The following is a 55,361-nucleotide window of genomic DNA, read 5'->3' on the forward strand; positions in this document are numbered from 1 at the left end:
CCACTCAAGCGTTGGTAATATTGGCTCGCAAGCTTGCTCGAGTGGTGTTCGCTCTACTGAAAGGGCAAAGCGAATATCAGCCAAAGGTTGGTTGAGGGTTGCCCCTCAACCATAGAATCTCCCACAGTTGGATCGTGGGTTGTCTGGTAGATAGGCGTTGGCTTTCAGGCCGCCATCGCAGGCAAGCCAGCTCCCGCAGTTGGATCGCGGCGAGTCAGGTAGATAGGCGTTGGCTGTCAGCCCACACTGGCCTCACTGACCAACCAATCCATCAGCTCGACCAACCCAACCGACGGTTCCTTCCCCGGCGGATACGCCAAGTAATACCCCATCCCCGTCGACACCCGCAGTTCAAACGGCATCGCCAACCGCCCCGCCTTCAGATCCTCGCCAATCAGCGCACTGTCGCCCATCGCCACCCCAGTGCCCTGGGACGCCACAGTCATTGCCAAGTCCAACGTTTCGAAGTGATGCCGTTGGATGGGATCGCTCAAGCAGGCATTGGCAGCCTTGAGCCACAACGTCCAATCGCGCTCGTCTCGGGTCGGGTGCAACAACACCTGATGCTGCAAATCCTGCGGCGTACGCAAATTGCCCAGCAACCCAGGCACGCAGACCGGCGTAAGGCGCTCGTCGAACAGATGCCGCGCCTCGGCCGGCTGCTCGGCGATAGGCCCGTAGATCACCGCCGCGTCAAACGGCTCACGACGAAAGTCGACGTTATAGGCCACCGTCGTGGTGAGCTCCACCGGCACATCCGGGCGCTCTTTTTGCCAGTGCAGCAAGCGTGGCAACAGCCAGCGCATCACGCAGGTTGACGCTTTGAGCTGCAAGGTTCGGCGCCGGTCACCGATGTGTTCCACCGCGTCAGCGAGCAAGCCGAACACCTGTTGCGCGCACGCCAGCCATTCTCGCCCCTCCTGCGTCAGGCTCAAGCCCCGCGCCTGGCGCTGGAACAACGCGTAGCCCAACTGGCTTTCCAGCCCAGCCACCTGCCGGCTCACCGCGCCCTGGGTGATGTGCAGGTGTTCGGCGGCATGGGTGAAGTTGCAGCACTGAGCCGTGACCCAGAAGGTGTGCAACGCAGGTAACGGTGGAAGGCGTTTCATCGGGGCGCAGCCATGACGGGAGGACATGGCGAGTATGACTTTTTATCGATTGTTGCCGCCACCGGCCAACCGCTCCAATAGCGCTTCGAATCCCTCACAAGAGCGACCTGTATGGCGACCTGCGGCGAAGTATTGGTGCACCTTTTGGAAAGCTACGGCGTGGACCACGTATTCGGCATCCCCGGCGTGCACACCGTGGAGCTGTACCGGGGCTTGGCGCGCTCCAGCATCCGGCATGTCACCCCGCGCCACGAACAGGGCGCCGGCTTCATGGCCGACGGCTATGCGCGTACCCGCGGCAAGCCGGGGGTGTGCTTTATCATCACCGGCCCTGGGATGACCAATATCACCACAGCCATGGGCCAGGCCTATGCCGACTCGATCCCGATGCTGGTGATTTCCAGCGTGCAGTCACGCAGCCAACTGGGCGGCGGGCGCGGCAAGTTGCATGAGCTGCCGAACCAGAGCGCGCTGGTGGCCGGGGTGGCGGCATTCTCCCACACCTTGATGTCGGCGGCGGAACTGCCGGGCGTACTGGCGCGGGCATTCGCGTTGTTCCAGGCCGGTCGGCCGCGCCCGGTGCATATCGAGATTCCCCTGGATGTACTGGTGGAAAATGCCGACGCGTTGCTGGGCAGCACGCCTGTCAGCGTCGCACGCGCTGGCGCATCACCGGCGGCCGTGCAGCAGATGAGCCAGAGGCTGGCTGCGGCCAAGCGCCCGCTGATCCTGGCCGGTGGCGGCGCCAGTGACGCCGCCGCCGAACTGACCCGTCTCGCAGAAGCCCTCGGCGCGCCCGTGGCCTTGACCATTAACGCCAAGGGCCTGTTGCCCGCCGCGCATCCACTGCTGATCGGCTCCACGCAAACACTGCCCGCCACCCGTGCCTTGGTGGCTGAAGCTGACGTGGTGCTGGCGATCGGCACGGAGTTGGCGGAGACCGACTACGACGTCACCTTCGCCGGTGGTTTCGACATTCCCGGTACGCTGCTGCGCATCGATATCGACCCGGACCAGACCGTACGCAACTACCCGCCTCAAGTTGCGCTAGTGGCCGACGCACGCATCGCCGCCCAGGCGCTGCTCACCGAAGTGAACCGTCAGCCATTGGCGCCTCGCTCGCCCGATTGGGGCACCGCACGCGTCGCCCGTTTGTGGGCCGAGCTGGAACCTGCGTGGGACGCTGCGACGCGCACGCAAACCCGGTTTCTCAACGCCGTTCTGGAGGAACTGCCCGGCGCGGTGTTCGTGGGCGACTCCACTCAACCGGTGTACAGCGGCAACCTGACCCTGAACCTCGACCACCCACGCCGCTGGTTCAACGCCTCCACCGGGTACGGCACCCTGGGTTATGCCCTGCCCGCCGCCATTGGCGCCTGGCTCGGGCGCGGCGATGGCCAACCGGTGGTGTGCCTGATCGGCGACGGCGGGCTGCAATTTACCCTGCCGGAACTGGCCAGCGCGGTGGAGGCGCGTACACCGGTGATCGTGCTGTTGTGGAATAACCAGGGTTATGAAGAGATCAAGAAGTACATGGTCAACCGTGATATCGAGCCAGTGGGTGTGGACATCTACACGCCGGACTTTATCGGTGTGGCCAAGGCCCTGGGCTGCGCAGCGCAAAGCGTCCATGGCATTGAAGCGTTGCGCACTGCTTTACGTGCCGCCGCTGATCGCCAGGGGCCGACGCTGCTTGAAATCGACCAGGGGCGGTGGGAGTTACCGAGCCTGTAATCCCGGCCTGACAGCCAACCCATATCTCCCCGACGCTCCGCGATCAAATTGTGGGAGCGGGCTTGCTCGCGAAGGCGGCCCGCCAGCCAACGCCCAATGCGCGCTTACCTCCCCACTCGGCATCCGCATTTTTTCAATAGCCCCTGCGACTTTCTGATTTGCCCCGCTACACGCTGCATGGCCTGATTCGCCCTTGTTCATTCAAGGCAAGCCCATGGAAAACGTTCAGGCAAAATCCACCACCGCCGTATGGCTGATGGTCAGCGTGGTGCTCGTCGCCCTCAACTTGCGCCCCTCGATGGCAGCCGTGGGGCCGCTGCTGGCGTCAATTCGCGCGGATGTGCCGCTAAGTTTCAGCAGCGCCGCCTTACTGACCATGTTGCCAGTCATGGCCATGGGCCTGGCGATGTTCTTTGGCATGGGCCTGGCCAAGCGCGTGGGCGAGCATCGCAGCATTGTGTTGTCGCTGCTGGTGATTGGGCTGGCGACTGTGTCGCGGCTGTTCCTGGATTCGGCGCTGGAGCTGATCGTGAGTGCCATTGCCGCGGGTGTCGGCATTGCGCTGATCCAGGCGTTGATGCCGGCGCTGATCAAGTCGCGGTTCAGCGCCAACGTCTCGTTGTTCATGGGCCTGTATGTCACCGCGATCATGGGCGGCGCGGCCCTGGCAGCTTCGTTCTCACCGTTGGTACAAGCCCGGACCGGCAGTTGGCGTATCGGCCTGGCAATCTGGGCAGTGCTGGCGTTGCTGGCCCTGGTGTTCTGGTATGCCCAGCGTTCGGCCCTGCCGCCCTTGCCTCAAGCCGGTTCGGGGCCCCAGGAGGCATTTTTCAGCAACCGCCGCGCCTGGTTGCTGGCGATCTTTTTTGGCCTCGGCACCGCGTCCTACACCTGTGTGCTGGCGTGGCTGGCGCCGTACTACGTCGAGCAGGGCTGGAGTGAACAGAATGCCGGCTTGCTGCTGGGCTTCTTGACCGCCATGGAAGTGATCTCCGGCCTGGTCACCCCCGCCATCGCCAACCGCCGCCAGGATAAACGCGGCGTGGTGGCGGTGCTGCTGGTATTGATCATCCTGGGCTTCTGCGGCCTCATCCTCAGCCCGCAACACTGGAGCCTGTTGTGGCCCTGCCTGCTCGGCCTGGGCATTGGCGGCCTGTTCCCGATGAGCCTGATCCTGTCCCTGGACCACCTCGACAACCCACGCCGCGCCGGTGGCCTTACCGCATTCGTGCAGGGCATCGGTTATCTGATTGCCGGCCTGTCGCCGCTGATCGCCGGCATGATCCGCGACCGGTTGGGCAGCTTCGAATGGGCCTGGTGGTCATTGATGGCTGTGAGCGGGCTGATGCTGCTGATCGTGATGCGGTTCAACCCGGCGCATTACGCACGCCATATCCGCTGACGTCGTATTGCAAACACTTTTTGTCCCACACAAAACATTGAAGCGTCCTACAGAGCTTTCTATTGGTACGAGCGTTCCGTTAACATTTTGCTCAGTCTTGTACTGAGTTCGGTACAAAGGGTTTACGGACGAAACCGATGTTAAACAGTAACTTGCTCAGAAAGCTCGATATGCAGGATTTGATGGTGTTTATCGCCGTCTACGACCAGAGCAGCGTTACCGAGGTGTCCGAAACGCTGTTCGTCAGCCAGTCCACTGTGAGCTACAGCCTGAAGAAGCTGCGCACCAGCTTTGAAGATGAGCTGTTTATCAACACCCGCGCGGGCATGCGCCCTACGTACAAGGCCACCACCATGTACGAGCATGTGCAGAAGATTCTGGAAAGCATCAACCTGTGCCACGCCGGTGGCCAGGCGTTCGACCCGACCCAACAGGCGGTGACCTTCAATGTGTGCGCGCCAGAATATTTCGAACAGTTGATCCTGCCGCGCCTGCTCAAGCGCTTCGACCATGCCGACCTGCCGGTGATCGTCAATGTGCAGAAGCTGGAAACCGACATCCCCGCCGACGACCTGCGTGAAGGTCGCTTGGACCTGGTGATCTGCTTCGGCCCGCACTTTCACCGCGCCCATAAAGACTTCAAGACCCAGATGCTGTTGGAGGACGACTTGGTCTGCGTGTGCGACCAACGCTCTGCGCCCAGGGAATCGGCGTTCAGCCTGCAATCCTTCGTTGAGCGGCGCCACGTATTCCCAACGCCTTGGACCTCCGACACCAACATGATCGACGGCTGGCTCGCCCGCCAGGCCCGCAAGCGCCAAGTGATCGCGCGGGCCAACAGCTACAGCGCGGCATTGAAGATGATTGCCGGCACCGATTTCATCGTCACCCTGCCCCGCCGCGTGCAAAGGTTGCTGGCGCCAGCGCCGGCATTCGGTGTTTGCGAAGCCCCCAATGGGTTGCCGGGCTTCACCCTGGATATGCAGTGGAACGAAACCAGTGGGCAGGACAGCGCCAATACCTGGTTTCGTGAACAAGTGGTGAAGGTGTGCGCGGACCAAGGCCTGTTGTAGGAGCGAGCTTGCTCGCGAAGAACCAGAGTGCGCCGCTGTGAATCAGGCACCCCGCGTTATCGTTAGCGATCTTCGCGAGCAAGCTCGCTCCTACAGGGGGGGGGGTGAGTCAGCCGATGGCGATTTTGCTGTAGGAATCGCGATCAATATCCAGCAGCTCGACACTCAGTTGTACCTGCACACCTTCGGGCCACGGGCCCAGGTCCTGGAGCACCGCCAGCAGGCTTTCTGACAGTTGTTTCTTGACCTGCGGCGAACGCCCGCTCAATAACGCCAAACGCACCGCAACGAAACCGCGCTCCCCCAGGCCTGTGCCGACCCGAAAACGCTCGACCGTCACCGCACGGCTCTTGATGTCGAACTCGGCGCCGAACTGACCGGAGGCCACCAACGCATGATTAAGGCGCAACAGGGCCTTGTCAGTGTCCAGTTGCGTCAGGTTGGCGGTGTGTTCCACGTGCAGGTGCGGCATGCTTTTCTCCGAGTTTTTTGTAGGAAGATGCCTAGCTATATACCACGGAAAAACACCTCAAGCCTTGGCCACCAGCCCTCTATCACTCATGAATGCCTCCAACCGAGAGCGCATCCAGCGTTCCGCCGGGTCGGTGTCAACGTGGCTGAGCCACACCATGGACAAATCCAGGGTCGGGGTTTCGAACGGGAACGGCTCGCAGAACAGGTTTCCGCTGGCAGCCATGGCCTGGGCGGTGTAATCCGGCAGGCTGGCGATCATGTCGGTGCCGGCAAGCAAGGCCGGCAACGAACTGTATTGCGGCACCGAGAGCACCACATGGCGTTTGCGGCCCACCTCTGCCAGCCACTCATCGGCAAACCCGGCCACGTTGGCGGTGTGGGACACCAACACGTGGGGCCGTGCGCAATATTCGTCGAGGGTCAGCGGTGTATCCGAGGCATCGGCACGCAGCAGGCACGGGCGGATGTGCCGCAACAGCTTGCGCTTGGCATTGGCCGGCAGCCCGCGGGTCTGGGTGATGCCGACGGTAATGTCGCCGGAAGCCAGCAGGTCGGGAATGCGCCAGTAGTCCACATGCTGCACCACAAACACCACCTGCGGCGCTTCCTGGCGCAAGGCGCGCAGCAAAGGTGGCAGCAGGCCAAACTCCACGTCATCGGACAGGCCGATGCGGAAAGTCATGGTACTGATGGACGGGTCGAAATCATGGGTCAGACTCAAGGCCGAAGACAGCGAGTCCAAAGCCGGCGACAGGTGCTGGATGATCTCCTCGGCACGCGCCGTAGGCTCCATGCGATGGCCGACACGAATAAACAGGGGGTCGTTGAACAGGGTACGCAGGCGGTTGAGGGCCGAGCTGATGGTCGGTTGGCCGAGAAACAGCTTCTCCGCCACCCGCGTCACATTGCGCTCGAGCATCAGTGCTTCGAAGACCACCATCAGGTTGATGTCGGCCTTGCGTAATTCATTGCGATTCATCGGCGCCTGCCCCTTTCCCCAAGACAAGCGGCAGTTTAGGAAGGCTGGGGAGCTGCGTCTATGTGCACGGTAAAACATGTGGGAGCGGGCTTGCTCGCGAATGCAATGGTTCAGCCGACGACTCCGTTGACTGACACACCGCCTTCGCGAGCAAGCCCGCTCCCACAATTAGACCGCGTTTTACCTGATGCTCAGGGTTTTAGCGGACGTTCCTGGTCACGTTCGGAAAGCTCGGTGCCGTCGTCCGGATGCTTCCAGGTTTGCGGTTTTTCGTCTTCGCGCGGCTGCCGGGGTTCTTCACGCTCCGGCTTGTTGTGCTGCTGTTCGTTCCCCATAGCGACCTCCGCCGATAAGAATTGGACCCAGGCTCAAGCATAGAACACGGCAAGCCGTTTTGAAGCGGGCTCAGATTGATAGCCAACACACATCAATCAATCCAAATTTGTCACTTATCATTTCTAAATGTGTCAGCCACTATCCCAAGTCTTAAGCGAAACAAGCACTTTAAAAAGAACGCTGGAGACACAAAACCATGACGACCCCTTCCCGGCCTGCGGCTGCCCCCTCGAAAGTAGGCGCGGTATTGCGCGTGACTTCGGGCAATTTCCTCGAACAGTTCGACTTCTTCCTGTTCGGTTTCTACGCCACCTATATCGCTGCCGCGTTCTTCCCGGCCGCTAATGAGTTTGCGTCATTAATGATGACCTTCGCCGTGTTCGGCGCGGGCTTCCTGATGCGGCCATTGGGCGCGATTATTCTGGGTGCCTACATCGATGACGTGGGCCGTCGCAAAGGCTTGATCGTGACCTTGTCGATCATGGCCAGCGGTACGCTGCTGATCGTGCTGGTACCGAGTTATCAGACCATCGGCCTATGGGCGCCATTGCTGGTGCTGTTGGGGCGCCTACTGCAAGGCTTCTCGGCCGGCGCGGAACTGGGTGGCGTGTCGGTGTACCTGTCCGAAATGGCCACGCCAGGCCGTAAAGGCTTCTACACCAGCTGGCAGTCGGGTAGCCAACAGATCTCCATCGTCGTCGCCGCAGCCCTGGGTTATGGCTTGAACGTGTGGATGGAACCTGCGGTGGTGGCCGATTGGGGCTGGCGGATTCCGTTTGCCGTCGGTTGCGTGATCATTCCGTTTATCTTTGTGCTGCGTCGCAACCTGCAGGAAACCGAAGAGTTCGCCAACCGCAAGCATCGCCCGACCATGCGTGAAGTGATGGCGACCTTGGTGAAGAACTGGACCGTAGTCATCGGCGGCATGCTGATGGTGGCCATGACCACCACCGCGTTCTACCTGATCACCGTGTACGCACCGACCTTCGGCAAAACCGTGTTGCACCTGAGCACCTCGGACGCCTTGCTGGTGACCTTGCTGGTCGCGATTTCGAACTTTTTCTGGCTGCCGATCGGCGGCACGTTAAGCGACCGCTTCGGCCGTAAACCGGTGTTGATCGCCATGACGGTGCTGACTGTCCTTACGGCTTATCCAGCGCTGTCCTACGTGGTCAACGCCCCCAGCTTTGCACACATGCTGGAAACCCTGCTTTGGTTCTCGTTCCTGTATGGCATGTACAACGGCGCGATGATCCCGGCGCTCACCGAAATCATGCCGGTGGAAGTGCGCGTGGCGGGTTTCTCCCTGGCTTACAGCCTGGCGACGGCAGTGTTCGGTGGCTTTACCCCGGCGATTTCGACCTGGTTCATTCACATCACCGAAGACAAGGCTTCACCTGCGTACTGGATGATCTTCGCCGCGCTGTGTGCCTTGTGTTCGACCCTGGCGTTGTATCGCCGCGCCAACACCCGTGGCCAAGTCATGCAGGAGGCCGCGCAATGAAGCCGCTGTTCAAGACCCTCACCGCTGTCGTCCTCGGCACCCTGGCGCTGACCGCCCAGGCCGAGCAACTCAAGGTCATGACCTCGGGCGGCTTCACCGCCGCGTATAAATTGCTCGGTCCGCAATACGCCGAGCAAAGCGGGGATACCCTCGACACCATCCTTGGCCCGTCCATGGGCAAGGCGCCGGAAGCGATTCCCAACCGTCTGGCCCGTGGCGAACACGCCGACGTGGTGATCATGGTCGGCTATGCCCTGGATGAGTTGATCAAACAAGGCAAGGTCGACCCCGCCTCCCGCGTGGAATTGGCGGACTCGCGGATCGGCCTGGTGGTGAAGGAAGGTGCAGCCAAACCTGCGATCAATACCGATGCCGAGCTCAAGGCTGTGCTGAGCAAAGCCAAGTCGGTGGCCTATTCCGATAGCGCCAGCGGCGTGTACGTCGAGAAGCAATTGTTCAAGAAACTCGGCATGCCGGCCAAAGGCACCATGATCGAACGCGTGCCGGTGGGCGAGCAGGTAGCCAAGGGCGATTACGAAGTCGGCTTGCAGCAAGTGGCGGAGTTGTTGCCGGTCAAGGGTGTAACGTTTGTAGGCAAGATCCCGGAAGACGTGCAGTCCGTTACCCGTTTTGCCGCCGGTATTCCGGTGAACGCCGAACACCCGGAGCGGGCCAAGGCGCTGTTGCAGTTCATGGCATCGCCCGAGGCCCAACCGGAGGTGCAATCCACCGGCCTGGACTCGGTGTCACGCTGACCGGAACGGCATCTCCCGCACCAAACGCTCCAACTCCAGCGCCGCCGGTGGCAACGTCCGCCCGCGGCGCTTGATCAAGCCCACATTGCGCAGCACATGAGGCTCCACCAGCGGCACACTGACCAGAATCGGGTGAGTGTGCGCCGGCATCGCAATCGACGGCACCATCGCTACGCCCAACCCCGCCTCCACCAGCCCGATCATGGTGGTCACGTGGTGCGTCTCGCAGATACTCGGCTTTTTCACCCGCACCCCACGCAGGGCCTGGTCGAGCAGGAAGCGGTTGCCCGACGTCTTGTCCACCTCGATGTAGTCATGCTCATAGGCCTCGGTCCAGCTCACGCTGTCACGCTCAGCCAGAGGGTGATCACGCCGACAGGCCAGCACGTAGCGCTCCTGCAACAGCAACTCGAACTCCACCTCATCGGCCAGGCTGCCGCTGAAACTCACACCAAAGTCCGCCTCGCCGCTGGCCACCGCATTGCTCACCTCGCCGGCACTGGCATCCAACACCCGCAGGCGAATCTTCGGATACAGCTTGTGGAATTCGGAGATCACGTGGGGCATGAAGTAGTACGCGGTAGACGGCACGCAGGCGATGGTGACATTCCCCATGCGCGTCGAGGCAACGTTGCTGATACCCATCAGCGCGATGTCGAGATCATCCAGCATGCGCTCGACCTGGGGCAAAAACGCACGCCCGACCATGGTCAGGCTGACCCGCCGCGTAGTGCGTTCGAACAATTTTACATCCAGCGCCGATTCGAGCTTTTCGATACGCCGGCTGAGGGCCGGTTGCGAGATACGGATGGCCTCGGCAGCGCCACGAAAACTGCCCTTGTCCACCACGGCGCGGAAGGCTTGGAGGTCGTTGAGGTCGAAGTTGATGATCACGGGAGGCAGGCCAAAGTGGTCGAGGTGGCGAGCATTATCGTATGGGAACCGGTGGGGCGCCATGTGTGCCGAGAGGGTCTGCCGAGATAATCCTGTTACACATATGGAGTCATACATATCAGCGGGTTATCGGCCGCCGAACGAGCGCCCATCAATGTATGAAAAGCCTGCTGAAAACTGATCAACAGGCTTTTAACACTTAGTCGCCTGATCGCTTCTCCCAAGCCGCTGGCGTACTGAAAAACGCCTGAGCGTTACTGTCCAGCGTCTCCAGGTGATAACCACCCTCCTGCACGATCAGGCACGGCAGCCCCAGCCCTCGAATGCGCTGCCCCAACCGCGCAAAGCCTTCGCGCGTCACCGCGACTTTGCTTTGGGGGTCCAGCTCGTAGATATCAAAGCCCAATGACAACACCAGCACATCCGCCGAGAAGCGCTTCACCGCTGCCAGGGCCTGCTCCAGCTTTTCGAAGAACACCGCTTCGCTGGCACCATGGGGCATAGGCAGGTTGAGGTTGTACCCTTCGCCGACGCCGTTGCCTTTTTCCTCGGCAAAGCCTGCCACGCCCGGATAGAAGTTGGTTGGGTCGCCGTGGATCGACACATACAGCACGTCATCGCGGTCGTAGAAAATTTCCTGGATGCCCTGCCCGTGATGCATATCGGTATCGAGCACGGCGACACGCTGGAAACCTTGGCGCAGTGCTTGCGCAGCCACGGCCGCATTGTTGATGTAACAGAAGCCACCGGCCGCGTCGAAGCGGGCGTGATGGCCCGGGGGCCGGCACAAGGCGTAGGCGGCAGGTGCGCCATCAAGGATGTCACCCGCTGCGGCGATGGCGCTCTGGGCTGACCAATAAGCCGAGCGCCAGGTCAGCTCACCGATCGGGCAACTGCCATCGGCCAGGTAGCGCGCAGCCTGGGCCAGGATGCCGCGCAGGGCATTGGGTTCACGTACGAAGATGTTGGACATGACTTCGTCGCCCCAGTCTTCGGGGATCTCTTTCCAGCGCTGGTGAGCTTCTTGAAGAAAAGCCAGGTAGGCGCCGCCGTGTACAGCGAGCAATGGATCCATACCGTAATCGGTCGGTTGCTGGATATCGAAGCCCAGGGTTTGCGCAGCCAGCAGCAGGTTGCGCGCACGCTCGGGAACCTCCTGGGGCGTGCGCATCTGGCCGCGAGAGTAGTAGCTGCGTGGATGATGCAGGAGTTGTTCGGGGTGGAAAAACGTCTTCATAGGATGCTCCTGAGTAAACACGGCACCTGTGGGAGCTGGCTTGCCTGCTCCCACAGGGGTACGGCGTCGGCCTTTAGAAATGAACGCGCCCGGCGCGTTTCAACACGGCGTTGAGCAAGACATCGGTGCCTTGGCGTACATCGTCGGGCAAGACATCTTCGGCTTCGTTGTGGCTGAGGCCGCCGACGCAGGGGATGAAGATCATCGCGGTGGGGCAATAGCGCGCCAGGTGAATCGCATCATGGCCGGCGCCGCTGACGATGGTCTGCTGGCTGTAGCCCAAGGCGTCAACCGCAGCCTGCACGCAGGCCACGCACTCGGCGTCAAACGGCGTGGCCGGGCTGATCCAGTGCGGCGTGATGGTGACGCTCAGGCCACGGTTGTCCGCGATTGCCTGCAGGCGTGCACGCACTTGCTGCTCCATGGCGTCGATATCGGCGTCGTGGTGATGGCGCAGGTCGACGGTAAAATTGAGCAAGCCGGGAATGGTGTTGCGCGACGACTTAGCGATGCTCAGTTCACCCACAGTGGTGAGCCCCTGCGGGGCAAAATCGGCAGCGAGGTTTTCCAGGGCCTGGATCATTTTCGCCGCGCCGTACAGCGCATCTTTACGCAACGGCATCGGCGTGGTGCCGGCGTGCGCGGCCATACCTTCGACCCGCACATCGAGCCAACGAATCGCTTGACCACCGGTGACTACGCCGATGCTGTTGGCGTTGTCCTCCAGGATCGGGCCTTGCTCGATATGCGCCTCGAAATACGCATCCACTGCGCCACCCAACGGGCGCTCACCGTTGTAGCCGGTGGTGCGCAACGCCTCGGCCACGCTGATACCGTCGACATCGGCGGTGGCCAGTGCCTTGTCCAGGGCGAGCGTGCCGGTGAATACCGCGGAGCCCAGCATGGCCGGGGTGAAACGGGCGCCCTCCTCGTTGGTCCACACCGCAATTTCCAATGGCTTGCGTGTCTGGATACCGTGGTCGTCAAGGCTGCGGATCACCTCCAGGCCAGCCAACACGCCGTACACGCCATCAAAGCGTCCGCCTTCGGGCTGGGTATCCAGGTGGCTGCCCATCATCACCGGGGCGGCGTCATTGTCGGTACCCGCGCGGCGAGCGAACAGGTTGCCGATAGCGTCCACGCTCAACGTCAGGCCAGCGGCTTTACACCAGTGACTGAACAGCTCCCGACCGGCCTTGTCTTCGGCGCTCAATGCCAGACGGCAGCTGCCACCGCGTGCCGTCGCGCCGATCTCGGCCATGGCCATCAGGCTATGCGACAGGCGCTCGCCATTAATCTTCAACATTGCTGACTCCCTTAACTGTGTGCCATTTCCAGGCGATGAGCCGTCGCGTGGCGGCGGGACAAAGCGAGTACGCACACCAACGACACCCCTGCGATCACGCTGTAGAACACCGCCATCGGCCACCATTGGCCCAGGTATTGATGGGCCAGCCAGGTGCCGATCAGCGGCGTCAAGCCACCGGCCAACGCGCCGCATACCTGGTAAGCCAGGGAGATCGCGGTGTAGCGCACACGGGTTTCAAACAGGCCGCTGACATAACCCGCGATCACGGCGTAGAACGACGCCATGCACACCACCGCCAAGGCGATGCCGAGGATTATCAAGGGCGCCTGGCCGCTGCTGACCAAGACGAACATCGGATACGGCGAAGCCATTGCCAGTACGCACATGGCGCACAGGAACCGCGTAGCGCCGACCTTCTCTGCCACCCAGGCGGCCAATGGCTGAACGCAGAACTGGATAATGGCCACGAAGAACAGGCATTCCAGGATCAGCGATCGCGGTAGGTCCAATTGCTGAGTGCTGTAGGCAATCATGAAGGTGTTGGTGAAATACACGCCGGCAATGCCCAACGTGTTGGCGCCAATGCACAACAACAGTGGGCGCCAAGCCGTCTTCAACACTTCCAGCACAGGGGCTTGGTCTTTCTTGATGGCGCGGGCTTTTTCCGCCAGGGCCTTGTCTTCGAGGAACTCCGGCGACTCGTTCACACCCAGGCGAATCGCCAGGCCGACCACCAACAGCAAGGCGCTGGCCAGGAACGGCAGGCGCCAGCCCCAGCTGAGCAGGTCTTCTTCCGGCAGACGGGTGACAGCGCTGAACGCCAGCAAGGAAAGAATCAAACCGGCCGGGCTACCCAACTGCGCAAAGGATGCAAAGAAGTTACGGCGCCCCTTCGGCGCATGTTCCCCGGCCATCAACACCGCCCCGCCCCACTCGCCGCCGACCGCGATGCCCTGCACCACTCGCAGCAAAATCAGCAACACCGGGGCCGCAGCGCCGATCTGGGCATAGGTCGGCAACAGGCCGATGCACACCGTCACCACGCCCATCATCACGAGGGTGATCACCAGGGACTTCTTGCGCCCGATGCGGTCGCCGATATGGCCGAATACCACGCCACCCAAAGGTCGCGCGAAAAAGCCCACGGCGAAGGTGCCGAAGGCGGCCATGGTGCTGAACAATTTATCGTCTGAGGGGAAGAACAGCTGACCGAACACCAGCGCCGCAGCGGTGGCATAGATGTAAAAGTCGTACCACTCGATCATGGTGCCGATAAAAGCGGCGGCCGCGGCACGGCGAGGCTGCGGCGAAGCGGAAGGCTTCATGGGGCTGGCTCCTTTGGTTATTGTTTTGGCAGGAGAAGGTCAAACCAGTGCGCTCTGGTGGCGCTTGTTAAGCCCGATTTTTCGGCCTGGGGCTATGATTAGTCAATTTTCTATTTATTATCTTGATTATAAGAACTGCTTATTATCGAGCGACCCCATGCCCGAATCTCGCCGCGATATTCACCCCCTGCTCAATGACCGCCTGGACTGGAACCTGCTGCGCACCTTCCGCGTGATCGGCCAGGAACTGAGCATCAGCCGCGCCGCCGCCCGCCTGCACCTCACGCAGCCGGCGATCAGCCAGGCGCTCAAGCGCCTGGAAGAACAGCTCGATTGCCAGCTCATCCTGCGCCGTGGCCCGCGCTTCGTGCTTACCGAGGCCGGTGAGCAGATCTTCGCCATTGCCGGTGAGATGTACGGCCAGGTCTCGCAGATGAGCAACGCCCTGCAAAAGCCGGGTGATGAAGTGATCGGCAAGGTGCGCTTGCTGATGATCAGCCGGATTAATTCCGACACGTTCGATGACTTTCTCGCAGGCTTTCATCGCGAGCATCCACGCGTAGACCTGGAGGTCGAAGTGATGCGCAGCTCCGACATCGTCGCCGCCCTGCTGGAAAAAACCGCGACCCTGGGGCTGAGCCTCAACCGTCGGCCACAGCCGCGCCTGGAACAGCATCTGTTTCTGCGTCAGCGCTATGCGTTTTTTTGTGGGAAACACCACCCCCTGTTCGGACGCACAGGCTTGGTCGAAGGGGACTTGCAGTCGGAAAACTTCGTGAGTTTTACCAGCGACCAGATCGGCGGGATGCTCTCGCCACTGACGATTTTTCGCGATCAGCAAGGGTTCGGCGGGCGGATCGTGGCGTCGTCATCCAGCCTGGAAGAAGTGCGGCGATTGGTGATTGCGGGGTTTGGTTTGGGCTGCTTACCGACTCATGTGGTGGCGGACGATGTGAAGAACGGGCTGCTGTGGCGGTTGCCGCCGGATGAGGGAATTGCGGATGTGGATATTCACCTGTTGTGGAACCGGGAGCAGAAGATGAGCCGGGCGGAGGGGGTGTTTATTGAGTGTCTTTTGGGGCGGTTGGCCGACGTATCTTGACTGCCGACGAGCGCAAGTCACTGAAGGCTGCGATTGAGCACTGGAGATAGCTATGAGCAGATTTTTTGATGAATTGATGGAAAGCGTTCAAGAGATGAACGAGATCCTGCGCGGAGAACGCGAACCTTCTCGTGAATTCCATGTTGATTCAATGCGAGTCAAAGAGATCCGTAAGGCGACAGGGCTGACCCAGGCTAAATTCGCAGCGCTGATTGATGTGCAACTTGGCACATTACGTAACTGGGAGCAGGGTCGTCGTGAACCTACCGGACCAGCAAAGGCATTGTTGAAAGCTATCCATAATGACCCAGTCCATGTACTGAATGCATTGGCTAGCTAAAATAAGACTCCACCGCTGCGGCTTGAACATCGTCATAACCGGAAAAGCTCGGAGCTGACTCAGCGACGGGCTTTTTCGTTTGTGCGGCAGATTTAAGGCTCTTTAAAATCTCACATCGATAGCACTGATGATTACTATCGAAACGAGCGCCTGCTCGATTGCCAGCACTGATTCCTATAATCGCCCCCAGCGTCCCTCTCCTGCGTCTGACTTCAGGCGACTTTCACCTTGGAATCCCACACCATGCCAAGCGCGAGCCAGGCCTCTAACGGCCTTCCCGAACATAATCAACAAAGCGTCAAACAGCAGTGGCTGGCGATTCTTTCGGTCGCCGTGGGTGCCTTTGCCCTGGTGACCAGCGAGTTTCTGCCGGTGGGCGTGCTCAACGACGTCGCCAGCGACTTGGGCATCAGTGCCGGCCACGCCGGCCTGATGGTCACCCTGCCCGGCATCATGGCGGCCCTTGCCGCGCCGCTGCTGTCGGTTGGCATTGGCGCCATGGACCGCCGCTATCTGCTGATCGGCCTGACGCTGGTCATGATCCTCGCCAACGGGGTGGTGGCCTTTGCCACCGATTTCAGCCTGCTGCTGTTCGGGCGTGTATTGCTCGGCATCAGCATCGGCGGCTTCTGGGCCACGGCCATCGCCCTCAGCGGCAGGCTGGCGCCCAAGGGCGTCGGCGTCGCAAAAGCCACGTCGATCATCATGATGGGCGTGACCCTAGCCACCGTACTCGGCGTGCCCGTAGGCACCTGGCTCAGCGGCCTGATGGGCTGGCGCATGACCTTTCTGGTCACCGCACTGGTGGGAGTGCCAGTGCTGCTGGCGCAAGTCTTCCTACTGCCGCGCCTCAAACCGGAAAAGGCCATTGAGGTTCGTGACCTGCCAGCCCTGTTTATCAACCCACAAGCGCGGGTCGGGTTGATTGCCGTACTGCTGATCGGCCTGGCGCACTTTGCTGCGTACACTTATGTCGCGCCGTTCTTCAAACACAGCTCCGGCTTCGACGGGCCGACGATTGGCTCATTGTTGCTGCTGTATGGCGTGGCAGGCGTACTGGGCAATGTGTTCGCCGGCTTCGCCGCCAACCGCAGCGTGCGTAACACCTTGCTGCTGGTCGCGCTGATGATCGGGACCAGCACCGCCCTGTTCCCCTACTTCGCCACCGGTATGACAGGCGCCGTGGTGCTGATCGCACTCTGGGGCTTTGCCTTTGGCGCCTTCCCGGCCTGCGCCAGTATCTGGATGTTCGTGGTGGCGCCCAAGGACGTGGAACGAGGCATGCCGCTGTTCGTGGCGCTGTTTCAGGTGATCATTGCCCTGGGCTCGTTCTTTGGTGGACGGATCGTCGACCAAATGGGCAGCGCGGTGTTGTTGAGCCTGGCCACTGTGTTGGTGGGGTTGGGGTTTGCGACCGTGCTGGTGTTGGGCCGCAAGGTGAGCAACAGCTTGGTGGCGCAGCCTGCCTGACCGAGTTGCAGCCACAAAAAAGCCTGCTGAGCGTTGAGTTCAGCAGGCTTTTTTCGTTTCAGAAGCAGGTATTTATTTGGCCGTGGGGAAAGCACGCTCCAGGACAGCGTCCACCAAGGCTTGCGCGTTCTCAATCAATTGAGCCAGGGCCATGATCACGGGCGACTGCGTGCTGACTGGATCTTCGGCGCATTGGTAAGCGGTTTGCAGGGCAGATGACAGGATTTCGGTGGCGTTTGTGAGGGCTTCTTCGGTGCCGACGTCGGCGCCTACATGGAATATTTTACGCGGGGAAAATTCGGAATCAGAATCGAGATTGCTCATTGTGTAGCTCCTGTATGCAATGGGAACTGCCACATCCCGCTGTCAAACAGGATCAGGTGGCAGCTGTGCGCGGGTTGACAGACCGGTATACAGGACCCGGCGCACCCGAAGATGCCCCACGCACAGCCGCCATAAAACGACGTCACAGCAGAAACGCTGTAATCGCATGGAGGTCGTACACCTGTAAATCAGTCTGTCAAAACCGGTCGCCATGAGGGCGACGGCGGAAGGTTAGCGCCCTACCCCAGCCAGCGCAACCCTGCCCGAAAACTGCCGCCCCCGCATAACGTAAGCGCCTGTTTCGGAAAAGCTTGGTAACCAGAATGCCCACAGGAAACCTTGTGCGCATAAGCCTCTGAGCTAGCCTGAAAAAGGTCGCCGCCGGGGCGGCATACTGTCAAGGGTGCTTACATGCCAACAAGATATCGCGATGCGGTCACAGGTGAATACGTAACAGAGCAAGAGGCGAAGAAAAGACCAAGGGAAACGGTGAAAGAAACCGATAAAAAGCGCCCGACGAAGCCGACTGCCAAAAAGTAGGGTCAACAGATGAGAGCGATTGCCGTATGTCCAGACAGACTTGCCAATGAAACCCGATTGCTCCAATGTAATGACCAACGTCATTACACAAGGAGTTATCCTTTGGCATCTATCAACATCCGTATCGATGACGACCTGAAAACTCGCGCCTACTTGGAGCTGGAGAAACTCGGTGTCACCCCTTCCGAACTGATACGCCAGGCGCTGCAATATGTTGCCGAGCGCGGCCAGTTGCCATTTAAGCCTGTGCTGATGACTGAAGAGGATGAAGCCTTGATGGCGACCGTACGTGAGCGTCTTGCATCGCCTCAACGCGTGAGGGTTTCTTTGGATGACCTATAGCCTTGATTTTGATGCGCGTGCATTGAAGGAATGGCAAAAGCTCGGTGACACCCTCCGTCAGCAACTCAAAAAGAAGCTAGTCGAAATCCTGAACAACCCACGTATTGAGGCTAATCGCCTACATAGCCTGCCTGACTGCTACAAGATCAAACTGCGTAGCAACGGGTACAGGCTGGTGTATCAAGTGATCGATCAGGAAATTACGGTGTTCGTGGTCGCCGTTGATAAACGTGAGCGTGATCAGGCTTATCGCAAAGCGTCTGAGCGCCTTGAACAGCGCTAGGCAGGACTACAACAAATCCCTGAAGCAGCCGTTAATAACGGCCGGAAACGAAAAAGCCCCGCAGCTTATTCAGCTACAGGGCTTTTTCTATGTAATGGCGGAGAGATAGGGATTCGAACCCTAGGTACCGGTGAAGGTACAACGGATTTCGAATCCGTCCCATTCGGCCACTCTGGCATCTCTCCAACGGCGCGCATCATAACAGCATGATTGATGGATGCAAAGCGCCGAAGCGATTTTTTTCCGTGCTATCAGATGCTTGCGTCGATTACAGCGGTACGCCGAGACGATTGGCGACTTCTTCGTAGGCTTCGATCACGTCACCGAGGCCTTGGCGGAAGCGGTCTTTGTCCATCTTCTTCTTGGTGTCCTTGTCCCACAGGCGGCAGCCGTCCGGGCTGAATTCGTCGCCCAGGACGATGGAGCCGTCGTGGAATACGCCGAATTCGAGCTTGAAGTCCACCAGCAACAGGCCTGCATCGTCGAACAGCTTGCTCAGCACGTCGTTGACCTTGAGGGACAACTCCTTCATGCGCGCCAGTTGCTCAGCGGTGCCCCAGCCGAACGCCACGACGTGGGATTCGTTGATGAACGGGTCGCCCTTGGCGTCGTCCTTCAGGAACAGTTCGAAGGTGTAAGGGTTGAGCTTGAGGCCCTCTTCCACGCCCAAACGCTTGACCAGGCTGCCGGCGGCGTAGTTACGCACGACGCATTCCACCGGGATCATGTCGAGCTTCTTGACCAGGCATTCGTTGTCGCCCAGCAGTTTGTCGAATTGGGTCGGGATACCGGCCGCTTCGAGTTTCTGCATGATGAAGGCGTTGAACTTGTTGTTCACCATGCCTTTGCGGTCAAGCTGTTCGATACGCTTGCCGTCGAACGCCGAGGTGTCGTTGCGAAACAGCAGGATCAGGCGGTTGGCGTCGTCGGTCTTGTACACCGACTTGGCTTTGCCGCGGTAGAGTTCTTCACGTTTTTCCATGATGGGCTCCGCTTTGAGTAAGGTGGGCTAGGCGATGTGTCGCCAGTCGAGCCCTGAATCTTGATCGGCCAGTTGCAGCCAGTCCGGGTCGCACCCTAGGGTGTCGACAAAACATTGCCGGGCAAGCGTCGGCAGGTTGTTCTTGCTGCTGAGGTGAGCCAGGACCAGGTGTTGCAGGTCTTGCCAGCCCAACTCATACACCAGGTATGCGGCCTGATGGTTGTTCAAATGTCCCAGCTCGCCGCCCACCCGCTGCTTGAGAAAGTAAGGGTAATGACCGCGTGCCAGCAGGTCTCGGCAGTGGTTGGACTCGATCATCAAGGCATCGAGATCCCGGTAACCCTCCAGCACCTTGGCGCAATAAGAACCCAGATCGGTGAGCACACCGAAGCGCCGCTCACCGTCACTGAATACATATTGCGTCGGCTCCTGGGCATCATGAGCAACCGCAACAACATTGATGCTCAGGGCGCCAATTTGCAGTTGCTCACCACCGGCCAGGAAGCCAGCAGGCTCAATGGGTTTGCGCATCCCGCGCAACGTGCCGCGACTCAAGTACACCGGTAAATTGTAGCGCCGAGACAGCAAACCCACGCCATGCACATGGTCGGCATGTTCGTGGGTTACCAGAATCGCGCTCAGTTGCGTGGGGTGAACCCCCAGGCGCAACAGGCGCCGCTCGGTTTCGCGCAGGGAGAAACCACAATCGACCAGCACGTACGTGTCATCATGGGCGACCAGCGTACCGTTCCCTTGGCTACCGCTGCCGAGAACGGCAAAACGCATCGGATCAGCCCAGGTTGTCTTGAATCACGCCCAACACTTTGCGCGCTGTTTCAGCTGGCGCGACGGTGTTGATGTTCTTCTCGACGGTGACTTGCACGCTTTCGCCCACCTTGCTCAAACGAACCTGGTAACGCTCGGCACGGGTTTCGATCTCTTCCTTGGTCGGCGCGCTGCCGAACAATTTGCCGAAGAAACCTGGCTCGTCGTCTTTCTTCTCGGCCTTTTCAGCCACGTTGATGTAGTACAGGCCCAGGCTGCGGTTGATGTCTTCAACGCGCCAAGGGCCCTGCTCCAACGCGCGGCCAACACTGGCCCAGGCGCGGTCGAGGTCTTCACCCAGGTTCAGCACGACGTTGCCGCTGCCGTCTTCGGTGAGGCTGACGCGGCTAGGGGTGTCGTAATCACGGGCGGCGAGCAGGGAAACGGAACCGCCCTTCTCGGAGATACGGCTCATGCTGGCCAGCATCTCGTCGACCAGCGCGGCGTCAACGCCGGTGTTGACCGAGCGCGGGGTGAAATCGACGTTGGCCGTGCTGCCGGCAGGCCGTTCGGCACTGACTACATAGACTTCGCTGGTGTTGCGCTGCACGCCAGGCTCGATGCGCACACGCACACGGGCTTCGCTGTCAGCGGCTACACCGCCCGCCAGCAGGCGCTGGGCCATGTTGGCAGACAGCTCACGACCTTGCTGCCACGCGGTGGTGAACTCACCGGTTTGCGGGCGCTGCTGGTCAAGGCGGAAACCGTTGTCCTGGAAGAACTGCACCGCCACCGGCCAGACTTCGGCAGGTGGACGCTGAGCCACGATCCAGCGGTTGTCGCCGCTTTTTTGCAGGCTGTAGTCGCTGGCATCGGCCACGGCCATGATCGGCTGTGGGCGCGGCACTACGTACTCACCCTTGACCGTGTCGTCGGCGACGTTGCGTGGGATCGGCAGCAACGGGTCAAGGCGCTTGGCGACATTGACATCAGGCGGCAGTTGCATCGGTTTGGTTGCTTGCGCTTCCAGGTAATCGCTGCCGCGGTCACGGAAGTAGCCTTCCGGGCCCCATACCCAACCGCAGCCACTGGTGCTGGAGATAATCAAGGCAAGTGCGGAAAGTCCGGCCAATCGCTTCATGCGTAGTGCTTCCTCAATTAAACCAGGACGCCGGACTGGCGCAGGGCCTGTCGCAGCGGTTCGTGACAGGCTTCGCTGAGGCGGGTGAGCGGCAGACGGATACCGTCCGGCATCAGGCCCATCTCAAACAGTGCCCACTTCACGGGAATAGGATTGGATTCGATAAACAGTGTCTTGTTGAGCGGCATCAGCTTCTCGTGGATCGCACGAGCGGTGGCTGCATCGCCGGCAATGGCGGCGGCACACATATCGCTCATGGCGCGCGGGGCCACGTTGGCAGTCACGGAGATGTTGCCCTTGCCACCCAGCAGGATCAGCTCGACAGCGGTGGCGTCGTCACCGGAATACACCAGGAAGTCGCTGCTCACGCCGGCCAGGATGTCCTTGGCGCGCTGCAGGTCGCCGGTGGCTTCCTTGATGCCGATGATGTTCGGCACGGTGGACAGGCGGATCACGGTCTCGGCCTTCATGTCGCACGCGGTGCGGCCCGGCACGTTGTAGAGGATCTGCGGGATCTGCACGGCTTCGGCAATGGCTTTGAAGTGCTGGTACAAGCCTTCCTGGGTCGGCTTGTTGTAGTACGGGGTTACCAGCAGGCAAGCGTCGGCGCCGGCCTTCTTGGCGTTCTTGGTCAGTTCGATCGCTTCACGCGTCGAGTTGGCGCCCGTACCGGCGATCACGGCAATGCGACCCGCCACGCGCTTGACCACGAACTCGATCACCTGGATGTGTTCTTCCACATCGAGGGTGGCCGATTCACCTGTGGTGCCGACCGCCACAATGGCGTTGGTGCCCTCTTGCAGGTGGAAGTCCACCAGTTTGCCCAGGCTGTCCCAGTCGAGACGACCTTGTGCATCCATGGGTGTGACCAGTGCCACCATACTGCCCGCAATCATGCAACCGCTCCTGCCGGAAAAAGAGAGCCGTAATGGTACTGGCGCCAAGATGCTTGTACAAGCGAAGTACCGCGTGAGGATGCGTTCTGGCGCAACTAAACGTCGGGCAATGCCATCATTGGGCCAAAGCACCGCCCGAAGCCGGCTGATCACGCAATGAAAACGCCACCTCCTAGCCCTTGGCGACGCTTTTCGCTACCCTTGATCCTTTGATCGATACCGCCCACACGGCATCGACCGCTCATCGCTTTAGGAAGGCTGCATGTCCACCCCCACAGTTCGCGAACAATTCCTTGTTATCAGTGCCCTCGGCGCCAACCCCATGGAGCTGACCAACGTGCTGTGCCGCGCCAGCCATGAGAACCGCTGCGCCGTCGTGACCTCCCGCCTCACCCGCCATGGCGAGTGCAGTGCGCTGGTCCTGCAGATTTCTGGCTCCTGGGATGCCTTAGCGCGCCTGGAAACCGGCCTGCCGGGCCTGGCCAAGAAGCATGACTTCACCGTCAACGTGGTACGCAGCGCCGCCCTGGAAAACCGCCCCCAGGCCCTGCCGTACGTAGCGTATGTCAGCTCGGCCTACCGCTCGGACATCGTCAACGAGCTGTGCCAGTTCTTTATCGACCATAACGTCGAACTGGAAAACCTGACCTGTGACACCTACCAGGCGCCACAAACCGGCGGCACCATGCTCAATGCCACCTTTACCGTGACTTTGCCGGCCGGCGTACAGATCAGTTGGCTGCGCGACCAGTTCCTGGATTTCGCCGATGCCCTGAACCTCGACGCCTTGATTGAGCCATGGCGCCCACAGAACCCAATGTAAGGAAGTACTTCTCTATGCCGGTAGCCATCGACACACCCGTGGCCGATTTCGAGGCCCAGGCCACCAGCGGCCAGACCTTCAGCCTCGCAGCCCTAAAGGGCAAGCAAGTGGTGATCTACTTTTACCCGAAAGACAGCACCCCTGGCTGCACCACCGAAGGCCAGGGTTTTCGTGACCAGTACGCCGCATTCAAGGCCGCCAATACCGAAGTGTTCGGCGTGTCGCGTGACAGCGTGAAGTCCCACGAGAACTTCAAGGGCAAACAAGCATTTCCTTTCGAGCTGATCAGCGATAAAGACGAAGCGGTCTGCCAGCTGTTTGATGTGATCAAGTTGAAGAAGCTGTACGGCAAGGAATACCTGGGCGTGGATCGCAGCACCTTCCTGATCGACGGCCAAGGCGTGCTGCGCCAGGAATGGCGCGGCGTGAAAGTGCCGGGGCATGTTGATGCCGTGCTGGCGGCAGCGCAGGCGCTGAACAAGGCTTGATCTTGCCTCGATAAGCATAGACTTTGTGGGCTGTAGCAGCACACGGTAACCACGATGCGAAGCGAGTAGCTCTTGATCTTGATCTGCTTGTGATCTTGATCTCAAGCGCCCCGTCAAACCACGCTGGCCGGAATTCGACAGGGATTTGGGGGGTAAACCGGCAGGGATGCCGGTTTAGCCGCCCCGCGCCATGGATGGCGCGTGGCGGCGGCCCCCCAAATCACTGGCGGATTACGGGCACACCGAGCCTAGGCGAGGTGCCGAGTGGTGGGGCAAGAGCCCTTTGGTTACTTTGGGGCTTTTCCAAAGTGACCCGCCGTCAGGGCGGAACCCTAAGCGGCCGTTACCGCAGCAATGGATATGTACACTATCCAACTGTGTTGACTGCCAGGCCGCCTTCGCGAGCAAGCCCGCTCCCACAGTTTGATCGTGGGGTGTCAGGTAGATAGGGGGCGGCTGGCAGGCTGTCATCGCAGGCAAGCCAGCTCCCACAGTTTGATCGCAGGGTGCCAGGTAGATAGGTGTCGCCTGTCAGGCCGTCTTCGCAGGCAAGCCTGCTCCCACATTTGGATCGTGGTGGGTCAGGTAGACAAGCATCGGCCATCAGGTCGTCACGGGAGCAAGCTCCCTCGCCACAGGGTCAGCTTGGTACCGAAGTTATGTAAATACCTTGCCTCGTAAGGCCTTCAGGCCTTTCGCAACCAATAGCAGTACACGCCAGCAGCCTCTTCTTCCCGAACCAGCGTATGGCCCGCCAACCTGGCAAAAGTGCGGAAGTCACGCTGGGAGCCTGCATCGGTGGCGGTCACTTTAAGCACGGCGCCGCTGGCCAATCGATTGAGCTCCAGCTTGGCCTTGAGCAAGGGCAACGGGCAGTTCAGACCGCTGGCGTCGAGTTCGGCGTCACAGGCTACAACGTCGGTCATGGTGTTACTCCAGGCAAACATTCGGGCTGCTTAGAATATCTGGTCCCAAGCTCAGTGTCCGGCTACAGTAAGCTCTTTGTCGAAAGGCTTTGTGCATGACTTTTTTGCGCCCTACCCTGCTGACGCTGGCCTGCCTGCTGGCCTCCCCGGCCTTCGCTGACGACCTGCCGTCACTCGGCGACGCCAGTTCTGCCATTGTCTCGCCGCAACAGGAATACCAACTGGGCCGCGCTTGGCTGGCTTACCTGCGCGGCCAGGTCTCGCAACTCAATGACCCGCAACTCAAGGATTACGTCGAAACCAGCGTGTACAAGCTGGTGGAGACCAGCCAGGTCAATGACCGGCGCCTGGAATTTATCCTGATCAACAGCCCACAGCTCAACGCCTTTGCGGCTCCGGGTGGGATCGTCGGGGTCAACGGCGGTTTGTTCCTCAATGCACAGACCGAAGGCGAATACGCGTCGGTACTGGCCCACGAACTGGCGCACTTGTCTCAACGCCACTTCGCCCGAGGCGTGGAAGCGCAATCACGCATGCAACTGCCGATGATGGCTGCCCTGCTTGGCGGCATTATCGCCGCCGCTGCGGGTGCCGGCGATGCCGGTATCGCCGCGATTGCCGGCTCACAAGCCGCCGCGATCCAGGAACAGCGCCGCTTCTCCCGCCAGAACGAGCAGGAGGCCGACCGTATCGGCATCCTCAACCTGGAGAAAGCCGGCTACGACCCGCGCTCCATGCCCACCATGTTCGAACGGTTGATGCGCCAATACCGCTTCGACGCCAAGCCGCCGGAGTTCCTGCTGACTCACCCGGTCACCGAATCGCGTATCGCCGACACCCGCAACCGCGCCGAACAAGCCAAACCCGGCGGCAAGGAAGACAGCCTGCGCTATCAATTGATTCGCGCGCGGGTACAACTCAAGTACGAAGACACACCAGGCCTGGCTGCCAAGCGCTTTCAGGCGCAGCTGGACGAAAATCCTAAAAATGACGTGGCACGCTATGGCCTGGCCATCGCCCAGATCAAGGGCACTCAACTCAAGGAAGCACGGGAAAGCCTGGCGCCGCTGCTGGCCAAGGCGCCCAACGACATCACCTACAACCTGGCCCAAATCGAACTGGACATCACCAGCAACCGCATGCCGGATGCGCAGCAACGTACCGACCGCATGCTCACCCAGTACCCCAGCAACTATCCGCTGAACCAGGTACGGGTAGACCTGCTGCTTAAACAGAACCGTACCGCCGATGCAGAAAAGGCACTGGACGGGCTGCTCAAGTCGCGCCCGGACGATCCGGACGTGTGGTATCAGGTCGCCGAAACTCGCGGCTTGTCCGGCAACATCATTGGCCTGCATCAGGCCCGCGCCGAATATTTCGCACTGGTGGGGGATTTCCAGCAAGCGATCCAGCAGTTGGACTTTGCCAAGCGGCGCGCGGGCAGTAACTTCCCGCTGTCCTCACGCATCGACGCCCGTCAGCGTGAACTGATCGAACAAGAGCGCCTGGTAAAAGGCATGATGAGCTGAACCCGCCGCCCACAAAAAAGCCCCGCTACCGTTAACCGGCAGCGGGGCTTTTTTTATGGGGCTAGCGGATTACTCGGCCAGCTTGAAGGTGATGAAGCTGGCACGGCCTTGACGCAGGACGCGCATCGACACCGAGCGATTCTTCGGCAACGCCTTGGCGATGTCGGCGAATTCCTTGGTGGTGTCAATTGCCTGATTGTTCAAGTGAGTGATCACGTCACCCGGTTGCAGGCCGATCAAGGCGGCTGGGCCGTCCTGAACTTCCTTGATCACCACACCGCTTTGCAGGTCGAAGGTTTTCTTCTGCTCGGCGGTCAGTTCAACCACGGCGATACCCAGGCGGTTACTGCTGCGCTCGGCACCGGGCTTGGCGTTACCCAGGGCATCCAGGGTGGCGCCTTCTTCCGGGATGGCACCTACGGTCAGTTCGACGTTCTGGCGCTTGCCATCACGAATCACTTCCAGCTTGGCTTTGCCGCCAGCCTTGAGCGCGCCGACCAGATGAGGCAGGTCCGCCGACATGATGATCGGCTGGCCGTTCATGCTCAGGATGACGTCACCGACTTTCAGGCCGCCTTTGGCCGCGGGGCCATTGTCCTGAATCTGCGCAACCAGGGCACCGGCCGGCTTGTCGAGACCGAAGGACTCAGCCAGGTCCTTGTTCACTTCCTGGATGACCACGCCCAACCAGCCGCGGCTGACCTTGCCGCCGCTTTTGAGCTGATTGGAGACGTCCATGGCCACATCGATCGGGATCGCGAAGGACACACCCATGAAGCCACCGGAGCGGGTGTAGATCTGCGAGTTGATCCCCACCACTTCGCCGGCCAGGTTGAACAGCGGGCCACCGGAGTTACCCGGGTTGATCGGCACGTCGGTCTGGATGAACGGCACGTAGTTTTCGTTTGGCAGGCTGCGACCGATGGCGCTGACGATGCCTTGGGTAACGGTGTGGTCAAAGCCGAACGGCGAACCGATCGCGACCACCCACTGACCGGCCTTCAGGTCCTGGGACTTGCCCAGTTTAAGCACCGGTAAATCCTTGCCATCGATTTTAAGCAAGGCCACGTCGGAACGTGGATCGGTGCCAATCAGCTTGGCCTTGAGTTCACTGCGATCTGCCAGGCGCACGAGAATTTCATCGGCATCGGCAATCACGTGGTTGTTGGTGAGGATGTAGCCATCAGGCGAAATGATGAAGCCGGAGCCCAGGGATTGGGCTTCGCGCTGGCCACCACCGCCACGGGGGGAGCGCGGTTGCGGCATCCCTCGCTCGAAGAACTCGCGCAGCATGGGCGGCAAGCCTTCCAGGTCGGGCATCTGCTGGTTCGAGACCTTGCGATCCGGCAGCTTCTGCGTGGTACTGATGTTCACCACGGCAGGCGAGGCCTGCTCCACCAGTTGGGTGAAGTCAGGCAACTCGACCGCTTGCGCAGGTAAGGCCTGACCCAGCACCAGCACTGTGGCGACTATGGATAAGTAAGACTTCAAACGTGGTATCGACATACAGCTCCCGTTACGACGAGCAGGGTTAAGCGACAGGGTTCAATAAACGCCGGATACGGCGACCGGCATTTTTGTTCCGCGAACAAACAAGGCCAGAGCCATCAAACCCTGACCTATAAAAAACATGGGAAGTTTTTGCAAGTGAAAATGCTGATCCAGAAATTTCATACGCCCAGCGTCCAACCAAATTCGGACTCAGATTGAAAGAACAGGATGAACATAAGATTAACAATCTCAGGGCTTGGCGGCGGCCTTTTCACCACGCACCGACAACGCGATGCGTTCAGCAGTGCCGATGGGAATTTCGCCCACCACCGTGACCATCATTTCGCCATCGACCGTATTCAAACGCCGCGAGACTGCCACGGTTGGCCCAAGCTGAGCGCGGGTTTCATTCACGTCAGCGCCACTGGCCGACTCGAGAAACACCGAAAAACGCGCGAGCCCATCGTCATACATCAGGCTGTCGACGGTAGATTTCGTTTGGGGATCTTTGCGCGTAGCGCTGCTGATCTGTTGGAAACCAGGCGGTAGCCAGTCCAGATGCCACCTTTGCGTGGCAGACAGGTCAGGTGTTTTAGCGGCAGACATTGTTACCGGTGAACAGTCGCTGCTGGGCTGCAAGTCCTGGTCAGAAGGAGTAGCCGAAGTATCCAGGCGCGTGAACTGAAAACGCTCCAACAACTGCCCTTGATCGTTGAGCAGCAAGGACTTGAGCGGCAGCGCAGTCTCACGATCCAGGTGTAATTCAAACCCATAACGGTAAGGGTCACGCGCACTGATCGACACAATCACCGCATTACGACCAGCCACGCGGGATTTGCCAATGACGGCCAGTTCATAGAATGGATTGAGTTTTTTGGGATCAAGAATACGCGAGGGTGCATCAGAAGAAGGATCGAGGCTGGCAACCAACGCGCCACTGACGCATTGCGCCCGACCGTCTACCCGAACCGCTTCCTGGGCGGAGCCGTCAAGCTGCAACAAGCGTTCACGGACATGACCATCCTGGACGCGGTGCCAGATGTCATGGGTGGAAAAACTGCCGTTACGTTCGTAGACAAACGTACCTTCAAAGCTTTGCTGCTGCTCTGCACGCCCAAGTCGAGTCAGCCAGTCTTGGGCTTCATCGGCATGGGCGGATAGTGCAAACCAACTACTGAGCAAAAGCGCAAGGAGCGGTATGGCGCGCATAGGGCTCCTTAGCGAATCAGCGGTTTTCCTGGCTTGCTGCACGAGCGTATGGCAGAGCGCTTTCAGTGCCTTTGGCGGCCGATTCCTGCGCATGTTGACGCAGGTAGCCTGGAAGGCGCTGATCCTGCCAGCCGGATTGCCCCTGAAGTACACCATTGGCCATAGGGCCGGTGGTATCGGTGCTTTCCTTGTAGCCAGCCAGCACGGCCGGGCCTTTGACTTGCGGACCGGCCATGACCGGCTGCTGAGTCTGTTGGGCCAGCTCGTTGCCTGCGATCTCGTCCTGGTTGTACAGGCGAACACCTGCCAACACAGCAACGGTCACCGAGGCGGCCACTGCCAGACGACCCAGGCTGCGCCATGGACCACGCGAGGCTTTTGCCGGAACGGCTTCATCAGCCAGTGCAGCAGAAACGGCCGCAGCAATATCCAGACGAGGGATTAGGAGATCCTTGTGCATCACCGCCCGAGCGACTTGGTAACGAGACCAGGTATCACGGGTTTCGGCGTCATCAAATGCATTGAGCACTCGACGAAGTTCCAGTTCATCCGCTTCGTTATCCATCACTGCGGACAGCGATTCCTGCAGGGCATCACGACTCATGGCGGTTCCTCTCTTGGCTGTCGCCGCTGTCTTTAGTTTTCCTGCAACAACGGTTGCAAGGCTTTGTCGATGGCTTCCCGGGCCCGGAAAATCCGCGACCTCACAGTCCCCACCGGACATTGCATGACGCTCGCAATGTCTTCGTAACTCAGACCATCGAATTCACGTAAAGTTAACGCCGTACGCAAATCTTCTGGCAGTTGCTGAATAGTGCGATGGACGGTGCCTTCGATCTCGTCGCGCAGCAATGCACGCTCCGGCGACTCGAGATCTTTGAGGCCGTGATCACCATCGTAAAATTCTGCATCTTCTGAACTGACATCACTGTCTGGTGGGCGACGACCGCGTGACACCAGATAGTTTTTCGCCGTGTTAATGGCGATGCGGTACAGCCACGTGTAAAACGCACTGTCACCGCGGAAATTTCCAAGTGCACGGTAAGCCTTGATAAAGGCTTCCTGTGCAACGTCCTGCGCTTCATGGGTGTCGTGCACAAACCGCACGATCAACCCGAGAATTTTGTGCTGGTATTTCAGCACTAGCAGATCAAATGCTCGCTTATCACCGCGCTGTACGCGCTCGACCAGCTGCTGATCCTCTTCCTGGGTTAGCATGAACACTCCTCGTTGTACTTGAAGGAGGCTTGCATAACTAAACGATCAGGCTTGCAAACATAGACTCGGGCTTTTCGCAAAAGTTCTCCCCCTTCAAGCAAGTTTCCGGCATGCACTGATTTGGCACACACGAAAAACGCAGCACGGTCGGTGCCGGCTGCGCGAATAATCTTGTCGCCGGTTTCGTGACGCGTCCAATGCTCCCGACGGGCCAATAAACTCAACGTTTTCCCAGCTTTCGGGCAACCTGCTATTGAGTCGGGGCTCATGCAAAAAGTTCCCGTCCCGCCAACCGGCCGTTTCCCAAAGCTGCGCAGCATAATCTCACAATGCCACGAAGGCGTGGCTATTGTGCCGCTCCACCCCTCTATATACTAGTGGCCCGTGTGACCCTTTGATTCGCCGATCCAGGCGTCCTGTTTGCGCCCCCTCTGGATCGCTTTTTGCGGAATCCGTCAAATGAGCCAACAGTTTCAACACGATGTCCTGGTTATCGGTAGCGGCGCCGCCGGCTTGAGCCTGGCCCTGACGCTGCCCAGCCATTTGCGTATAGCGGTTTTGAGCAAAGGCGACCTGGCCAACGGCTCGACCTTCTGGGCCCAGGGCGGTGTCGCCGCAGTGCTGGACGACACCGACACCGTGCAATCCCACGTCGAAGACACCCTCAACGCCGGCGGCGGCCTGTGCAATGAAGACGCCGTTCGCTTCACCGTCGAGCACAGCCGGGAAGCCATCCAATGGTTGATCGACCAAGGTGTGCCCTTCACCCGTGATGAACATGCCGGCAGCGACGACGGCGGCTTTGAGTTCCACCTGACCCGCGAAGGCGGCCACAGCCATCGCCGAATCATTCACGCCGCCGATGCCACCGGGGCCGCGATTTTCAAGACCCTGCTCGACCAGGCCCGCCAACGACCCAACATCCAATTGCTGGAGCAGCGCGTCGCCGTCGACCTGATCACCGAAAAACGCCTGGGCCTGGCGGGCGAGCGCTGCCTGGGCGCCTACGTACTCAACCGCACCAGCGGTGAAGTTGATACCTATGGCGCACGCTTCACCATTCTCGCCTCGGGCGGCGCCGCCAAGGTCTACCTCTATACCAGCAACCCCGACGGTGCCTGCGGCGACGGCATTGCGATGGCCTGGCGCTCGGGCTGCCGGGTCGCCAACCTGGAGTTCAACCAGTTCCACCCCACGTGCCTGTATCACCCGCAGGCCAAGAGCTTCCTGATCACCGAAGCCCTGCGCGGTGAAGGTGCGCATTTGAAGCTGCCCAATGGCGAGCGCTTCATGCAGCGCTTCGACCCACGCGCCGAGCTGGCGCCACGGGATATCGTCGCCCGCGCCATCGACCACGAAATGAAGCGCCTGGGTATCGACTGCGTGTACCTGGACATCAGTCACAAGCCCGAAGCCTTTATCAAGACCCACTTCCCGACCGTCTACGAACGCTGCCTGACTTTCAATATCGACATCACCAAGGGCCCGATCCCCGTGGTACCGGCCGCGCACTACACCTGCGGGGGCGTAATGGTCGACCAGCATGGCCGCACCGACGTGCCGGGCCTGTATGCCATCGGCGAAACCAGTTTCACCGGCCTGCACGGCGCCAACCGCATGGCCAGCAATTCACTGCTCGAATGCTTCGTGTATGCGCGCTCGGCGGCAGCCGACATTCTTGAGCAACTACCGCGCATCCCGGTACCGGCCGCCCTGCCCCGCTGGGACGCGAGCCAGGTTACCGATTCGGACGAAGACGTGATCATCGCCCACAACTGGGACGAGCTGCGGCGCTTCATGTGGGACTATGTGGGTATCGTGCGCACCAACAAGCGCCTGCAACGGGCGCAACATCGGGTGCGCTTGCTGCTGGATGAGATCGACGAGTTCTACAGCAACTACCGAGTAAGCAGAGACCTGATTGAATTGAGGAACCTTGCTCAAGTAGCGGAACTGATGATCAGGTCTGCCATGGAACGTAAGGAATCTCGGGGTCTGCACTACACGCTGGACTATCCAGGGATGCTGCCAGAGGCGAAGGATACGATCCTTACACCGACCTAATGAGGCACGTTAGGAGCACATAGCGTAGCACCATAGGACCCCGATTTGTAACAGCTTTGGCTCACATTTGTCCCAACGCCGGGGTCCTTATCGCCTACCCGCAAGGGTCCTTATCGTGCGCCTGAGCGAGCGTGCGAGGGCCTACGGGGGTAAGCGCGCCCAGAGAGTATTAAAGGTGATCGCTCAGATTTTTCTCTCAAATTCTAAAGGGACCTCAAGGAGTTCCTGTGTGAAATCTGAATAACCTGCAAGCCTATGGCCCACGAGATTTCACACAGGACTCCCTACATGGCTGTCATTACATCGCTCAGCAGATCATGGGTAAGCTCTATGAGCCCCTCAGGGACAGCCACCCCGCTGACTATGGCAATCATGGCGACTACCTTCCAGAAGCTGGGAGATTTAACGATAGCCTTGAGGACAGCTAACCGAACATCTTTCGCATGGTCATAGGGTCCTCCTTGAACCAGCCAATTAAAGCAATGAAATAACGTATCACTAAAAGAACCCAAGACTCCTCATAGGGAGCCTCAGGACTTCATCCATCTATTGACCCAGCGTCACACGAGTGACCATTGGGAAATCTACCAGCTCAACTTGAAGCTTCTCGGCTGGGTCGGCTGGGTTTGCCAGCTTGAGCTGAACCTTGGCCTGAGCCATTACATCAGCCACACCAATGATCTCTACGTCCCATGCTGCTGCATTGGCGTTACGGGTCGCATGGATCTGCCACACATCGCCATCACCATCTTGGCGGAAGCTCAAAGAGGCCATGTCTTTAGGAAGCATAAAGATGCCGAGGTCTTCACCAGAATAGAACTGCGTACCACAACCCAATAGCTCCTCTACATCCGACAGACCAGCTCGTTGAGCAGCACGCTCAAGACCAGCGACTTCCTTTGCAGGAATCAGCAACACAAAGTCAGACAGCGAAGTGCCAACGGCTTGGTTGATGTTCATGGTCAGGCCGTCGATGATGTCCTCTGCGCGTTCTCGTGGGTTCTTCGACAAGCCAGTCAGTGCCTTGGTCTCGGTGGATGCAGCACTGGTCAGGATCTTCGCAATGGTCGCCCCACAGGACAGCTCAAAGTCTTTCAGCATCTTCTCGGCCATCTGCCCCATGCCATTGGCAGTGAAGCCAGCCATCATGTGGTGGTCGAAGAACGTTTGACGGAAAGAGAACAGAGCGGCGTGCGGGGTCGCCTCACAGAACAGGAAGTCGCCAGCGACTGCCTCACCCTTCTCAAAGGTCGAGTCATCGTAGATGGATTTACGGGGATCGAACTCAACGCTACGGTCTTGCATCAGCATAATCTGCTGTGTGGTTGGCTCAGTGCCCTTAGGGCGGAACTCACAGGGGATTGCGTCCTCTGCCGCCGCTTCCCAGTCACCGCCGTTAAAGTAGTCGTCAAGGCCCTCTGTAAGGATCTCAACGAACGTCTCAGCGCCAGTCGCGCCGTTGTCCTTTACCTCAGCCGAGGAGTTAAAACGGATGATGCCGCCTTGCTCAGTGATAGCGGTAGACCAGTTGGTGGGCTTGATGTATTCGTTAGTTTTCATGTGGGATCTCCTTGAGTTGTTCGAAGTGATGTTCTTTGTGGCCCGCTTAGCTGTTGTCAGTTACGACGAGCTGCGCGAATGGCCGCACCGTGTGCCCGGATGTCTGCTGCTCGTTTCTCTTTGGCTTCACGTGCCCGAGCCACTTCAAGGCGTGTAGGTGCCTGATAGGAAGCGCATCGGTCTGCGTGGAACTGAGCGTCACGGAGCTGAGCTGCTCGAAGGTCTTCACCTGCTTTGATCTCTTGGCGGGCCAGCGAGGTCTGCTCAGGGAATGCTGAGGTACTGAGACCAGCTTCGATGTACTGGCGCACAATGGCCGTGATCGAACTGTGATTCTTACCAGCAGCAGCGATAAGACCTGCGAGCATTACGCCCTCGGCATAAGCCTTGGTCACGGGCTGGCCTTGAACGGTCAAGGAGTTGTCACTGAGTTGGATGTCGAGCTTCATATTGGGGTTCTCCTTTGAGAGACCCTTAAGCCAAACCTTGCCGCCATGATCGCGTGACCAATGGGGAAAGGAGACCCGCACGGGATCAACAAGGTTTGCTTAAAGGTATTGGATTGAAGGTGGTTTCACAGCCCTGTGGGGTTAACTTGGCGGGGACTGTAGGAGCGCCTCTGTGCTGAATGGCGGACAGCGAGGAGGTTCCGGTGTGGTGCATAGATTGCCCACTACTGACGCTTATGGCGCCTCGTGGGACCTTGAGGAGACCATGGGTAACTGATTCCCGGGGCCTTAGTGAGGGTTTTTACGGCAGTTCTCAGGCCAGCATTATCGGTTGACTGCTCATCGGAATGGACAAGTCACAGCGAACAAGCGTCTTCAAACTGAGACCGTCTTCAAGAGCTTCCTTGAGCGCTTCCATGCATCGCTGATTTGTTATGAGGGCAACGTAAGGAAGCGTCACCGCGAGGTCGTAAACGGTGCCCAATTCAGGATCACGCGAACGGCCTGGAGCACTTACCTTTGAGACCAAGGCGCGGATCGTAATAAGCGATGTCCGGCGTGGCTTGGTGAACACCCTGTTAATCAAGGCGAGCTCAGCGGTTGTCGGAATGGTTTTCTTAAAGTTGCTCATTTAGCGAATCCTCTTAGGCCGTCTCTGGCTGCAAGGGCGGCTGCTTGATCCTCTGTGAGATTGCCTTTAGCGATAGCTGAGCGTAGGCCCTGCACGGTGTTACGGCGCCCCAGAGAGCTCCATTGGCACTTGTCATTGAATGTCATGCGCTTGAGGATGGATGCACTGTGATCGTTCCCCAAAGAGGCCATCTTGTCGGCAACGATTAGAGCTACTTCGGGTAACTCAAGGATCGCCTCGAAGGCGTCATAGACAAGATCTTTGAATTCATCCGAGACCCAGCCCGCATATTCAAGGGTTGCGCGTTTGGTCGCCCATGAGCCTGCACCATTGGAGCTGTGCAAATTTTGCATAGCTTCCATTCGTTTAGCCTGCTTGGTCCGCCACTGCGCAGGTCCGTTCTTTACTGGTAACTTTAAGGTTCGCCAGATATCAGTTAGGTCCCACTGCCCTGCATTATTGGCCTTGAATGCTTGACCTTCTATAATGATGACGTGCCCAGCGTGCTTATGTTTGATGTCAGTGATCATTTGTCTATTCCTCTTGTTTGCTCCCTCAGGTTCGCTCCCACAGCCCAGCGCAGAGACCCGACAAAGGTTCTGGACGGTGGCATGAAGAAGCAAACAGGAAGACTCTGCGATTATCTGTGTGATGCCCAGCGATGGGCGTAGTGCATCTATAGCCTTAGTGAGGGTTTTTACGACACAGCTCAATAGTTCTGTAGTTCTTCTTAAAGATTCACATAACAGGAAAGAGCATCTTTAAGTTTACTCATTGAGCTCTCTTAGAAAGAGGGTGATATTCATCACTAACCCTCTCTCATTGAAACTGGTCGATGCTCCTCCTCAGAGGTCTTAAAGTTTTCTTTTATATATTCCGTCGTTAAGCCTGAGAGCCCCGATATAGAGCCTCCGCACTCACTTCAGCCTCAACTTCAGCCTTCAACTTCGGGTGTCGATCCACGTAGGAAGCGATGCCATGGGCAGCATGTCGAGCGGCCTTCGCCACACGCTGGGCGGTCCTCAAGCTGATCTCCTGAGTCTTGCAGACCTCCGCTGTGATGTCCTCAGCGAACAAGGCCCCGATCACTGCCCCGGTCTTCACGTTGATCTTGCCGTTGCTGATGCCAGCACTGGTGATGATCGACCCTTTGATGATGTCGTCCACCCAAGGTAGCAAGGAAGGAACGGCGAGGAGGTACATATAGGCAGCTACTGGATTCTTGAAGGCTGCCTTAGGGCGACCACGACCACGCACAGGCTCCTCAGAGATGACTGCTTGAGCATCAGGCGCAACGACTGGGCTTGTCTTCAAGTGGTCCTCAGCGAGGCTCTCACAGGCTTGACGCTCGGTGGCCCACGCCTTGAACTGGTCATCTTTGGACTTGGGGAGAACCATCGTGTGGCTCTTTAGGATCTGCCCGGTGATTGGGTCAACGTGAAGGATGATGCCGGTGTCGTGGTCAACGTGGCGGTGATGTGGTCCGGGTTGGGTGAGCAAGGTCATGGTGTCCTCCTAAGGTCAGTTGGTGTGCTGTAGCCTTAGTGAGGGTATTTAACGCCACCCCGTATTCATTGACCCACTTACGGAACGGCTCAGAGGCTGGAGCTCTACCCGCCAAGAGCATCCTGTAGACCCACGACTCTGTGTCTAACCACGATTTTGCCTGAAGGTGTTGTACAGCAAGATGGGTATTGCCCAAGTCTCTTCTTGAAACATAGACCTCTTTTACGTTGGCCCATGAAGTCCCATTAATAGCACTTTGCCTTTATAGGGTTTGTGTGCTCAATTACAAGCCCACCTAAGGAGACCCACATGGCTTACTACACAGATAAATCAGTTTTCCAAAAAATAACTAACCCTCATGAAATATGGGGAAAGGAGTTTGGCCCAGCCGAGATTGTTCCAGTTTCAGGCATATACCGCTGTACAGGATGTAACAAGGAGGTGACCTCCAATCATGGCGACAAATTCCCACCACAGAACCACCATCAGCACACATTATTAGCTGGCCCGATCAAGTGGAAAATTAATGTTTGGACGAATACCGAAGGGAAATAATCTAAGAAAACCCTCTATGCACCACGTTAAATAAGGACATAGAGGGTTTCTTGTTCATCAAACCGCTTGGGTCAGACTACCCCAAAGGCCGACTTCAAGGCCTCAGTCATACGGCCTACCTCTACTGCACTCCCCGCACCATAGAGGTCATAACTGATAGACCCCGACGAGTGCCCCAAGATCGACTCAGCGGTCCCCACAGGCACCTCAGCGGCCTTCAAGGCTCCAGCCAATGAGTGTCGCAACGAGTGGAACGTTTGGGTCCGATCAGTTTTCAACTTCAAGACATCCCGAAGGGCCCCATTGAGCACACCAGAGAATTGCCCAGCCCCCAGCGTGAACAGCCGAGTGTCGGACTTGTCGACAAACTCAAGGAACGCCTTTAGGTCAAACCCATAGGCCCCATCGGTCAACGGGATGACCCTCAAAGCATTCTTGGTCTTGGCTGTCTTACCATCGTTCCTATTGATGTCGATGACCCACACACCTCCAACCTGCTTAACGTCAGCCTTGGTCAACTGCCTGAGTTCCTCAATACGGGTCCCAGTGATCACCCCGAGGAACAATGCCCAGCGCTGCCAAGCGTCCACTGGAAGCGACTTAGCGTGAGCCATCAGGGCCTTTACCTGATCCTGAGAGAACGCCTCACGAGAGCTGTCAGCATCCTTGGATAGCTTCAGTCCCTTGTCGAAGCCCTTGTCGAGGTAGCCGTTATGAACAGCCCAATCCATGACAGTTGATAGCCGGGTGAGTAGCTTGTTCACAGTGGAACCTTTGCGGTCCTCAAGGAGTTTTGCTTTGAGCGCCACCATGTCAGCCCGAGCGTGCCCTTTAAGGTCGAGCCCTCCCAGAGCAGCGCTAATAGCAGCACAAGACGACTTAACGTCTCGCATAGTGCTGGCCTGTACGTTGTCCTTTTGCTCCGCCATATAGAGCCCTGAGAGATGCTCGAATGTCAGAGCCTCAGAAGCGTTTACAGATAGGGACAGACAAGGGGCTACAGGCGTGCCACAAGGGACACCTCTGAGTTCCTCAACGATCCCAACCAGCTTGCCCGGCCTCCCCTTCAAGCGCTCCTGAGCGGCCTCAAGGATGTCCTCGGCTTTACTCGCTGCCCTTTGTTGATCAATGGTCATTAGCCCCTTAGCTGATGCCTCGCGAAGCGACAGACGTAGTTCGTCATAGATCATCTCGTAGGCCACCAGTGAGTCATCACCATGAGCCATGGTCAGGCACTCCTCAGCGATGTCTGCCAATCGCTCTCTGAGCTCATCCCACGTCGCCTCTGGGTTATCCAAGTGGAAAGCAGCGAGCGTCTTGAGGATGTCCTTGGAGATGGTCATAGCAGTGGCCTTGTCTGTGGTTCTGAGCGATAGCGTATAGAAACCCTTAGCGGTTCCTTGAGGGCGAAGGCGAAGGTAATAGCGACCAGACCGGCGATAGTGGTAAGGCTTGGCGAGCGCAGTTTGTAACAGGTTTGTCCCAGTTAGGGAGCGTTGGTTGGTGGTCATCGGCTGAAACCCCTGTATCCATTGGGTTTAGCCTCATAGGGTCGAGTTCTACAGCAACTATAAGGTCAGCCGCGACCTGATCGAATTGCGCAACCTGGCCCAAGTGGCCGAGCTGATGATTCGTTCAGCCATGGAACGCAAGGAAAGCCGCGGCCTGCATTACACCCTCGACTACCCTCAGATGCTGCCCGAAGCCCGGGACACTATCCTGGTGCCAACCACCTACGGCGGCTGAACTTCAGGCGTACCCGCAGGCGCCGATGCACATCGGCGGCCTGCGCATCCTTGGGCACGCAGATGGACCGCACTCGCCGTTCACCCTGCACCCGGTAACGCAACACCACGATCAGCGGCAACGCCAGGCTGTCGGGCCGCAGTTGCACAGAGTGCCACCCGCGTGCGGCGCTCCATAATTGCCAGCCATCGTCGTCACGGCGCAGGCCACGAATCGACGAACGGTGAGTGAGCAGGATTTGCCGCGGTAATATCCAGGCACAATGAGCCAGGCATAACAGGGTGCCAAGGCTTGAGTAAGGCAGATTTAGAACCAGCAGGCTGCCAAACGCGATCAGTTGGGCAAGCACATAGGCCGCCAGCAACAGCCGCGAGGCCTGCCAGCGGCATTCGAAACGATTACTTGGGCTGGACACGGTCCAGGATCATCCGAACCATGCGCTGCAGCTCCGGGTCTTCGGATTCGGCGCGCTCCATGAACCAGCCAAACATGTCCTGGTCTTCGCACGTGAGCAACCTGACGTAGAGGTCGCGGTCCACCTGATTGAGCGTCGCGTACACCTCTTTGGTGAAAGGCACCAGCAACACATCCAGCTCCAGCATGCCGCGACGGCTGTGCCAGTAGAGGCGATTGATTTCTACATCTTCGACCATGGAGCCCTCCTAAATTAGAGCGCAAGTATACAGCCCCGACGACTCCGGAACAGTCGGCTTTGGTCGACCGCGACGAAACTATGCATTTGCCGGACGCCCCTCTATGATGCACCCATGACTTTTTGACCTGCGATGACCCATGGCTGACTCCGCTTTTTTCTGCTCCCTGTCCCACGAAGGCGTTCTCGCCGTCCGCGGCTCCGATGCTGCCAAGTTCCTGCAGGGCCAACTGACCTGCAACCTCAATTACCTGAATGATACCCAGGCCAGCCTGGGCGCGCGCTGCACGCAAAAAGGCCGGATGCAGTCGAGCTTCCGCATCCTGCTACAGGGTGATGGCGTACTCCTGGCCATGGCCACCGAGTTGCTAGAGCCGCAGTTGGCGGATTTGAAAAAGTACGCGGTGTTCTCCAAGTCCAAGCTCACCGACGAAAGCGCTGCCTGGGCGCGCTTCGGCCTGGCTAACGCAGACGCGGCCTTGACCGCTCTGGGCCTGGAACTGCCGGTCGAGACCGACAGCGTGGCACGCAACGAGGCATTGATCGCCGTCCGCGTTTCCCCGGGCCGTGCCGAACTCTGGGTACCTGCCGAACACGCCGACACCGTGCGCAGCCAATTGGCCGCACAATTGCAGCAGGCTGACTTGAATGCGTGGCTGCTTGGCCAGATCCGTGCCGGTATCGGCCAGGTGATGCCCCAGACGCGCGAGCTGTTCATCCCGCAGATGCTCAACCTGCAAGCCGTGGGCGGCGTGAGTTTCAAGAAAGGCTGCTACACCGGCCAGGAAATCGTCGCGCGCATGCAGTACCTGGGCAAACTCAAGCGGCGCCTGTATCGCCTGAGCCTGGAAACAGCCGAACTCCCCGAGCCAGGTACTCCACTGTTTTCCCCCAGCCATAACAGCGCAATCGGCGAAGTGGTCATCGCCGCAAAAGCTGACCAGTCGATTGAACTTCTCGCGGTGCTGCAAGCCGAAGCTGCCGACAGTGGCGACGTGCGCTTGGGCACCTTGGAAGGCCCGGGCTTGCACCTGCTTGACCTGCCCTACCAACTGGACCGAGATCGCGAGATCCAGCGTTAATCGCCGTACTTTTTTGCAGCACCCTAGAGAGCATGAATGAACAAGCTGGCGGAAAAAGTCCAACAAGCGTTGGTAACGGCCATCGATAACGATGACCTGGTTCTGCCGACATTGCCGGAGGTGGCCCTGAAAATTCGCCAGGCCGCCGAAGACCCGGAGATCAGCATCAGCCACCTGAGCAAAGTGATCAGTCGTGACACGGCCCTGTCGGCGCGCCTGATCAAAGTGGTCAACAGCCCGTTGCTGCGGGCCAGCCAGGAAGTCACCGACCTGCACACCGCCATTACCCGGCTCGGTACCAACTACAGCAGCAACCTGGCTATCGGCCTGGTGATGGAGCAGATCTTTCACGCCCGCTCCGAGGTGGTCGAACAGAAAATGCGCGACGTGTGGCGCCGCAGCCTGGAGGTGGCAGGCGTGAGCTACGCCTTGTGCCGTCGCCACAGCCAGCTCAAGCCAGACCAGGCGGCGCTGGGCGGCCTGGTGCATCAGATCGGCGTGCTGCCTATCCTCACGTATGCCGAGGACCATTATGAGCTGCTGGCCGACCCCGTCAGCCTCAACCACGTCATCGACAGCATTCACCCGGTACTGGGGGACAAGCTGCTACGGGTGTGGGACTTCCCCGAGATGCTGGTGAACGTGCCGGGCCAATACCTGGACCTGACACGCGACTCTGCCAGCCTCGACTACGTCGACCTGGTGCAAGTCGCCGCGCTGTACTGCCACCGCGGCACCGACCACCCCCTGGGGAGCGCGCCGATTGCCACACTGCCGGCCCTCATGAAGTTACGCATAGACCTGCACAGCGACGCCCTGCGCAGCGAACTGGACGAAGCGCGCTCGATGTTTTACTGATCAACCCGCGATAAAACTCACGCGTACCTTAAGCCCCGCCAGCTCGCCATCATGCAGGCTGATCTGCGCCAGGTGCGCACGGCAAATCTCCCCGACAATCGCCAACCCCAAGCCCGAGCCCGAGCCCTGCTGGCTGCGTCGATAAAAACGCTCGAACACCCGGTCCCGCTCATCCAGCGGGATACCGGGGCCGTCATCTTCCACCTCCAGCACCGCCGGGGCCGTCACCCGCAGAATCACATTGCCGCCGGGTGGCGTATGGGCCAAGGCGTTGTCCACCAAGTTGCTCAGCAACTCGTTGAGCAGCGTCGGTTCGCCACGCAGCCATACCGGCTCATCGGCCTCCAGCGCCAGGGCCACGCCTCGCGCGTGAGCCAGCGGCGCCATGGCCATACCGAGCTCACGGGCCAACTGGCTTAAATCGAGCAACTGCGCACCGCCTTCGGCAATGGCGCGGGCACCGTTTTCGATGCGGGCCAGAGACAACAACTGATTGGCCAGATGCGTCAGGCGGTCGGTGCCCTGAGCGGCCGTTTCCAGGGTGCTGCGCCAGGTGGCCGGTTCTTCGGCGCGCAGGCCCAGCTCCAGCCTGGCTTTGAGCGCCGCCAACGGTGTGCGCAGCTCGTGGGCAGCGTCGGCAATAAACTGCGCCTGGCGCTCGAACTGCCCGCGCAGGCGTTCGGTGAAATGGTTGAGCGAGCGCACCAGTGGGCCGAACTCATCCTGAACTTCCACCAATGGCAGGGGCCGCAGGTCATCGGGCTGGCGCTCTTCTACCGCCGTGCGCAGGCGTTCCAGCGGGCGCAGGGCGGCGCTTACCGCGAACCACACCAGCAACAATGCGCCGATGGCGAGCATGCCCAGGCGCAGCAGGGTGTCAGCCATCAGGCTGCGGGCCATGGCCACCCGCGCTTCGTCGGTCTCTGCGACACGAATTTCGGCCATGCCATTCATGTTCGGTTCCGAGACGGCCTTGAGCAGGCTCACCACCCGTACATGCTGGCCCAGGTACATGGCGTTGTAGAACCGCGCCAAGGCTGGGTAATCGTCGGTGCGGGGCGTGCCGGGCGGCGGGCCGGGCAGGTTTTCGTAACCGGAAATCAGCTTCTGATCAATGTCATTGACCTGGTAATAAATGCGCCCGGCACTGTCGTAGGCAAAGGTGTCCAGGGCGACATAAGGCACATTGGCGCTGAGGGTGCCGTCCACCTGGGTCAAGCCAGCGGCAATGGTGCGCGCCGAGGCCAGCAGCGTACGGTCATAGGCGGTGTCGGCGGCTTCGCGGCCGTTCCAATAAGCGCTCATGCCGCTGGCGAGCATCAACAGCACCAGCAACAGCGCCAGGTTGCACAGCAAGCGCCAGCGCAGGCTGCTGGGCTTATGCATCACGGGCTTCCAGCAAATAGCCAAGGCCGCGGAAAGTGACGATGGCGATGGGCTGGCCATCGAGCTTTTTGCGCAGGCGATGCACGTAGATCTCGATGGCGTCGGGGCTGGCCTCCTCGTCCAGGCCAAATACCTGGGAAGCCAATTGTTCCTTGCTCATCACGCGACCCGGCCGGGCGATCAAGGCTTCGAGCACTGCTTGTTCTCGGGAGGTCAAGGTCATCAGTTCGCCCGCCACTGTGAAGCGCCGGGTATCGAGGTCGTACACCAACACACCGCAGGTCTGCTGGCGCTCGCCGCCCAACACGCTGCGCCGCAACAGTGCCTTGACCCGCGCTTCAAGCTCCGTGAGTTCAAACGGCTTGGCCAGGTAGTCATCGGCGCCCAGGTTCAGGCCGTGCACGCGGTCTTTTACATCACTACGAGCGGTCAGCATCAGCACCGGCAGGTTTTTTCCACGCGCCCGCAAACGCGCGAGCACCTCGAAGCCATCCAGGCGCGGCAACCCTACGTCCAGGATCGCCGCAGCGTATTCCTCGCTGCTCAAGGCCAGGTCTGCCGCCACGCCGTCATGCAACACATCAACGGTCAAACCCATGCTCTTGAGCGCTTGGGCGACACTTTCGGCGAGCTGCAGATGGTCTTCAACCAGGAGGACACGCATGGATTTCTACCTCATTCAGGGGTGGTCGGCGCCACGCTTTGCCCGGCAGTTTACAGCCGCAACCTGGCCTGTGAAGCCCGAAAACATTGAAAGGCGATTGAAAGGTTAGTGAAAGCTTCGCCCTTTAGGATCTAACCACGGTGGTCTATGCCCGCCGAGTTGCCTGACCCGTAGCGCCCGAAAAACGCCTCGAAGCGTTTTCGCCAAAATAAGAACAATAACGGAGTACACCACGATGCTGTCGACCCAGCCACAGGCTTGCGCGCCTGTTCGCTCTTCCCGCCTGACCCATACCGCCCTCGCCAGTGCCGCCGCCCTTGCCTGCTTTGCGCCGCTCAGCCAGGCTGCCTTCTTCGAAGACAGTAGCGCGACCCTGGAAACCCGCAACATGTACTTCAACCGCGACTTTCGCGACGGTACCAGTGCGCAACAATCCAAGCGCGACGAGTGGGCACAAGGCTTCATGCTCAATGTGCAATCGGGCTACACCGACGGCACCGTCGGCTTTGGCGTGGATGCGCTGGGCATGCTCGGCGTCAAGCTCGACTCCAGCCCCGACCGCACCGGCACCGGCCTGCTGCCGACCCACGATGACGGCCGCGCCGCCAACGAGTACGCCAAGCTGGGCCTGACCGGCAAAGTGAAAATCTCCGCCACTGAGCTTAAGATCGGCTCGCTGATCCCCGAACTGCCGATCCTCAAGCCCAACGACGGGCGCATCCTGCCGCAGACCTTCAACGGTGGCTTGATCACCTCCAAGGAATTCAAGAACCTGGTGTTCACCGGTGGCCGCCTGGACAAAGCCAAGGACCGCGACGACACCAACTACGAAGACATCGCGCTCAATAACAAGAACAGCCGCTTCCTCAGCGGTGCCACCGGCAAGCACTTCAACTTTGGTGGCGTCGACTACAAGTTCGCCGACAAGATCACCGGCAGCTACCACTTTGCCCAACTCGACGACGTTTACCGCCAGCACTTCCTCGGCATGGTCGCATCCCGCCCGATGGGCCCTGGCACCTTCGGCGCCGACCTGCGCCTGGCGATCAGTGATGACACCGGCTCGGCCCGCGGCGGCAATATCGACAACACGTCCCTCAACGGCCTGTTCAGCTACGCTCTCAATGGTCATAAGCTCAGCGCCGGCTACCAGCACATGTCCGGCGACAGCGCCTTCCCGTATGTGGATGGCAGTGACCCGTACCTGGTCAACTTCGTGCAGATCAACGATTTTGCCGGCGCCGAAGAACGCTCCTGGCAAGCACGCTACGACTACGATTTCGCCAAGCTGGGCATTCCGGGCTTGAGCTTCATGAGCCGTTACCTCTCGGGTGACAACATCAAGCTCAAGAACGGCGAGACCGGCAAGGAGTGGGAACGCAACAGCGAGATCAAGTACGTGGTGCAAAGCGGCACGTTCAAAGATGTAGCCGTGCGCCTGCGTAACGCCACCTATCGCTCAAACTATTCGGCCCGTGACGCAGATGAAATGCGCTTGCTGGTCAGCTACAGCGTCGCACTTTGGTAGTACCCCCCTCATAACAAAAACGATGGAGATCACCATGACCCTTTCACTGCGTAAATTTGCCCTCGCCGCCGGCTGCATGCTGTTCGCCGGCCAACTGCTGGCCGCCGACGAACCCAAGCGTCCGGAATGCATCGCCCCGGCCTCCCCTGGCGGTGGTTTTGACCTGACCTGCAAGCTGGCGCAAAGCGCGCTGGTGAACCAAAAGCTGCTGACCAAGCCGATGCGTGTGACCTACATGCCAGGCGGCGTGGGCGCGGTGGCCTACAACGCGGTCGTGGCCCAGCGCCCTGCGGATGCCGGCACCCTGGTCGCCTGGTCGAGCGGTTCGCTGCTGAACCTGGCCCAGGGCAAGTTCGGCCGTTTTGATGAAAGCGCCGTGCGCTGGTTGGCGGCAGTGGGCACCAGCTATGGCGCCATCGCGGTGAAAAGCGACTCGCCCTACAAGACCCTCGACGACCTGGTCAAAGCCTTGAAGAAAGACCCAGGCAGCGTGGTGATCGGCTCCGGCGGCACCGTCGGCAGCCAGGACTGGATGCAAACCGCGCTGATCGCCAAGGCCGCCGGGATCAACCCGCGCGAACTGCGTTACGTCGCCCTTGAGGGTGGCGGTGAAATCGCTACGGCCTTGCTGGGTGGTCACATCCAAGTGGGCAGTACCGACATCTCCGACTCCATGCCGCATATCCAAAGTGGCGACATGCGCCTGCTGGCAGTGTTCTCCGAGAAGCGCCTGGATGAACCAGAGATGAAGGACATTCCGACCGCCAAAGAGCAAGGCTACGACATCGTCTGGCCGGTGGTGCGTGGCTTCTACCTCGGGCCAAAGGTCAGCGATGCCGACTACGCCTGGTGGAAAGACGCCTTCGACAAACTGCTGGCCTCCGAGGAGTTCGCCACGCTGCGTGACCAGCGCGAGCTGTTCCCGTTCGCCATGACCGGCCAGGAGCTGGACACCTACGTGAAAAAGCAGGTGGCAGACTACAAAGTGCTGGCCAAAGAGTTCGGCCTGATCCAGTAAACGCCCCTCTCTTGTGTAATGCCCCTGTAGGAGCGAGCTTGCTCGCGAAGAACCCAAGGACATCCACGTGCGTCCAGACAGCACGCGTTATCGTTGACGTTTTTCGCGAGCAAGCTCGCTCCTACAAGAGGGGCCTTGGAGTTTTCTATGCTCTTACAACGCATTTTTGCCGCGGTGCTGTTACTGGCCTGTATCGGCCTGGCACTGATGGCTTGGCCGTATCAGGCGGCCTTTTCCTACGAACCCGTAGGGCCAAGAGCCTTCCCCCTGCTGCTGCTCGGGCTGATGGGCCTGGCGCTTGTCTACATGATGATTCGCCCGCAGGCGACCAAGCATACCGACGACGAACCGGCGCTGGATCGACCCACGCTGATCAAGATCGGCATCTGTGTGGCCCTGCTGCTGGTGTTTGCCGGCACGTTCGAATCCTTGGGTTTCATTCTCAGCAGCATGCTGATCGGTATTCCGATGGCACGGCTGTACGGCGGCCGCTGGTGGCCCAGCGTGGTGATCATCACCTTGATGAGCGTCGGTCTTTATCTGCTGTTCGATAAAACCATGGACGTACCGTTGCCCCTCGGCCTGCTCGACGTTCTGGAGAACTGATATGGATACTTTTGGCTATTTGGGCCAGGGTTTCGGCATTGCGCTGAGCCCCTATAACCTGGTGACCGCACTGTGCGGCACCCTGATCGGCACCGTGGTCGGCCTGTTGCCGGGCCTGGGCCCGATCAACGGCGTGGCGCTGTTGATCCCCATCGCCTTCGCCCTGGGCTTGCCGCCCGAGTCGGCGCTGATCCTGCTGGCAGCCGTGTACCTGGGCTGCGAATACGGTGGCCGCATCAGTTCGATTCTGCTGAACATCCCGGGCGAAGCGTCCACCGTGATGACCACCCTCGACGGCTACCCGATGGCCCGCAAAGGCCTGGCTGGCGTGGCACTGTCGTTGTCGGCCTGGAGTTCGTTCATCGGCGCGTTTATCGCCACCTGCGGCATGGTGCTGTTCGCCCCGCTGCTGGCCAAGTGGGCGATTGCTTTTGGCCCTGCGGAATACTTCGTATTGATGGTGTTTGCGATTGTCTGCCTGGGCGGCATGGCCGGTGACAAACCGCTGAAGACCTTCGTTGCGGCGCTGATCGGCTTGTTCCTCTCTTGCGTGGGCATTGACGCCAACAGCGGTGTGTACCGCTTTACCGGCGACAATATTCACCTGACCGACGGCATTCAGTTCGTGGTGCTGGTACTCGGGCTGTTCTCCATCAGCGAGATTCTCCTGCTGCTGGAAAAAACCCACCGTGGCCAGGAAGCGGTGAAAGCCACCGGGCGCATGATGTTCAACGCCAAGGAAGCCTTGTCGGTACTCACCGTGAACCTGCGTTGCGGCGTGTCGGGCTTTATCATCGGCGTATTGCCGGGTGCCGGTGCGACCATGGCGTCGGCCGTTGCCTACATGACCGAGAAACGCATCGCAGGTGCCAGCGGCAAATTCGGCCAAGGCGACATGCGCGGCCTGGCCGCCCCTGAAACCGCGATTGGCGCATCGGTCTGCGGCGCCATGGTACCGATGCTGACCCTCGGCGTTCCGGGCTCGGGCACCACGGCGGTGATGATCGGCGCCCTGTCGCTGTACAACATCACCCCTGGCCCGCTGCTGTTCCAACAGCAACCGGACATTGTCTGGGGCCTGATCGCCTCGTTGTTCATTGCCAACATCATGCTGGTGGTGCTCAACATCCCGATGATCCGCATCTTCACCCGTATCCTCGCCGTGCCGAACTGGGCGCTGGTGCCGGTGATCGCCATCATCACCGCGATTGGCGTGTACGCGGTGCATGCCACCACCTTCGATCTGTTCCTGATGATCGCCATCGGCATCTTCGGCTACATCCTGCGCAAGCTGGACTTCCCGCTGTCGCCGCTGCTGCTGGGCTTTATCCTCGGCGGCCTGATGGAGCAGAACCTGCGCCGTGCGCTGTCGATCTCCAACGGTGCGCTGGAAATCCTGTGGTCGAGCCCGATCACCTTTGGCGTCTGGGTACTGACCGCAATCATGCTGCTCGTACCGTTGCTGCGTATCTGGCGTAAACGCGTGCAACAGCGTCGTGCCCTGGCCGATGTCTGAGGTCACCTTTAAACATTGGTGGGGAACACCGCTGGTCGGCCTGGCCGGCGGTTACCTGGCCAGCCTGGTGGGCTGGCCGTTGCCGTACATGGTCGGCTCGTTGCTGGCGATCATCCTGGTGCGTTGCCTCACGCCCTGGCAGTTGGCAGAGATTCCCAGCGGGCGCAAATGCGGCCAATGGGTGGTGGGCATCGGCATCGGCCTGCATTTCACCCCGGTGGTGATCGAGCAGGTGATGAGCCACTTCGGCCTGATCTTCTTCGGTGCACTGGTCACCAGCTTGTCGAGCGTCGTGGGCGTGTGGTTGATGCGCCGCAGCGGTGAAGACCGTGCCACAGCGTTTTTCTCCAGCATGCCGGGCGGCTCCGGCGAGATGGTCAACCTCGGCGCCCGCAATGGCGCGGTGCTCAGCCGGGTGGCGGCCGGGCAAAGCCTGCGAGTGCTGGTGGTGGTGTTGTGTGTGCCGGCGATCTTCAAGTATTTGCTCGGGGGCGGCGCGCCGCAGTTTCATCCAGCGCCCGTGGACTGGGCGTGGCTGGCCGTGCTGTTTCCGATGGGTGCGCTGGTCGCCTGGGGCTGGCAACGCTTGCGCCAACCCAATCCCTGGTTGTTCGGGCCGTTGCTGGTGAGTGCGGTGGCCAGCGTGACCTGGGACTTGCACATTGGTCTGCCTGATGGCGGCAGCCAGATTGGCCAATGGCTGATCGGCAGCGGTTTGGGTTGCCACTTCAATCGGCAGTTCTTCCGCCGCGCGCCGTCGTTTATGGGCCGCACCTTGATTGGAACAGCCTTGACCATGGCGCTGGCCACGTTGGCAGCAGTGGGGTTAAGTGCATTGACCCAATTGGATCTGCGCTCACTGACACTGGGCATGATGCCTGGCGGCATTGCCGAGATGAGCCTGACGGCGGAGACGCTGCAATTGTCGGTGCCGCTGGTGACGGCGATGCAGGTGATGCGCTTGTTGTTTGTGTTGTTTCTGGCGGAGCCGTTGTTTCGGCATTGGAATCGTCAGGCCTGATCTTTCTCGAGGGACGGCCCTTCATGGGCCACACCGTTCGTCGCTACTGTCAATTCTCACAGCTAGTCAGCTCGCATTAATAAACTTTGAATGGTTTTACCCCCCCCTCACCGAGGTGGAAATAGGGGTACCCCGCCATCTCAAGGAAGCTGACCATGAGCCAAGATCTCGAAGCTTTAGAGCACAACCAACAACTCGACCTCACCAACTGCAGCGAAGTGGATATTTCTCACCCGCAGGTCATTTCTCGCGTCCCCTTCGCCAGCCTTACACCCTACATACCGAATCTGACGCAACCTGTTGTCGGCTTCTTTGGCGGCGTCAATAAGGCAGCTCTGAACGTTCAACGAGAGAAAGGCCTGTTGTGTATTCTGCTTCCCTATCTGAACCAGGCAGAAGGAGATTACGTCGAGCTCTATTGCCGAGGCATTCAAGTCGACTTCCACAACGTAACCAGCTATGAAGCCGATAATGGCTTGCAAATACCACTCTACATACCCTATTTACGCCTCCCAGACGGGCCCGTAGAAGATGTATTTTTCAGGGTAACGCCCAAAAATGGCAACGTGGAGGAAACCGCACACTTCAGGTTAAAGGTCGACACCCTTGAGCCCGGTGGGCGTGACAACATCGCTAGCACGCCTCAAAATGACAACCTGCCCAAGCCCATCTTCCCTGCGGGCATCATTAACAACGGTGTGAAAGAAACAGACGCCCAGCTTGGGGTAGAGGTTACCTTCAATAGATACCCGATAGACGAGTCGCTCCCCACGGGGCATCACCGCGCAACACGTGACAATATTCGCCTGAGTATCGGCGGAGTCATCAAAGACTTCCCAATAACGGAAGGCGAAGCAGGCAGTACCGCGCCTATCAAGCGCTTCATATACAAGCAAACCTGGGATGAAGTCGGCAGCGGGCAACACGTATGTGAGTACGAGGTAGTCGACGAGGTCGGTAACTACTCGCTGGGGTGGTCCCCCATGCAGCTTATTTCGGTCTACCTCAAGGGCGCGCCAGATCCCCTGAAAAAGCCATATATAGAAGATGCCAATGAGAACGGCGAATTGGACCTTGACCAGTTGCACGGTCAAGACGCCACTATTGTAGTGCAAGTGCGCGACGAGGATTTTCTGCGCAACGATTTAATTCGTATACAGGCTGAAGGGCGTACACAGGATAACGTCATCATCACGAAGTACTACGAGCATGAGGTGTTGAGCCTCACACGAGATGCGAGGATCCCACTTCCTTTCAATGATCTATTGCCCTTGGTAAAAGGCAGTTTACGTTTGCGTTACGAACGTATCCGCTTTGGCGAAGAGATAAAGAATTCGGACATTGAGGTGGTGAATATCATCGGCCAGGGAAGTGGGATAGGGCTTGCTCCTCCCTTGGTGATTGAAGCGCCTGATGGGAATTTGCCCGCCGACCTTTTAACTGTCACGGTATACATAAATACTTATACGGGACAGCAACCGACTGACGCCGTTACGCTCTTGTTGTATGGCACCTATCCCAACGGTGCGGGTTACTACCGTGAAATCGGCCCTCGACGTGCAAACGAGGGACCAATCGTTATCCGGTTGATGAATGGACCAAACGGCGATATTGCCAAACTTGAAGGTGGTACGCTCGATATCGCCTATCGAGTGGAGCCCGAGAAAGGAGCTAAACGTGAGTCCGAGGTTACGCACATTGAGGTCGGGGACAATGTAGCCTCATTGCCAGCGCCCTTTGTCGAGGAAGCACCGCCACCTGACTTCATCTTCAACCCTGATGAATCCCTCTATGGAGCGACCATCGTTGTCCGTAGAAATGTTGCGTTCACCTTGGACAGTATTGTTTATCTTCACTTTGAGGGTAGCGGGCCCAATGGGGCTCTTCCACCTATAGAGTTCAAGATCACTAAAAACTGGCTTAACAAAGACCTGTATTTTGATATCGATCGCGCAACCGTTCTGAAAAGCCGCGATCGTACGGCGAGCATCTATTACACGTTAGTGAAAGAGTATGAACGGATGCGTTTTTCACATGCGGTCATTATGAAAATCGGCGCTCCATTGAACCTTCCAGTACCCGAGATTTTAGAAGCGACGAAGATTCCTGATGAAGATCGCGCAACGATCAATCCAGAGCACGTATTGACCTTGAATGTTTTCACGATCCGGGTCAGATTCCCAATGCTTTTCGATGATCAAATCATCGCGTACTTCGAAGGAGTTCAAGGTATAGGCTCTCCTCTCATTCCATCACAACTGGGCAACCCCGCCCAGGGTTTTGTCGACTTTACTGTGAACAACAGGGCTATCGCGGCCAACCTAGGCCGATCATGCTCAGTTCGATATAAAGTACTTCGTGCCGGCGGCACTACCGATTCGAAGATATTGACGTTAGATGTTCAATCGCTGTCGTCGGATTTACTGAAGGTGGTGAGCGTACCCGAAGCAGTAGGCGGTGTGATCGACGCCAACGGCTATAACAGCGTGCTTGCGCTTAACTATCCCTTTATGAATGTGAATCAGGAATTCTGGATCGACTTGATAGGTGAAAAAAACTATGAATTGCGCCCAGGCAGGATGGTGACACCAACAGAGTTTGCAAACAAAAGAATCGTAGAAGAAATACCCACCGAGTACCTGGGTAGCCTGTCGAATGAAAGCGACCTGCGTATTGACGCTCGGGTATCTTTGAACGGACTAGGTTCCAAAGACTCGGCGATACCTCTGGTGACACCGCCTGCGTATCGAATCAAAAAAGCGGTGGGTGTGATTGCTCATATTTATGTTGGCGCAGGTCCCAGAAGACTGACACTTAGCCCTGATGGGAGCAGGCTTTATGTTGCCAACGAAACTTCTCATACTGTTTCCGTGATTTCTACGACCACTCTTAAAGTTATCAATACGCTCTCCGGATTCAATAGACCCCATGCAGTTGCGGTGAGTCCTGACAACGGACGGCTCTACGTAAGCAATTTGGGCACGCAACGGGTGACCGTCATTAATACAAACAGTTATGCCGAAATCAATCAGATCCCAGGATTCGCCGCCCCTTATACCATCAGCCTGAACACGGATGGAACACGCCTATATGTTTCTTGCTACTCATCTCATGCGGTATATGTCCATGACACCAACTCAGGATTGCGGATTGGAACGCTCAGCGGCTATACCTACGCTGCGGGACTGGCTTTTAATCCCGGCAATACACGCCTCTATGCAGGGGCCTACACCAATGTCAACATCATCGATCCACCGTCACATACTCAAGTTGGGGCTATAAGGGGCTTCTCCATCCCTAGAGACATGGCATTTAGTCCGCACAATTCCACTTCCACCCCAACTTTGTATGTCGTAAACACAAACGCCAGCAACATCATAACAGTGAACGCAGGCACCAATATTATCCGCAATACTTTAACCGGGTTCAGTACTCCGTATGGCATAGCCATGCACGGCTCCCTTCCTTTTGCCTATGTCACCGACTATGGCAATAACAGCTTAAAAATAATAGATACTCTTTCAGAAACGGTTATTGATGCTATAACAGGGCTCAACCAGCCCTTTGGCGTTGCCTTATCCCCTAACAACGCAAGGATCTTTGTAAGCAATTACGGAGGTGCCTCAGTAACAGTTATCAGCACTTAACACTCAATTAATGCGCCATAAAAATGCCTCACCCTTTTAAGAGTGAGGCATTTTCGACCGATAAGTACTTTGTTAGAAATCGTACCTCAGCCCCACATTCACCCCCCAAGGCTGATCCACACTCTTGCCCATGCTGCGCTCCACGTCCGCATGTACTTTCCAGTTTTTCGACACGGCCATGGCAAGGCCGGCCGCCATTTCAACGCGGGTCCCCGAGAGGTCGTTGTTGAAGCTGTTACCGTTGACCGCCACCTTGTTGCTCTGGTTGAACTCATGGGCCACCGCGGTACGCAGGTACGGTTGCAGCACGCTGCCAGCGTCCAGTTGGATGTCACGCCCAACGGTCACACCGGCCTTGCCCACTACCGAGGCAGTACGTGCGCCCTTGGCTTGCAGGCCGTTGTCCAACTCGTAGCTCTGGTTCTGGATGAACGCTGTGGCCAACTGGCCGTAGGGTTCAACGAAGAACCCGTCATCAAGTTTGATATTGCGCCCTACTTCAGCCGAAGCCGTGACCGCGTTTTGCGTGTAGTTGCCCTTGGCTTTCTTGCCATCGCTCATGGCGACGTTGGATTCGTTGTGCAGGCGGTTGAACTTGAGTACGCCGTCGAAATAGAGGCCGCTTTCGGCATCCATCCAGGTCGCATAACCACCGACGTAGTAGCTGTCGACGGTGGCTTTGCTGCCGCGGCTCAGGTCCAGGTCCGAGGTGCTGTGACCCGCCATGAAGCCTGCCAGCCATTGACCGTCCCCACCAGACAGCGGCACATCGGCGCCCAGGGTAAAGCCCCGCTGGACCTGGTTGTATTGCACACCTTTGTCGCGGTTGTTGACTTCAAATTTATTGCTGTAGCCACGTGTCCACAGGCCGCTCGACGCACCGTTACTGTGACGCAGTTCGCCCATGCGCGTACGCAGGTTGGTCATTTCGCCATAGAGCACGCTTGGCGCTGCGTTGGCCAAGGCCAGTACCGAGTTGGTGCTAGGGCTGATCACCTTGCTGCCGGGGTCCAGCAGCCAGTCCTTGCCTTCGTTGTCATCGACCAGGCTATAGGAGTAGGTGCCGACATCCACCCGATTACCGACCAGGCTGAACTTGGCGCCGCCGTCTTCGGTGTGTACGACGTGCAGGCGATCGTCGGTCAGCGGATCGGCGCCGGTGCTGGCGATCAGCAGGCTATGGTCGCCCGACGACGTGCCAGTGACATTGAGGAAGTCGCCGGTCAAGGTGGCGAAGTCCGCGCTCATGACGAAGGTGCCGTTGCCCGACAGGTTGGCCACATCCAGTTGGTAGAACGTCCCGGTTTCACCGAACTGGACGTTACCGCCACTCAGGGACAAGTCGCCCACTTGCTGATTGTCGACCATCACCCAGGTAGCATCAGTGTTGACCGCCAGCTTGTCGACGTTTTCCAGGCGGCCGGTGAGGACCGAGCCGTTGTTCAGACCGACACTGGCACTGCCGCCGTTGTTGACGATATCACCGGTCAGAATTGCGTGGTCCAGGTTAAGGTCCAACGCGCTGTCGGTACCTACCTGAATATTGCCAGCCAACTCGCTGAAGCGCACGCGCATGTTGGCCGAGCCGCCCTGGGTCAGCTCGAGCATGTTACCGTTCTGACCCTGCAGGGACGAACCATTGGTCACGTCGATTTCAGCCGTGATCGGCCCCAGCACAGTAATCGCGGGGCCATCGAGGCCGGTCACACGCGAGCCGTCGAGTATCAAATGAGGCGACTCAAGGGCAGTTGCACTTTCAAGGGACATCACAACGCCCGTGGTACCACCGGTAATTTCGCTGCCCGTGGCGATTGCGGCCCCTCCCAGGAGCCTCAACCCTTGCTGGCGTTGGCCCACCAGCACAGAGTTGTTCAACTCCAGAAGGCTATGGGACGTGACGTTGGCCCCATAGGTCGCTCCAGTGATTTCACTATTGTCGACTTGTGCGTAGGACCCCGTGGTCGTGCCCACCTGGCGAGCCACGTTCAAGCCGCCACTGGTGTGGCTGGTAATGCGCGCGTCGGAAATAGTGGCGCTTGAGTTGCTGAGCGCAATGGCCGCCTGGGAGCCATGGACAGAACTCACAGTGGCGCCTGTCAACGTCAAGGTCGACCCGCTCGTCGCACGTATTTCTTTAACGTTGGCGTTCTTGTGAACAGTAAGCGTCGCACCATTCCGGGCCAGATAGTCGCTGGCTGCGGACCCCGGGCGCACGTCATATTTGCCGCTGCCCACCGTTCCGTCCACCACAATCGTCGACATTGCCTGTTGACTCAACAGGCATAACGGGGCGGCAGCTACGAGCTTGATGATCGACGATAAACGCGAATAACGAAAACGCTGGGAAGTAGGAGAAATCATGTTGTGTAGCCTCAGAATTAAGTACCAGTTCGAACCCGGAACCCGTATCGAAGAGGTTTCCGTTTTCCACGGTGCAGAGACTAATAACGTGAGTTCCCAAAGAGCGTAGGACTTTCCTTAAGGTGCAAATTTGATAAAAAACCCCACCCCATCAAGCGAGAGGGTGGGGCCCCAACAGTCGATCAAAGCGTACCTTTGACGCGCGACGCGTTCGGAACACAATAGCCAGGAATGTTGCCTCCCGAACCAACCAGATCCCAGGCTGCCTTCACCTCGTCGGACCTGCCCCGGTCTCCCGTGGAGGGGCGCAGGAGCCTCCAACGCACACCGACGATGCCTCGGCCACTATTGCCCGTGACGTCCTGAAGCCAGACCTTCAAATCCAACGGTACGGTCAAGCCAAGATTGACATGCTCACTGTTGAGTTCGAATTCAGGAGTCTCTATGGGGGCACCGACAGGCGTGCCAGGAGCATTGAACGCGTATCTGACAGCCTCGATAACCACTTTGT

General features: G+C 58.9%; 54 protein-coding genes, 1 tRNA gene and 1 pseudogene (1 of these 56 running past the window's edge). 24 read left to right on the top strand and 32 right to left on the bottom strand.

The genetic code is table 11. The features are described 5' to 3' along the window. Positions 1 to 236: 236 nt before the first annotated feature. The gene (locus tag MF6394_RS26610) at positions 237 to 1,109 is read right to left on the bottom strand and encodes a LysR substrate-binding domain-containing protein (protein WP_069558516.1); all 873 of its coding nucleotides are present in this window, start codon (positions 1,107 to 1,109) and stop codon (positions 237 to 239) included. Between the two features lie 111 nt (positions 1,110 to 1,220). Between MF6394_RS26610 and MF6394_RS26615 the strand changes: the two genes are divergently transcribed. From MF6394_RS26615 to MF6394_RS26625, 3 genes are all read left to right on the top strand, one after another. Next, complete coding sequence (locus MF6394_RS26615; RefSeq protein WP_078467884.1) at positions 1,221 to 2,843, top strand: 5-guanidino-2-oxopentanoate decarboxylase; 1,623 nt, start codon at positions 1,221 to 1,223, stop codon at positions 2,841 to 2,843. Positions 2,844 to 3,057: 214 nt separating this feature from the next. Next, positions 3,058 to 4,245: a cyanate transporter gene (locus tag MF6394_RS26620; protein ID WP_078467885.1), complete on the top strand. Its 1,188-nt coding sequence runs from the start codon at positions 3,058 to 3,060 to the stop codon at positions 4,243 to 4,245. Positions 4,246 to 4,382: 137 nt separating this feature from the next. Next, a complete protein-coding gene (locus MF6394_RS26625; RefSeq protein WP_044272861.1) occupies positions 4,383 to 5,318 on the top strand; it encodes a LysR family transcriptional regulator in 936 nt (311 codons plus the stop codon). Positions 5,319 to 5,427: 109 nt separating this feature from the next. Here MF6394_RS26625 and MF6394_RS26630 read toward each other — a convergent pair whose 3' ends face one another. From MF6394_RS26630 to MF6394_RS34365, 3 genes are all read right to left on the bottom strand, one after another. Further along, complete coding sequence (locus MF6394_RS26630) at positions 5,428 to 5,790, bottom strand: 5-carboxymethyl-2-hydroxymuconate Delta-isomerase (RefSeq protein WP_047710307.1); 363 nt, start codon at positions 5,788 to 5,790, stop codon at positions 5,428 to 5,430. Positions 5,791 to 5,847: 57 nt separating this feature from the next. Continuing rightward, on the bottom strand, positions 5,848 to 6,771 hold the full coding sequence (locus tag MF6394_RS26635) for a LysR substrate-binding domain-containing protein (protein WP_014717462.1): 924 nt from the start codon (positions 6,769 to 6,771) through the stop codon (positions 5,848 to 5,850). 191 nt (positions 6,772 to 6,962) lie between these two features. Further along, positions 6,963 to 7,106 (bottom strand): hypothetical protein, encoded by a 144-nt coding sequence (locus MF6394_RS34365; RefSeq protein WP_003189552.1) that lies wholly within the window; start codon positions 7,104 to 7,106, stop codon positions 6,963 to 6,965. Positions 7,107 to 7,303: 197 nt separating this feature from the next. Here MF6394_RS34365 and MF6394_RS26640 point away from each other — a divergent pair, with 197 nt between their 5' ends. Together MF6394_RS26640 and MF6394_RS26645 are read left to right on the top strand one after the other, a co-directional pair. Then, entirely contained in the window at positions 7,304 to 8,611 is a 1,308-nt protein-coding gene (locus tag MF6394_RS26640; RefSeq protein ID WP_044272859.1) for an MFS transporter, read from the top strand. Next, positions 8,608 to 9,366: a substrate-binding domain-containing protein gene (locus MF6394_RS26645; RefSeq protein ID WP_044272858.1), complete on the top strand. Its 759-nt coding sequence runs from the start codon at positions 8,608 to 8,610 to the stop codon at positions 9,364 to 9,366. Before MF6394_RS26640 ends, MF6394_RS26645 begins: the two co-directional genes overlap by 4 nt. On the opposite strand, the gene MF6394_RS26650 is transcribed toward MF6394_RS26645, so the two are convergent. The 4 genes from MF6394_RS26650 to MF6394_RS26665 all read right to left on the bottom strand — a co-directional run bounded on the left by MF6394_RS26650 (position 9,358) and on the right by MF6394_RS26665 (position 14,131). Then, positions 9,358 to 10,260 (bottom strand): LysR family transcriptional regulator, encoded by a 903-nt coding sequence (locus tag MF6394_RS26650; protein WP_069558517.1) that lies wholly within the window; start codon positions 10,258 to 10,260, stop codon positions 9,358 to 9,360. The two genes, MF6394_RS26645 and MF6394_RS26650, sit on opposite strands and share 9 nt — an antisense overlap. 199 nt (positions 10,261 to 10,459) lie before the next feature. Beyond that, on the bottom strand, positions 10,460 to 11,497 hold the full coding sequence (locus tag MF6394_RS26655; protein WP_078467886.1) for a histone deacetylase family protein: 1,038 nt from the start codon (positions 11,495 to 11,497) through the stop codon (positions 10,460 to 10,462). A gap of 73 nt (positions 11,498 to 11,570) precedes the next feature. Next, positions 11,571 to 12,803: a Zn-dependent hydrolase gene (locus MF6394_RS26660; RefSeq protein WP_078467887.1), complete on the bottom strand. Its 1,233-nt coding sequence runs from the start codon at positions 12,801 to 12,803 to the stop codon at positions 11,571 to 11,573. An 11-nt stretch (positions 12,804 to 12,814) separates the two neighbouring features. Then, entirely contained in the window at positions 12,815 to 14,131 is a 1,317-nt protein-coding gene (locus tag MF6394_RS26665; RefSeq protein ID WP_032892903.1) for an MFS transporter, read from the bottom strand. A 157-nt stretch (positions 14,132 to 14,288) separates the two neighbouring features. Between MF6394_RS26665 and MF6394_RS26670 the strand changes: the two genes are divergently transcribed. The 3 genes from MF6394_RS26670 to MF6394_RS26680 all read left to right on the top strand — a co-directional run bounded on the left by MF6394_RS26670 (position 14,289) and on the right by MF6394_RS26680 (position 17,043). Continuing rightward, positions 14,289 to 15,233 carry a LysR family transcriptional regulator gene (locus MF6394_RS26670; RefSeq protein ID WP_003189537.1) on the top strand — a complete coding sequence of 315 codons (945 nt, stop codon included), beginning with the start codon at positions 14,289 to 14,291 and terminating at the stop codon, positions 15,231 to 15,233. A 52-nt stretch (positions 15,234 to 15,285) separates the two neighbouring features. Beyond that, positions 15,286 to 15,573 carry a NadS family protein gene (gene nadS, locus MF6394_RS26675; RefSeq protein WP_003189536.1) on the top strand — a complete coding sequence of 96 codons (288 nt, stop codon included), beginning with the start codon at positions 15,286 to 15,288 and terminating at the stop codon, positions 15,571 to 15,573. Positions 15,574 to 15,816: 243 nt separating this feature from the next. Then, on the top strand, positions 15,817 to 17,043 hold the full coding sequence (locus tag MF6394_RS26680; RefSeq protein WP_003189535.1) for an MFS transporter: 1,227 nt from the start codon (positions 15,817 to 15,819) through the stop codon (positions 17,041 to 17,043). 72 nt (positions 17,044 to 17,115) lie between these two features. Here the strand turns inward: MF6394_RS26680 and MF6394_RS26685 are convergent, their stop codons facing one another. Then, positions 17,116 to 17,367: a DUF6124 family protein gene (locus MF6394_RS26685; RefSeq protein ID WP_069558504.1), complete on the bottom strand. Its 252-nt coding sequence runs from the start codon at positions 17,365 to 17,367 to the stop codon at positions 17,116 to 17,118. Between the two features lie 642 nt (positions 17,368 to 18,009). Between MF6394_RS26685 and MF6394_RS26695 the strand changes: the two genes are divergently transcribed. Next, positions 18,010 to 18,249 carry a type II toxin-antitoxin system RelB/DinJ family antitoxin gene (locus MF6394_RS26695; protein WP_020301039.1) on the top strand — a complete coding sequence of 80 codons (240 nt, stop codon included), beginning with the start codon at positions 18,010 to 18,012 and terminating at the stop codon, positions 18,247 to 18,249. Beyond that, a complete protein-coding gene (locus tag MF6394_RS26700) occupies positions 18,239 to 18,532 on the top strand; it encodes a type II toxin-antitoxin system RelE family toxin (protein WP_047710304.1) in 294 nt (97 codons plus the stop codon). Before MF6394_RS26695 ends, MF6394_RS26700 begins: the two co-directional genes overlap by 11 nt. Before the next feature lie 95 nt (positions 18,533 to 18,627). Here the strand turns inward: MF6394_RS26700 and MF6394_RS26705 are convergent. The 5 genes from MF6394_RS26705 to dapA all read right to left on the bottom strand — a co-directional run bounded on the left by MF6394_RS26705 (position 18,628) and on the right by dapA (position 22,316). Further along, a tRNA-Ser gene (locus MF6394_RS26705) sits at positions 18,628 to 18,717 on the bottom strand. Positions 18,718 to 18,800: 83 nt separating this feature from the next. Next, positions 18,801 to 19,514, bottom strand: a complete 714-nt coding sequence (gene purC / locus MF6394_RS26710) for a phosphoribosylaminoimidazolesuccinocarboxamide synthase (protein ID WP_010212191.1) — start codon at positions 19,512 to 19,514, stop codon at positions 18,801 to 18,803. Between the two features lie 27 nt (positions 19,515 to 19,541). Beyond that, positions 19,542 to 20,300, bottom strand: coding sequence for an MBL fold metallo-hydrolase (locus MF6394_RS26715; RefSeq protein WP_003189469.1), 759 nt, complete (start codon positions 20,298 to 20,300; stop codon positions 19,542 to 19,544). Positions 20,301 to 20,304: 4 nt separating this feature from the next. Next, on the bottom strand, positions 20,305 to 21,420 hold the full coding sequence (bamC, locus tag MF6394_RS26720; protein WP_044272801.1) for an outer membrane protein assembly factor BamC: 1,116 nt from the start codon (positions 21,418 to 21,420) through the stop codon (positions 20,305 to 20,307). 17 nt (positions 21,421 to 21,437) lie between these two features. Then, complete coding sequence (gene dapA / locus MF6394_RS26725; RefSeq protein WP_014717368.1) at positions 21,438 to 22,316, bottom strand: 4-hydroxy-tetrahydrodipicolinate synthase; 879 nt, start codon at positions 22,314 to 22,316, stop codon at positions 21,438 to 21,440. A gap of 262 nt (positions 22,317 to 22,578) precedes the next feature. Between dapA and MF6394_RS26730 the strand changes: the two genes are divergently transcribed. Together MF6394_RS26730 and MF6394_RS26735 are read left to right on the top strand one after the other, a co-directional pair. Then, positions 22,579 to 23,139 (top strand): glycine cleavage system protein R, encoded by a 561-nt coding sequence (locus MF6394_RS26730; protein WP_003189463.1) that lies wholly within the window; start codon positions 22,579 to 22,581, stop codon positions 23,137 to 23,139. Between the two features lie 14 nt (positions 23,140 to 23,153). Next, entirely contained in the window at positions 23,154 to 23,627 is a 474-nt protein-coding gene (locus MF6394_RS26735) for a peroxiredoxin (protein ID WP_069558502.1), read from the top strand. 686 nt (positions 23,628 to 24,313) lie between these two features. Here the strand turns inward: MF6394_RS26735 and MF6394_RS26745 are convergent. Then, entirely contained in the window at positions 24,314 to 24,553 is a 240-nt protein-coding gene (locus MF6394_RS26745; protein ID WP_032892981.1) for a sulfurtransferase TusA family protein, read from the bottom strand. A gap of 95 nt (positions 24,554 to 24,648) precedes the next feature. On the opposite strand from MF6394_RS26745, the gene MF6394_RS26750 reads away from it, so the two are divergent. Further along, a complete protein-coding gene (locus MF6394_RS26750) occupies positions 24,649 to 26,082 on the top strand; it encodes a M48 family metalloprotease (RefSeq protein ID WP_032892982.1) in 1,434 nt (477 codons plus the stop codon). Between the two features lie 69 nt (positions 26,083 to 26,151). On the opposite strand, the gene MF6394_RS26755 is transcribed toward MF6394_RS26750, so the two are convergent. From MF6394_RS26755 to rpoE, 5 genes are all read right to left on the bottom strand, one after another. Next, positions 26,152 to 27,588: a DegQ family serine endoprotease gene (locus MF6394_RS26755; protein WP_014717365.1), complete on the bottom strand. Its 1,437-nt coding sequence runs from the start codon at positions 27,586 to 27,588 to the stop codon at positions 26,152 to 26,154. Between the two features lie 39 nt (positions 27,589 to 27,627). Further along, positions 27,628 to 27,756 (bottom strand): hypothetical protein, encoded by a 129-nt coding sequence (locus MF6394_RS34965; RefSeq protein ID WP_256557875.1) that lies wholly within the window; start codon positions 27,754 to 27,756, stop codon positions 27,628 to 27,630. Between the two features lie 66 nt (positions 27,757 to 27,822). Next, positions 27,823 to 28,782, bottom strand: coding sequence for a MucB/RseB C-terminal domain-containing protein (locus tag MF6394_RS26760; protein WP_078467889.1), 960 nt, complete (start codon positions 28,780 to 28,782; stop codon positions 27,823 to 27,825). A gap of 16 nt (positions 28,783 to 28,798) precedes the next feature. After that, positions 28,799 to 29,386, bottom strand: coding sequence for a sigma-E factor negative regulatory protein (locus tag MF6394_RS26765; RefSeq protein ID WP_003189451.1), 588 nt, complete (start codon positions 29,384 to 29,386; stop codon positions 28,799 to 28,801). A 32-nt stretch (positions 29,387 to 29,418) separates the two neighbouring features. Next, a complete protein-coding gene (gene rpoE / locus MF6394_RS26770) occupies positions 29,419 to 30,000 on the bottom strand; it encodes an RNA polymerase sigma factor RpoE (protein ID WP_003172477.1) in 582 nt (193 codons plus the stop codon). Positions 30,001 to 30,459: 459 nt separating this feature from the next. On the opposite strand from rpoE, the gene nadB reads away from it, so the two are divergent. Then, positions 30,460 to 32,064 (top strand): L-aspartate oxidase, encoded by a 1,605-nt coding sequence (nadB, locus tag MF6394_RS26775; protein ID WP_078467890.1) that lies wholly within the window; start codon positions 30,460 to 30,462, stop codon positions 32,062 to 32,064. A 546-nt stretch (positions 32,065 to 32,610) separates the two neighbouring features. Here the strand turns inward: nadB and MF6394_RS26780 are convergent. From MF6394_RS26780 to MF6394_RS26800, 5 genes are all read right to left on the bottom strand, one after another. Further along, complete coding sequence (locus MF6394_RS26780) at positions 32,611 to 33,624, bottom strand: hypothetical protein (RefSeq protein WP_078467891.1); 1,014 nt, start codon at positions 33,622 to 33,624, stop codon at positions 32,611 to 32,613. 56 nt (positions 33,625 to 33,680) lie between these two features. Continuing rightward, a complete protein-coding gene (locus tag MF6394_RS26785; protein ID WP_047281081.1) occupies positions 33,681 to 34,073 on the bottom strand; it encodes a hypothetical protein in 393 nt (130 codons plus the stop codon). Positions 34,074 to 34,386: 313 nt separating this feature from the next. Continuing rightward, positions 34,387 to 34,704 carry a hypothetical protein gene (locus tag MF6394_RS26790; protein WP_078467892.1) on the bottom strand — a complete coding sequence of 106 codons (318 nt, stop codon included), beginning with the start codon at positions 34,702 to 34,704 and terminating at the stop codon, positions 34,387 to 34,389. Continuing rightward, positions 34,701 to 35,234: a KilA-N domain-containing protein gene (locus MF6394_RS26795; RefSeq protein ID WP_078467893.1), complete on the bottom strand. Its 534-nt coding sequence runs from the start codon at positions 35,232 to 35,234 to the stop codon at positions 34,701 to 34,703. Before MF6394_RS26795 ends, MF6394_RS26790 begins: the two co-directional genes overlap by 4 nt. A gap of 352 nt (positions 35,235 to 35,586) precedes the next feature. Beyond that, positions 35,587 to 36,210 (bottom strand): hypothetical protein, encoded by a 624-nt coding sequence (locus tag MF6394_RS26800; protein ID WP_078467894.1) that lies wholly within the window; start codon positions 36,208 to 36,210, stop codon positions 35,587 to 35,589. A gap of 309 nt (positions 36,211 to 36,519) precedes the next feature. On the opposite strand from MF6394_RS26800, the gene MF6394_RS26805 reads away from it, so the two are divergent. After that, positions 36,520 to 36,765 (top strand): protein L, encoded by a 246-nt coding sequence (locus MF6394_RS26805; protein WP_078467895.1) that lies wholly within the window; start codon positions 36,520 to 36,522, stop codon positions 36,763 to 36,765. Between the two features lie 71 nt (positions 36,766 to 36,836). Here MF6394_RS26805 and MF6394_RS26810 read toward each other — a convergent pair whose 3' ends face one another. Then, a complete protein-coding gene (locus tag MF6394_RS26810) occupies positions 36,837 to 38,276 on the bottom strand; it encodes a site-specific integrase (protein WP_078467896.1) in 1,440 nt (479 codons plus the stop codon). A gap of 43 nt (positions 38,277 to 38,319) precedes the next feature. Here MF6394_RS26810 and MF6394_RS26815 point away from each other — a divergent pair. Further along, positions 38,320 to 38,511, top strand: a pseudogene (locus MF6394_RS26815) (L-aspartate oxidase); the annotation flags it as partial. Here the strand turns inward: MF6394_RS26815 and MF6394_RS26820 are convergent. Next, positions 38,480 to 38,926 carry a protein YgfX gene (locus MF6394_RS26820; protein ID WP_078467897.1) on the bottom strand — a complete coding sequence of 149 codons (447 nt, stop codon included), beginning with the start codon at positions 38,924 to 38,926 and terminating at the stop codon, positions 38,480 to 38,482. The pseudogene MF6394_RS26815 and the gene MF6394_RS26820 overlap by 32 nt on opposite strands. Further along, entirely contained in the window at positions 38,910 to 39,164 is a 255-nt protein-coding gene (locus tag MF6394_RS26825) for an FAD assembly factor SdhE (RefSeq protein ID WP_014717362.1), read from the bottom strand. Before MF6394_RS26825 ends, MF6394_RS26820 begins: the two co-directional genes overlap by 17 nt. A gap of 139 nt (positions 39,165 to 39,303) precedes the next feature. Here MF6394_RS26825 and ygfZ point away from each other — a divergent pair, with 139 nt between their 5' ends. Together ygfZ and MF6394_RS26835 are read left to right on the top strand one after the other, a co-directional pair. Next, positions 39,304 to 40,245: a CAF17-like 4Fe-4S cluster assembly/insertion protein YgfZ gene (gene ygfZ / locus MF6394_RS26830; RefSeq protein WP_078467898.1), complete on the top strand. Its 942-nt coding sequence runs from the start codon at positions 39,304 to 39,306 to the stop codon at positions 40,243 to 40,245. A 36-nt stretch (positions 40,246 to 40,281) separates the two neighbouring features. Continuing rightward, positions 40,282 to 41,103 (top strand): HDOD domain-containing protein, encoded by an 822-nt coding sequence (locus tag MF6394_RS26835; protein WP_047710297.1) that lies wholly within the window; start codon positions 40,282 to 40,284, stop codon positions 41,101 to 41,103. Here MF6394_RS26835 and MF6394_RS26840 read toward each other — a convergent pair whose 3' ends face one another. Then, positions 41,104 to 42,489 carry a sensor histidine kinase gene (locus MF6394_RS26840; protein ID WP_047710296.1) on the bottom strand — a complete coding sequence of 462 codons (1,386 nt, stop codon included), beginning with the start codon at positions 42,487 to 42,489 and terminating at the stop codon, positions 41,104 to 41,106. Further along, the gene (locus tag MF6394_RS26845; protein ID WP_044272794.1) at positions 42,482 to 43,153 is read right to left on the bottom strand and encodes a response regulator; all 672 of its coding nucleotides are present in this window, start codon (positions 43,151 to 43,153) and stop codon (positions 42,482 to 42,484) included. The genes MF6394_RS26840 and MF6394_RS26845 overlap by 8 nt, the downstream gene beginning before the upstream one ends. A 235-nt stretch (positions 43,154 to 43,388) precedes the next feature. Here MF6394_RS26845 and MF6394_RS26850 point away from each other — a divergent pair, with 235 nt between their 5' ends. The 6 genes from MF6394_RS26850 to MF6394_RS26875 all read left to right on the top strand — a co-directional run bounded on the left by MF6394_RS26850 (position 43,389) and on the right by MF6394_RS26875 (position 52,489). Further along, positions 43,389 to 44,681 carry an OprD family porin gene (locus MF6394_RS26850; protein ID WP_078467899.1) on the top strand — a complete coding sequence of 431 codons (1,293 nt, stop codon included), beginning with the start codon at positions 43,389 to 43,391 and terminating at the stop codon, positions 44,679 to 44,681. 28 nt (positions 44,682 to 44,709) lie between these two features. Further along, positions 44,710 to 45,699, top strand: a complete 990-nt coding sequence (locus tag MF6394_RS26855; RefSeq protein ID WP_177345158.1) for a Bug family tripartite tricarboxylate transporter substrate binding protein — start codon at positions 44,710 to 44,712, stop codon at positions 45,697 to 45,699. 147 nt (positions 45,700 to 45,846) lie between these two features. Then, positions 45,847 to 46,305, top strand: a complete 459-nt coding sequence (locus MF6394_RS26860; protein WP_044272791.1) for a tripartite tricarboxylate transporter TctB family protein — start codon at positions 45,847 to 45,849, stop codon at positions 46,303 to 46,305. A gap of 1 nt (position 46,306) precedes the next feature. Then, on the top strand, positions 46,307 to 47,821 hold the full coding sequence (locus MF6394_RS26865; protein WP_032892992.1) for a tripartite tricarboxylate transporter permease: 1,515 nt from the start codon (positions 46,307 to 46,309) through the stop codon (positions 47,819 to 47,821). Next, a complete protein-coding gene (locus MF6394_RS26870) occupies positions 47,814 to 48,842 on the top strand; it encodes an AbrB family transcriptional regulator (RefSeq protein WP_078467901.1) in 1,029 nt (342 codons plus the stop codon). The genes MF6394_RS26865 and MF6394_RS26870 overlap by 8 nt, the downstream gene beginning before the upstream one ends. A 155-nt stretch (positions 48,843 to 48,997) precedes the next feature. Continuing rightward, positions 48,998 to 52,489 (top strand): YncE family protein, encoded by a 3,492-nt coding sequence (locus tag MF6394_RS26875; protein WP_050516201.1) that lies wholly within the window; start codon positions 48,998 to 49,000, stop codon positions 52,487 to 52,489. Between the two features lie 72 nt (positions 52,490 to 52,561). Here MF6394_RS26875 and MF6394_RS26880 read toward each other — a convergent pair whose 3' ends face one another. Both MF6394_RS26880 and MF6394_RS26885 read right to left on the bottom strand, forming a co-directional pair. Next, positions 52,562 to 54,850, bottom strand: coding sequence for an autotransporter outer membrane beta-barrel domain-containing protein (locus MF6394_RS26880; RefSeq protein ID WP_078467902.1), 2,289 nt, complete (start codon positions 54,848 to 54,850; stop codon positions 52,562 to 52,564). 182 nt (positions 54,851 to 55,032) lie between these two features. After that, positions 55,033 to 55,361: the end of a hypothetical protein gene (locus MF6394_RS26885; RefSeq protein WP_078467903.1), read on the bottom strand. Its footprint extends 1,609 nt past the window's final position; only the last 329 of its 1,938 coding nucleotides appear in the window; the start codon falls outside the window, past its right edge; the stop codon is at positions 55,033 to 55,035.

It is taken from the genome of Pseudomonas sp. MF6394, from assembly GCF_002018845.1.
GTDB lineage: Bacteria > Pseudomonadota > Gammaproteobacteria > Pseudomonadales > Pseudomonadaceae > Aquipseudomonas > Aquipseudomonas lactis.

What these genes read in the sequence shown, in the direction of transcription:
- MF6394_RS26610 (WP_069558516.1), bottom strand. Translation starts at nt 1,109, where the DNA reads ATGAAACGCCTTCCACCGTTACCTGCGTTGCACACCTTCTGGGTCACG.
- MF6394_RS26615 (WP_078467884.1), top strand. Translation starts at nt 1,221, where the DNA reads ATGGCGACCTGCGGCGAAGTATTGGTGCACCTTTTGGAAAGCTACGGC.
- MF6394_RS26620 (WP_078467885.1), top strand. Translation starts at nt 3,058, where the DNA reads ATGGAAAACGTTCAGGCAAAATCCACCACCGCCGTATGGCTGATGGTC.
- MF6394_RS26625 (WP_044272861.1), top strand. Translation starts at nt 4,383, where the DNA reads ATGTTAAACAGTAACTTGCTCAGAAAGCTCGATATGCAGGATTTGATG.
- MF6394_RS26630 (WP_047710307.1), bottom strand. Translation starts at nt 5,790, where the DNA reads ATGCCGCACCTGCACGTGGAACACACCGCCAACCTGACGCAACTGGAC.
- MF6394_RS26635 (WP_014717462.1), bottom strand. Translation starts at nt 6,771, where the DNA reads ATGAATCGCAATGAATTACGCAAGGCCGACATCAACCTGATGGTGGTC.
- MF6394_RS34365 (WP_003189552.1), bottom strand. Translation starts at nt 7,106, where the DNA reads ATGGGGAACGAACAGCAGCACAACAAGCCGGAGCGTGAAGAACCCCGG.
- MF6394_RS26640 (WP_044272859.1), top strand. Translation starts at nt 7,304, where the DNA reads ATGACGACCCCTTCCCGGCCTGCGGCTGCCCCCTCGAAAGTAGGCGCG.
- MF6394_RS26645 (WP_044272858.1), top strand. Translation starts at nt 8,608, where the DNA reads ATGAAGCCGCTGTTCAAGACCCTCACCGCTGTCGTCCTCGGCACCCTG.
- MF6394_RS26655 (WP_078467886.1), bottom strand. Translation starts at nt 11,497, where the DNA reads ATGAAGACGTTTTTCCACCCCGAACAACTCCTGCATCATCCACGCAGC.
- MF6394_RS26660 (WP_078467887.1), bottom strand. Translation starts at nt 12,803, where the DNA reads ATGTTGAAGATTAATGGCGAGCGCCTGTCGCATAGCCTGATGGCCATG.
- MF6394_RS26665 (WP_032892903.1), bottom strand. Translation starts at nt 14,131, where the DNA reads ATGAAGCCTTCCGCTTCGCCGCAGCCTCGCCGTGCCGCGGCCGCCGCT.
- MF6394_RS26670 (WP_003189537.1), top strand. Translation starts at nt 14,289, where the DNA reads ATGCCCGAATCTCGCCGCGATATTCACCCCCTGCTCAATGACCGCCTG.
- nadS (WP_003189536.1), top strand. Translation starts at nt 15,286, where the DNA reads ATGAGCAGATTTTTTGATGAATTGATGGAAAGCGTTCAAGAGATGAAC.
- MF6394_RS26680 (WP_003189535.1), top strand. Translation starts at nt 15,817, where the DNA reads ATGCCAAGCGCGAGCCAGGCCTCTAACGGCCTTCCCGAACATAATCAA.
- MF6394_RS26685 (WP_069558504.1), bottom strand. Translation starts at nt 17,367, where the DNA reads ATGAGCAATCTCGATTCTGATTCCGAATTTTCCCCGCGTAAAATATTC.
- MF6394_RS26700 (WP_047710304.1), top strand. Translation starts at nt 18,239, where the DNA reads ATGACCTATAGCCTTGATTTTGATGCGCGTGCATTGAAGGAATGGCAA.
- purC (WP_010212191.1), bottom strand. Translation starts at nt 19,514, where the DNA reads ATGGAAAAACGTGAAGAACTCTACCGCGGCAAAGCCAAGTCGGTGTAC.
- MF6394_RS26715 (WP_003189469.1), bottom strand. Translation starts at nt 20,300, where the DNA reads ATGCGTTTTGCCGTTCTCGGCAGCGGTAGCCAAGGGAACGGTACGCTG.
- bamC (WP_044272801.1), bottom strand. Translation starts at nt 21,420, where the DNA reads ATGAAGCGATTGGCCGGACTTTCCGCACTTGCCTTGATTATCTCCAGC.
- dapA (WP_014717368.1), bottom strand. Translation starts at nt 22,316, where the DNA reads ATGATTGCGGGCAGTATGGTGGCACTGGTCACACCCATGGATGCACAA.
- MF6394_RS26730 (WP_003189463.1), top strand. Translation starts at nt 22,579, where the DNA reads ATGTCCACCCCCACAGTTCGCGAACAATTCCTTGTTATCAGTGCCCTC.
- MF6394_RS26735 (WP_069558502.1), top strand. Translation starts at nt 23,154, where the DNA reads ATGCCGGTAGCCATCGACACACCCGTGGCCGATTTCGAGGCCCAGGCC.
- MF6394_RS26745 (WP_032892981.1), bottom strand. Translation starts at nt 24,553, where the DNA reads ATGACCGACGTTGTAGCCTGTGACGCCGAACTCGACGCCAGCGGTCTG.
- MF6394_RS26750 (WP_032892982.1), top strand. Translation starts at nt 24,649, where the DNA reads ATGACTTTTTTGCGCCCTACCCTGCTGACGCTGGCCTGCCTGCTGGCC.
- MF6394_RS26755 (WP_014717365.1), bottom strand. Translation starts at nt 27,588, where the DNA reads ATGTCGATACCACGTTTGAAGTCTTACTTATCCATAGTCGCCACAGTG.
- MF6394_RS34965 (WP_256557875.1), bottom strand. Translation starts at nt 27,756, where the DNA reads ATGAAATTTCTGGATCAGCATTTTCACTTGCAAAAACTTCCCATGTTT.
- MF6394_RS26760 (WP_078467889.1), bottom strand. Translation starts at nt 28,782, where the DNA reads ATGCGCGCCATACCGCTCCTTGCGCTTTTGCTCAGTAGTTGGTTTGCA.
- MF6394_RS26765 (WP_003189451.1), bottom strand. Translation starts at nt 29,386, where the DNA reads ATGAGTCGTGATGCCCTGCAGGAATCGCTGTCCGCAGTGATGGATAAC.
- rpoE (WP_003172477.1), bottom strand. Translation starts at nt 30,000, where the DNA reads ATGCTAACCCAGGAAGAGGATCAGCAGCTGGTCGAGCGCGTACAGCGC.
- nadB (WP_078467890.1), top strand. Translation starts at nt 30,460, where the DNA reads ATGAGCCAACAGTTTCAACACGATGTCCTGGTTATCGGTAGCGGCGCC.
- MF6394_RS26780 (WP_078467891.1), bottom strand. Translation starts at nt 33,624, where the DNA reads ATGAAAACTAACGAATACATCAAGCCCACCAACTGGTCTACCGCTATC.
- MF6394_RS26785 (WP_047281081.1), bottom strand. Translation starts at nt 34,073, where the DNA reads ATGAAGCTCGACATCCAACTCAGTGACAACTCCTTGACCGTTCAAGGC.
- MF6394_RS26790 (WP_078467892.1), bottom strand. Translation starts at nt 34,704, where the DNA reads ATGAGCAACTTTAAGAAAACCATTCCGACAACCGCTGAGCTCGCCTTG.
- MF6394_RS26795 (WP_078467893.1), bottom strand. Translation starts at nt 35,234, where the DNA reads ATGATCACTGACATCAAACATAAGCACGCTGGGCACGTCATCATTATA.
- MF6394_RS26800 (WP_078467894.1), bottom strand. Translation starts at nt 36,210, where the DNA reads ATGACCTTGCTCACCCAACCCGGACCACATCACCGCCACGTTGACCAC.
- MF6394_RS26805 (WP_078467895.1), top strand. Translation starts at nt 36,520, where the DNA reads ATGGCTTACTACACAGATAAATCAGTTTTCCAAAAAATAACTAACCCT.
- MF6394_RS26810 (WP_078467896.1), bottom strand. Translation starts at nt 38,276, where the DNA reads ATGACCACCAACCAACGCTCCCTAACTGGGACAAACCTGTTACAAACT.
- MF6394_RS26825 (WP_014717362.1), bottom strand. Translation starts at nt 39,164, where the DNA reads ATGGTCGAAGATGTAGAAATCAATCGCCTCTACTGGCACAGCCGTCGC.
- ygfZ (WP_078467898.1), top strand. Translation starts at nt 39,304, where the DNA reads ATGGCTGACTCCGCTTTTTTCTGCTCCCTGTCCCACGAAGGCGTTCTC.
- MF6394_RS26835 (WP_047710297.1), top strand. Translation starts at nt 40,282, where the DNA reads ATGAACAAGCTGGCGGAAAAAGTCCAACAAGCGTTGGTAACGGCCATC.
- MF6394_RS26840 (WP_047710296.1), bottom strand. Translation starts at nt 42,489, where the DNA reads ATGCATAAGCCCAGCAGCCTGCGCTGGCGCTTGCTGTGCAACCTGGCG.
- MF6394_RS26845 (WP_044272794.1), bottom strand. Translation starts at nt 43,153, where the DNA reads ATGCGTGTCCTCCTGGTTGAAGACCATCTGCAGCTCGCCGAAAGTGTC.
- MF6394_RS26850 (WP_078467899.1), top strand. Translation starts at nt 43,389, where the DNA reads ATGCTGTCGACCCAGCCACAGGCTTGCGCGCCTGTTCGCTCTTCCCGC.
- MF6394_RS26860 (WP_044272791.1), top strand. Translation starts at nt 45,847, where the DNA reads ATGCTCTTACAACGCATTTTTGCCGCGGTGCTGTTACTGGCCTGTATC.
- MF6394_RS26865 (WP_032892992.1), top strand. Translation starts at nt 46,307, where the DNA reads ATGGATACTTTTGGCTATTTGGGCCAGGGTTTCGGCATTGCGCTGAGC.
- MF6394_RS26870 (WP_078467901.1), top strand. Translation starts at nt 47,814, where the DNA reads ATGTCTGAGGTCACCTTTAAACATTGGTGGGGAACACCGCTGGTCGGC.
- MF6394_RS26875 (WP_050516201.1), top strand. Translation starts at nt 48,998, where the DNA reads ATGAGCCAAGATCTCGAAGCTTTAGAGCACAACCAACAACTCGACCTC.
- MF6394_RS26880 (WP_078467902.1), bottom strand. Translation starts at nt 54,850, where the DNA reads ATGATTTCTCCTACTTCCCAGCGTTTTCGTTATTCGCGTTTATCGTCG.